The 57,671-nt window shown below is 41.5% G+C and carries 47 protein-coding genes and 1 pseudogene (2 of these 48 cut by a window edge); 26 read left to right on the forward strand and 22 right to left on the reverse strand.

What is annotated here, in order from left to right:
- On the reverse strand, window positions 1–1,322 hold the 5' portion of the coding sequence (locus FNW02_RS21450; RefSeq protein WP_191759571.1) for a phytoene desaturase family protein. It extends 193 nt beyond the left edge of the window; the window shows 1,322 of its 1,515 coding nt (coding positions 1–1,322); its start codon is at window positions 1,320–1,322; its stop codon lies beyond the left edge, outside the window.
- Window positions 1,323–1,434: 112 nt separating this feature from the next.
- On the opposite strand from FNW02_RS21450, the gene FNW02_RS21455 reads away from it, so the two are divergent.
- From FNW02_RS21455 to FNW02_RS21465, 3 genes are all read left to right on the forward strand, one after another.
- A complete protein-coding gene (locus tag FNW02_RS21455; RefSeq protein ID WP_191759524.1) occupies window positions 1,435–2,217 on the forward strand; it encodes an ABC transporter ATP-binding protein in 783 nt (260 codons plus the stop codon).
- A 114-nt stretch (window positions 2,218–2,331) separates the two neighbouring features.
- Complete coding sequence (locus tag FNW02_RS21460; protein ID WP_191759525.1) at window positions 2,332–3,891, forward strand: MlaD family protein; 1,560 nt, start codon at window positions 2,332–2,334, stop codon at window positions 3,889–3,891.
- Between the two features lie 669 nt (window positions 3,892–4,560).
- Entirely contained in the window at window positions 4,561–5,133 is a 573-nt protein-coding gene (locus tag FNW02_RS21465; RefSeq protein ID WP_191759526.1) for an ABC transporter permease, read from the forward strand.
- 244 nt (window positions 5,134–5,377) lie between these two features.
- Here the strand turns inward: FNW02_RS21465 and FNW02_RS21470 are convergent, their stop codons facing one another.
- The gene (locus tag FNW02_RS21470; protein ID WP_191759527.1) at window positions 5,378–5,938 is read right to left on the reverse strand and encodes a carboxymuconolactone decarboxylase family protein; all 561 of its coding nucleotides are present in this window, start codon (window positions 5,936–5,938) and stop codon (window positions 5,378–5,380) included.
- A gap of 101 nt (window positions 5,939–6,039) precedes the next feature.
- On the opposite strand from FNW02_RS21470, the gene FNW02_RS21475 reads away from it, so the two are divergent.
- The 6 genes from FNW02_RS21475 to FNW02_RS21500 all read left to right on the forward strand — a co-directional run bounded on the left by FNW02_RS21475 (window position 6,040) and on the right by FNW02_RS21500 (window position 12,980).
- Window positions 6,040–6,615: a TetR/AcrR family transcriptional regulator gene (locus FNW02_RS21475; protein WP_191759572.1), complete on the forward strand. Its 576-nt coding sequence runs from the start codon at window positions 6,040–6,042 to the stop codon at window positions 6,613–6,615.
- 111 nt (window positions 6,616–6,726) lie between these two features.
- Window positions 6,727–7,551, forward strand: coding sequence for an SGNH/GDSL hydrolase family protein (locus FNW02_RS21480; protein WP_348535428.1), 825 nt, complete (start codon window positions 6,727–6,729; stop codon window positions 7,549–7,551).
- 310 nt (window positions 7,552–7,861) lie between these two features.
- Entirely contained in the window at window positions 7,862–9,070 is a 1,209-nt protein-coding gene (locus FNW02_RS21485; RefSeq protein ID WP_191759528.1) for a 4-hydroxy-3-methylbut-2-enyl diphosphate reductase, read from the forward strand.
- A gap of 673 nt (window positions 9,071–9,743) precedes the next feature.
- Entirely contained in the window at window positions 9,744–10,859 is a 1,116-nt protein-coding gene (gene galT, locus FNW02_RS21490) for a galactose-1-phosphate uridylyltransferase (protein ID WP_191759529.1), read from the forward strand.
- 187 nt (window positions 10,860–11,046) lie between these two features.
- Window positions 11,047–12,129: a D-alanine--D-alanine ligase family protein gene (locus FNW02_RS21495; RefSeq protein WP_191759530.1), complete on the forward strand. Its 1,083-nt coding sequence runs from the start codon at window positions 11,047–11,049 to the stop codon at window positions 12,127–12,129.
- Between the two features lie 200 nt (window positions 12,130–12,329).
- The gene (locus tag FNW02_RS21500) at window positions 12,330–12,980 is read left to right on the forward strand and encodes a hypothetical protein (RefSeq protein WP_191759531.1); all 651 of its coding nucleotides are present in this window, start codon (window positions 12,330–12,332) and stop codon (window positions 12,978–12,980) included.
- A gap of 939 nt (window positions 12,981–13,919) precedes the next feature.
- On the opposite strand, the gene FNW02_RS21505 is transcribed toward FNW02_RS21500, so the two are convergent.
- Complete coding sequence (locus FNW02_RS21505; RefSeq protein WP_191759532.1) at window positions 13,920–14,939, reverse strand: AraC family transcriptional regulator; 1,020 nt, start codon at window positions 14,937–14,939, stop codon at window positions 13,920–13,922.
- A 142-nt stretch (window positions 14,940–15,081) separates the two neighbouring features.
- Between FNW02_RS21505 and FNW02_RS21510 the strand changes: the two genes are divergently transcribed.
- Window positions 15,082–15,702, forward strand: coding sequence for a cupin domain-containing protein (locus FNW02_RS21510; RefSeq protein WP_225225814.1), 621 nt, complete (start codon window positions 15,082–15,084; stop codon window positions 15,700–15,702).
- A gap of 12 nt (window positions 15,703–15,714) precedes the next feature.
- A complete protein-coding gene (locus FNW02_RS21515; protein ID WP_191759533.1) occupies window positions 15,715–16,920 on the forward strand; it encodes a DUF4336 domain-containing protein in 1,206 nt (401 codons plus the stop codon).
- 75 nt (window positions 16,921–16,995) lie between these two features.
- Here the strand turns inward: FNW02_RS21515 and FNW02_RS21520 are convergent, their stop codons facing one another.
- Together FNW02_RS21520 and FNW02_RS21525 are read right to left on the reverse strand one after the other, a co-directional pair.
- On the reverse strand, window positions 16,996–17,250 hold the full coding sequence (locus FNW02_RS21520; protein ID WP_191759534.1) for a hypothetical protein: 255 nt from the start codon (window positions 17,248–17,250) through the stop codon (window positions 16,996–16,998).
- 475 nt (window positions 17,251–17,725) lie between these two features.
- Window positions 17,726–18,559 carry a dienelactone hydrolase family protein gene (locus FNW02_RS21525; RefSeq protein ID WP_191759535.1) on the reverse strand — a complete coding sequence of 278 codons (834 nt, stop codon included), beginning with the start codon at window positions 18,557–18,559 and terminating at the stop codon, window positions 17,726–17,728.
- Between the two features lie 992 nt (window positions 18,560–19,551).
- Between FNW02_RS21525 and FNW02_RS21530 the strand changes: the two genes are divergently transcribed.
- Complete coding sequence (locus FNW02_RS21530) at window positions 19,552–20,502, forward strand: hypothetical protein (RefSeq protein WP_191759536.1); 951 nt, start codon at window positions 19,552–19,554, stop codon at window positions 20,500–20,502.
- 275 nt (window positions 20,503–20,777) lie between these two features.
- Here FNW02_RS21530 and FNW02_RS21535 read toward each other — a convergent pair whose 3' ends face one another.
- The 5 genes and pseudogenes from FNW02_RS21535 to patD form a co-directional block, all read right to left on the reverse strand.
- A complete protein-coding gene (locus tag FNW02_RS21535) occupies window positions 20,778–22,448 on the reverse strand; it encodes a dipeptide ABC transporter ATP-binding protein (protein WP_191759537.1) in 1,671 nt (556 codons plus the stop codon).
- A gap of 115 nt (window positions 22,449–22,563) precedes the next feature.
- Window positions 22,564–23,028, reverse strand: coding sequence for a type II toxin-antitoxin system VapC family toxin (locus FNW02_RS21540; protein ID WP_191759538.1), 465 nt, complete (start codon window positions 23,026–23,028; stop codon window positions 22,564–22,566).
- Window positions 23,029–23,292, reverse strand: a complete 264-nt coding sequence (locus tag FNW02_RS21545) for a hypothetical protein (RefSeq protein WP_191759539.1) — start codon at window positions 23,290–23,292, stop codon at window positions 23,029–23,031.
- Between the two features lie 231 nt (window positions 23,293–23,523).
- A pseudogene (locus FNW02_RS21550) lies at window positions 23,524–25,203 on the reverse strand (choice-of-anchor I family protein).
- A gap of 505 nt (window positions 25,204–25,708) precedes the next feature.
- A complete protein-coding gene (gene patD / locus FNW02_RS21555; protein WP_191759540.1) occupies window positions 25,709–26,062 on the reverse strand; it encodes a heterocyst frequency control protein PatD in 354 nt (117 codons plus the stop codon).
- Between the two features lie 294 nt (window positions 26,063–26,356).
- Here patD and FNW02_RS21560 point away from each other — a divergent pair, with 294 nt between their 5' ends.
- The 3 genes from FNW02_RS21560 to FNW02_RS21570 all read left to right on the forward strand — a co-directional run bounded on the left by FNW02_RS21560 (window position 26,357) and on the right by FNW02_RS21570 (window position 32,061).
- The gene (locus tag FNW02_RS21560) at window positions 26,357–28,627 is read left to right on the forward strand and encodes a RelA/SpoT family protein (protein ID WP_191759541.1); all 2,271 of its coding nucleotides are present in this window, start codon (window positions 26,357–26,359) and stop codon (window positions 28,625–28,627) included.
- A 194-nt stretch (window positions 28,628–28,821) separates the two neighbouring features.
- A complete protein-coding gene (locus FNW02_RS21565; protein ID WP_191759542.1) occupies window positions 28,822–29,190 on the forward strand; it encodes a pentapeptide repeat-containing protein in 369 nt (122 codons plus the stop codon).
- A gap of 534 nt (window positions 29,191–29,724) precedes the next feature.
- Window positions 29,725–32,061, forward strand: coding sequence for a cation:proton antiporter domain-containing protein (locus FNW02_RS21570; protein WP_191759543.1), 2,337 nt, complete (start codon window positions 29,725–29,727; stop codon window positions 32,059–32,061).
- A gap of 54 nt (window positions 32,062–32,115) precedes the next feature.
- Here the strand turns inward: FNW02_RS21570 and FNW02_RS21575 are convergent, their stop codons facing one another.
- The gene (locus tag FNW02_RS21575) at window positions 32,116–32,334 is read right to left on the reverse strand and encodes an Hfq-related RNA-binding protein (protein ID WP_191759544.1); all 219 of its coding nucleotides are present in this window, start codon (window positions 32,332–32,334) and stop codon (window positions 32,116–32,118) included.
- Between the two features lie 183 nt (window positions 32,335–32,517).
- On the opposite strand from FNW02_RS21575, the gene dapF reads away from it, so the two are divergent.
- The 3 genes from dapF to FNW02_RS21595 all read left to right on the forward strand — a co-directional run bounded on the left by dapF (window position 32,518) and on the right by FNW02_RS21595 (window position 35,184).
- Window positions 32,518–33,357, forward strand: coding sequence for a diaminopimelate epimerase (dapF, locus tag FNW02_RS21580; protein WP_191759545.1), 840 nt, complete (start codon window positions 32,518–32,520; stop codon window positions 33,355–33,357).
- Between the two features lie 292 nt (window positions 33,358–33,649).
- The gene (locus FNW02_RS21585) at window positions 33,650–33,844 is read left to right on the forward strand and encodes a hypothetical protein (protein ID WP_191759546.1); all 195 of its coding nucleotides are present in this window, start codon (window positions 33,650–33,652) and stop codon (window positions 33,842–33,844) included.
- Window positions 33,845–34,419: 575 nt separating this feature from the next.
- Complete coding sequence (locus tag FNW02_RS21595) at window positions 34,420–35,184, forward strand: thioesterase II family protein (RefSeq protein WP_191759548.1); 765 nt, start codon at window positions 34,420–34,422, stop codon at window positions 35,182–35,184.
- 63 nt (window positions 35,185–35,247) lie between these two features.
- On the opposite strand, the gene FNW02_RS21600 is transcribed toward FNW02_RS21595, so the two are convergent.
- Window positions 35,248–35,652 carry an ExbD/TolR family protein gene (locus FNW02_RS21600; protein WP_191759549.1) on the reverse strand — a complete coding sequence of 135 codons (405 nt, stop codon included), beginning with the start codon at window positions 35,650–35,652 and terminating at the stop codon, window positions 35,248–35,250.
- Window positions 35,636–36,289, reverse strand: a complete 654-nt coding sequence (locus tag FNW02_RS21605) for a MotA/TolQ/ExbB proton channel family protein (RefSeq protein WP_191759550.1) — start codon at window positions 36,287–36,289, stop codon at window positions 35,636–35,638. Before FNW02_RS21605 ends, FNW02_RS21600 begins: the two co-directional genes overlap by 17 nt.
- Before the next feature lie 320 nt (window positions 36,290–36,609).
- Here FNW02_RS21605 and FNW02_RS21610 point away from each other — a divergent pair, with 320 nt between their 5' ends.
- Window positions 36,610–37,995 (forward strand): energy transducer TonB, encoded by a 1,386-nt coding sequence (locus tag FNW02_RS21610; RefSeq protein ID WP_191759551.1) that lies wholly within the window; start codon window positions 36,610–36,612, stop codon window positions 37,993–37,995.
- Between the two features lie 89 nt (window positions 37,996–38,084).
- Here FNW02_RS21610 and FNW02_RS21615 read toward each other — a convergent pair whose 3' ends face one another.
- The 4 genes from FNW02_RS21615 to FNW02_RS21625 form a co-directional block, all read right to left on the reverse strand.
- Window positions 38,085–39,842: an ATP-binding protein gene (locus FNW02_RS21615; RefSeq protein ID WP_191759552.1), complete on the reverse strand. Its 1,758-nt coding sequence runs from the start codon at window positions 39,840–39,842 to the stop codon at window positions 38,085–38,087.
- 402 nt (window positions 39,843–40,244) lie between these two features.
- On the reverse strand, window positions 40,245–41,516 hold the full coding sequence (locus tag FNW02_RS21620) for a hypothetical protein (RefSeq protein ID WP_225225816.1): 1,272 nt from the start codon (window positions 41,514–41,516) through the stop codon (window positions 40,245–40,247).
- 117 nt (window positions 41,517–41,633) lie between these two features.
- Window positions 41,634–41,873, reverse strand: a complete 240-nt coding sequence (locus FNW02_RS38840) for a hypothetical protein (RefSeq protein ID WP_225225817.1) — start codon at window positions 41,871–41,873, stop codon at window positions 41,634–41,636.
- 258 nt (window positions 41,874–42,131) lie between these two features.
- Window positions 42,132–42,413 carry a hypothetical protein gene (locus tag FNW02_RS21625; protein ID WP_191759553.1) on the reverse strand — a complete coding sequence of 94 codons (282 nt, stop codon included), beginning with the start codon at window positions 42,411–42,413 and terminating at the stop codon, window positions 42,132–42,134.
- Window positions 42,414–42,456: 43 nt separating this feature from the next.
- Here FNW02_RS21625 and FNW02_RS21630 point away from each other — a divergent pair, with 43 nt between their 5' ends.
- Window positions 42,457–42,693, forward strand: a complete 237-nt coding sequence (locus FNW02_RS21630) for a hypothetical protein (RefSeq protein WP_191759554.1) — start codon at window positions 42,457–42,459, stop codon at window positions 42,691–42,693.
- Window positions 42,694–42,822: 129 nt separating this feature from the next.
- Here FNW02_RS21630 and FNW02_RS21635 read toward each other — a convergent pair whose 3' ends face one another.
- The 4 genes from FNW02_RS21635 to ruvC all read right to left on the reverse strand — a co-directional run bounded on the left by FNW02_RS21635 (window position 42,823) and on the right by ruvC (window position 47,457).
- Window positions 42,823–46,191, reverse strand: a complete 3,369-nt coding sequence (locus FNW02_RS21635; protein ID WP_191759555.1) for a helicase-related protein — start codon at window positions 46,189–46,191, stop codon at window positions 42,823–42,825.
- Between the two features lie 113 nt (window positions 46,192–46,304).
- On the reverse strand, window positions 46,305–46,577 hold the full coding sequence (locus FNW02_RS21640; RefSeq protein WP_191759556.1) for a DUF2442 domain-containing protein: 273 nt from the start codon (window positions 46,575–46,577) through the stop codon (window positions 46,305–46,307).
- A gap of 12 nt (window positions 46,578–46,589) precedes the next feature.
- The gene (locus FNW02_RS21645; protein ID WP_191759557.1) at window positions 46,590–46,838 is read right to left on the reverse strand and encodes a DUF4160 domain-containing protein; all 249 of its coding nucleotides are present in this window, start codon (window positions 46,836–46,838) and stop codon (window positions 46,590–46,592) included.
- Window positions 46,839–46,965: 127 nt separating this feature from the next.
- Complete coding sequence (gene ruvC, locus FNW02_RS21650) at window positions 46,966–47,457, reverse strand: crossover junction endodeoxyribonuclease RuvC (RefSeq protein ID WP_191759558.1); 492 nt, start codon at window positions 47,455–47,457, stop codon at window positions 46,966–46,968.
- A gap of 316 nt (window positions 47,458–47,773) precedes the next feature.
- On the opposite strand from ruvC, the gene FNW02_RS21655 reads away from it, so the two are divergent.
- Together FNW02_RS21655 and tsaE are read left to right on the forward strand one after the other, a co-directional pair.
- Window positions 47,774–49,144 carry a gluconeogenesis factor YvcK family protein gene (locus FNW02_RS21655; RefSeq protein WP_191759559.1) on the forward strand — a complete coding sequence of 457 codons (1,371 nt, stop codon included), beginning with the start codon at window positions 47,774–47,776 and terminating at the stop codon, window positions 49,142–49,144.
- Between the two features lie 207 nt (window positions 49,145–49,351).
- Window positions 49,352–49,807 carry a tRNA (adenosine(37)-N6)-threonylcarbamoyltransferase complex ATPase subunit type 1 TsaE gene (gene tsaE, locus FNW02_RS21660; protein WP_191759560.1) on the forward strand — a complete coding sequence of 152 codons (456 nt, stop codon included), beginning with the start codon at window positions 49,352–49,354 and terminating at the stop codon, window positions 49,805–49,807.
- Window positions 49,808–50,375: 568 nt separating this feature from the next.
- On the opposite strand, the gene FNW02_RS21665 is transcribed toward tsaE, so the two are convergent.
- Window positions 50,376–51,698 carry a dihydroorotase gene (locus FNW02_RS21665; RefSeq protein WP_191759561.1) on the reverse strand — a complete coding sequence of 441 codons (1,323 nt, stop codon included), beginning with the start codon at window positions 51,696–51,698 and terminating at the stop codon, window positions 50,376–50,378.
- 250 nt (window positions 51,699–51,948) lie between these two features.
- Between FNW02_RS21665 and lepB (FNW02_RS21670) the strand changes: the two genes are divergently transcribed.
- The 4 genes from lepB (FNW02_RS21670) to FNW02_RS21685 form a co-directional block, all read left to right on the forward strand.
- Window positions 51,949–52,590, forward strand: a complete 642-nt coding sequence (lepB, locus tag FNW02_RS21670) for a signal peptidase I (RefSeq protein WP_191759562.1) — start codon at window positions 51,949–51,951, stop codon at window positions 52,588–52,590.
- 32 nt (window positions 52,591–52,622) lie between these two features.
- Entirely contained in the window at window positions 52,623–53,228 is a 606-nt protein-coding gene (lepB, locus tag FNW02_RS21675; protein WP_191759563.1) for a signal peptidase I, read from the forward strand.
- A 101-nt stretch (window positions 53,229–53,329) separates the two neighbouring features.
- On the forward strand, window positions 53,330–54,124 hold the full coding sequence (locus FNW02_RS21680) for an MOSC domain-containing protein (protein WP_191759564.1): 795 nt from the start codon (window positions 53,330–53,332) through the stop codon (window positions 54,122–54,124).
- A gap of 583 nt (window positions 54,125–54,707) precedes the next feature.
- On the forward strand, window positions 54,708–57,671 hold the 5' portion of the coding sequence (locus FNW02_RS21685; protein ID WP_191759565.1) for a hybrid sensor histidine kinase/response regulator. It continues 75 nt past the right edge of the window; the window shows 2,964 of its 3,039 coding nt (coding positions 1–2,964); it begins with the start codon at window positions 54,708–54,710; its stop codon lies beyond the right edge, outside the window.

The following is a 57,671-nucleotide window of genomic DNA, read 5'->3' on the forward strand; positions in this document are numbered from 1 at the left end:
TAAGTTCCCTGATAGCGTCGGAGATAATGGGCATGAGTTAGGGGTGTACCAATGAGTTCCAAAACGATGCGATCGCGAATATCTGGGATAATCCGCTCTAAGGCGCGATATAGAGATTGTGCTTTTTCCTGCTTCTTGTGTTCGTAGCTATTATTCCGTTCCCATCCAGCATAAGGTTCAAGAGTATAAGCATGAACCACATGATGTCCTTCAGGTGCTAAGGTTGCATCCCACACGCTGGGAATCGAAATCATGCACGTATTACCCGGTGTAGTAATCTCCTGACTTGAATCGTGAACTACCACATGATGTCCGGTTAAATTCTTCAAGCCAGCCGCTCGGATGCCTAAGTGTAAATGCATAAAGCTTTCAACCTTTGGTGTATTTAAAGCTACTTTACGGTAAGATGCGGGTAAATCTTCAGGACGCAACAGTTGATTGTAGGTATCCCAAATCGTTGCATTGGAAATCACCACAGGCGCTTTGAGAACTTCACCCTTTTGCAACCTGACACCTACGGCTTTACCAGATTCCACCAAAATTTGCTCGACATGGCATCCCATCCGCAACTTACCACCCCAGCGTTCTAATCCCCGCACCAAAGCCTTGACAATTGCACCACTACCACCCACAGGATACTCAACTCCAGCGCGAGAGCGTTCACCTAACATAAAAGCTACCTCTGGGGCGATCGTCCCGTGTGCCTTTAAACCAGAGAGTAAAAAGCATTCCAGGTCAATAAGCCGCCGCACCCAAGGATCTTGGACTGTTGCATCCATCACATCGCCTACAGAAGCTTGGACAAGCGACAAGTTGGGTAGTATTTTGATCAAAGATGGCAGGTAACGGCTCAGCAATACTAGAATTACCTGCCAATCAGCTCTTAGAGCCAGCGTAGGAATGCCTTTCATCGCCTCGTATAAACCTAACAAGCGTTCTTCAAACTGCTGGAGTTCCCTAGCACCTTGGGGCGTAACTTTAGCAACTTGTTCTCGGTAACGCTGAGCATTACTATAGACTGCAAAAGCACTTTCAGGAAAGTGATAGTGTCCCAAGGGATCATAGGATATAACTTGAATGGATTCGCCGAGAACATCCAAAACTTGTTTTAGCGGATTCAAACTTTGGGTATCAGTCAGACCACAATAAAAGGAGGGGCCAGAATCAAATTCAAATCCGCGCCGTCTAAAGCTATGAGCAGCACCTCCACTAATTGTGTGGCTTTCACATACAACAACTCGTTTCCCATAACGAGCAAGTAACCCAGCAGCACATAACCCGCCGATACCACTACCAATAACAATGACATCACTATCTTGCATTTTTGTCATTTGTCCTTTGTCATTTGTTTTTACTACTGACTCCTGTCTCCTGTCTCCTGTCTCCTGACTCCTGTCTCCTAACTCCTGACCACTGACCACTGATTTATAACCAATGACTGAACCATTGATTGAACTAAAAGGTGTTTCTAAGTCCTTTGGTAGCCATAAAGTTTTAGATAACGTAGATTTGACAATTTACCGGGGAGAAGCACTAGGAATTATTGGCCCTTCTGGGACTGGTAAATCCACGATTTTACGGATAATGGCGGGGTTACTGGCTCCTGATGAAGGAGAAATTTACGTGCAAGGGGTACGGAGAGACGGTTTGATTGAGGATGGTGGCGACCCAGTTGGTATTGGTATGGTGTTTCAGCAGGCGGCATTATTTGATTCATTAACGGTGGAGGAAAATGTAGGATTTTTACTTTACCAAAACTCAAAATTACCGCGATCGCGCATCCGAGAACTGGTAAAAGAAAAATTGGAGATGGTCGGTTTGCCGGGAATCACAAATCTTTACCCAGCCGAACTATCTGGGGGAATGCGAAAACGGGTAAGTTTTGCCCGGGCAATTATGTCTAACCCCGATAACCCCTCAGAAACTCCAGAAGTTTTACTATACGATGAACCAACAGCCGGACTTGATCCAATTGCTTCAACAGTGATTGAAGATTTAATCCGTTATTTGCAAAGTGCACAAGGAGTCTGTGGTACTTATGCTGTTGTTACGCATCAAGACAGTACCATACGTCGTACATCTGACAGACTTGTGTTTCTCTATGAAGGTAAAGTGCAGTGGCAGGGTACAGTGAGTGAAATAGATAGCACAGAGCATCCTTTGATTAGACAATTTATCAGTGGAAATGTGCATGGCCCGATTCAGGTAGCCGGCTAATCAGTTTTGATTGATGTTAGCGGATAGCTATGGTTTAGCCCGTGCTGAGTCTTGAGTATAGTTATTTTCACTCACCACTAAAGACTCAGAAGTAATTTTTGGGTGGAGAAAAAAATGCGAGGTCTAATGACAAGCCGCTTCGCGTCTATGCGAACATTTAGAGAAGGTTCTGTAGGATTGTTACTCCTACTAGGACTGGGGGTATTTGGATTAATATTTTTGTGGTTGAATAGATTTACTAGTGCTCAGAGTTCGTACAAAGCTATTGTAGAATTTACCAATGCTGGTGGGATGCAAAGGGGAGCACCAGTTCGCTATCGTGGCGTCAAAGTAGGCAATATTTCTAGGGTTCAACCAAAACCAAATGCCGTCGAAGTAGAGATTGAAATTGCCCAACCTGACCTAATCATCCCGCGTAATGCATCAGTGGAAGCTAATCAAAGCGGACTGATTAGCGAAAGCATTATCGACATCACACCAAAAGCAACGTTACCGGCTGGGGTTATCATAGCTAAGCCACTAGAGAAAAATTGCGATTCCAGTCTCATCGTCTGTAATGGTTCTCGGTTAAAAGGTCAGATTGGCATCAGTGTTGATGATCTGATTCGCAGCTCAACTGACTTAGCCACTACATACACTAATCCCAAATTTTATAACAACGTCAACAGGGTTCTAGAAACCACTACAGGCGCAGCGTCCAATTTTGCTGAACTAAGTGAGGATCTCCAAGCCTTAACCAAAAGCTTAAGGCAGCAACTAGGCACGTTTTCCGCTACTGCTAATTCTGTGCAACAGGCGTCAAATAAACTCAGCACATCCACTGCTAAAACAGTAGATCAATTTGGCATAACCGCAAGTCAATTTAGTGCAACTGCAAATCAAGCGAATCGTTTGCTCAGTAACCTAGATAATCTAGTGACAACAAATCGTTCTTCGCTGGTTGGCGCTTTGAACAACATCACCGAAACCAGCAACCAACTGCGCGTTACAGTGAGTACCTTATCACCTACTGTAAGTCGGTTGACTCAAGGACAACTACTACAAAACTTAGAAACTCTTTCGACAAATGCAGCGCAAGCCTCAGCCAACTTACGCGATGCTACTAAAACCTTAAACGATCCAAATAACGTAGTACTACTGCAACAAACCTTAGATTCAGCACGGGTAACATTTGAAAACACTCAAAAAATTACATCTGATTTGGATGAGTTGACTGGCGATCCTGCTTTCCGGCAAAATCTCCGACAATTGGTGAATGGTCTAAGTGGTTTGGTGTCTTCGACTCAGCAAATGCAGCAACAAGCGCAGGTTGCTACTACCCTAGACTCAATAAAAGCTGCTGTGAATCAACCGAATGCTGTGATTAAGACTCCAGCACCAACCCAGAAAGCGATAACACAGCAACAACGGCAGATTGCTGATATTTTGGACTCAGTAACAGCTACTTTTGATACAAATGCTGTGATTAAAACAGCACCATCTCAACAGGTAATGCCTAATGACAAGCCCTTACGCGTCTACACAACTAATTCCTCATCTGCTACTTTTCAGAGTACTGGCATCGACTCTCAACTAATCCCCAGTCCATCTACCTCCAAATCATCCCAAGAAGACCTATTGAAGCAACTGCGGGAGTATGGTAAACAAAGGGAGCAACTGGAGACGGGAAAATAGAAAGACAAGAATTCTAGGGTAGGGCTAAATATCTACAATTGGTGACATGAAGTGTAGATTAACCTGTAAATCTTAGATAGCCCAGCCACAAACATGGTTAGCCATATAAAAGAAGTTTAAATTTAGAGCTTTGAGCTTGGATATTTGAGTATAAAACTAGATATTCCCAGTTCAAAGCTGAAATTTTGGAGTTCTTACCAGTCAACAGTCAACAGTCAACAGTCAACAGTCTTTCGTGTTATCCCATCCCCTTGGCGGGGTGGGATAAGCTTAACTAAAATTTTCAAGCTTTAGGGGCGATCGCGTCAACATTTCACAATTATTATCTGTATTGCCAAGAACAGATTTTGCTAGTTTTTATTAGTAAAACTTTTGCATATTCATATTTACTCAAACTATCAAGCAAGTGAATTATTGAAACTTTATTTAATTTCCTAATCAGGGTTTACTTATCTGATAAATTTTAGTTAACCGTATTGTTAAACCTTTTTCGGATTACTCCTTTCTCAACGTAAAAATACCTAAGCTTTTTGAGAAACCTCTTAAGAGGAGATGGTACAGGCAATTTTGTAGTAGAAACATAGAAAGTGTAATTCAAATCACTTTTTGATTTGCTATGGTGTGTCACTGCCGCAGTATTCCCCAGATAAGATAAATGAGAACTGAGGCATGGAGAATAATATATTTTTAGACTTTTTAGCTAGCCTACAAAGACTATTTATAGGCTACATTCCAGCCGCCGTTTTAGGTAGTTTCACTGGATATTTAATAGGTATAAACGACCCAGTTTATCAGATATTTAGGCGGTTATTTCAAATACCACATAGTATCCCTCCTATAGCCTTGTTACCCATTGCGCTCATAGCATTTAAAGAGCTAGAACCGGCAGCCGTGAGCGTAATTTTTATTGGGACACTCTGGACAGTAATTATTAATACGGCAATAGGTATACAGCATTTTCGCAGACAGGGCAATAACTTTCGAGTAGCTATCTTTCATATATTTCATGCTTTGAAAGTTGGCATTTGGGTAGCATGGTTTACAGTTATTGCTACAGAAATGCTCACAGGAACAAGAGGACTTGGCTTTCTTGCCTGGGATGCTTATAAAGCTGGTAACACTGATTACATCATCGAGATGATACTCTACATCGGTATCATTGGCTTATTGCTGGATCAGTTGCTAGATTTCACAGGAAACCTTCTCTCGCGGATTGTTACAGATGGTAAAAAATCTTCTTAATCGAAGTTTGAGGTTGCATCGCCCACAGGCATAGCGAAGACAGGAGCAATTACAAGCTAGAAAGCATTGCTCTATGGGGCAATTTATCTTCCTCAAAAAATGCCTATGAGATGCAAAGTTTAAATATGCTTTGCATTTCATAGGACTAATGATAAATTTCACAAAATTAGATGAAATAAAAACTGCACAGAGCTAGGCAGAAAAAATACTTTGAATGCTAAACCATAATTCGGTCAAATACTCTCTACGCTGTAACTACAGTCTTTGACCAAGTGTATGGCTGAAATGGTTTGTCAAGAGGTGTTTGAGCAATGTGATTTGTGTAGTTGTGCATTACTTTAATTGCGATGCCAAGAATCACTTCTAGTACTTGGTGTTTACCATAACCAATTGCTAAAAATTCCTCAATTTCGCTATCTTCAATCCAACCTCGTGCTTGAATTATTCGTTGCGTGAAATGGCGCAATGTTTGTAATTTTGTATCTTTGAGTGGTGTTCCATCGCGTAGTGCTTGAATATCTTCAGCAGACATACCAATCATCTTTGCCAAGCCAGAGTGAGCTGCCATGCAATAGTTACACTCATGTTCATAATTTGCCGTCAAATAAATAATTTGCCGTTCAATTGGACTGAAACTTGTTGTCTCAAACAAATCCCATAACGCTATCGAACCTTTGAGAAATGCAGGTGCTTGAGCGAAAATTCCTTCTAAATTTGGAATAAACCCAAACGTTTGTTTCACGTGAACTAACGTTGCTTTGGAGTCTTCAGGGGCGCTATCAATCGTGTGAATGATAAATTCCATCGGTTGTTGCCTCGAAATGTGTGATTAGGTAGACAAGTTTGTCTACCTAAAGTTGGTGCTATTGTATTTCAAAGGAGACAACTTTGTCTACTCATATAACTATGACTTCTGAATCGAGTCACGCTCGGCAACAAATTTTAGAAACGGCTTCTGAACTGTTTTACCAGAAGGGAATTCAGCATGTAGGTATTAATGAAGTCATTGCAGCATCGGGCGTTGCCAAACGAACACTTTATCGTTGGTTTACATCCAAAGACTTGTTAATTGAGGAAGTGATGAAATATCGCGCCCTTCAGTGGTTGCGCTGGTTTGAAACTGCGGTTTCAGAGCGAGGTAATACACCCAAAGAACGCTTATTAGCCACGTTTGATGTGTTGCGTGAGTGGTACTCAAGTCCCAATTTTCGGGGTTGTCCGTTCATTAATGCTGTTTTGGAAATTGCCGATGCCTCTCATAAAGCGCATCAGGTTTCAGTTGATTTACGTGAGTCGATTCGACAAATTATTATGGGTTTGGCAGATGAGGCTGGCATTAAAAATCCTGAATCCTTTTCGCAGCAATATCTTCTTCTAATTGGAGGAGCCAGTTTAATGGCAACCATCGAACAATCACCCAATGGTGCAACGTTTGCTCAAAGTGCGCTCTCAGTACTGATTGATGCGAACATAGAAAATTGATAATGGCCCTTGACTGTTGTCTGCTTTTTTGCTGACTACTTATCAATAAGCGGAGTACTGACGGCGAATCAGTTAAAATTTGATTCAAACAATTGGTAAATTTCGCTAGTCGTGCCTACTTCTGCAAAAACCTTTCCTGTCTGGGCATTTTTCTCGCTGTTAACCAACGGCATATTGATGCTGGCGGTCATCCTGCTAATTTGGCAACAGCAGAGATTGACTGCTTTTTTTGGAACTACAACTTCCCTCGCTCAAGTCAATCTGAACAGTGACCAAGCTGTTACACCTGTTTTGGGTTCCCGTCTAAAACTCAATTACCAGCAGTGGGTGGACATCCTCAAAAAAGAAGCTGAGGTAGTCGCTAAGAAACGTCCTCCGTATTTAACTATATTGGCGGGAGATTCTCTAAGTCTGTGGTTTCCTGCTGAGCTATTACCCGAAAACAAAAATTGGCTAAATCAGGGAATTTCTGGCGAAACCAGTAATGGATTGTTAAAAAGATTGGATTTATTTGATCGCACTCAGCCAGAGGTGATTTTTGTGATGATTGGCATTAATGACCTAATTCGGGGGATGAGCGATGAGGTAATTTTAGATAATCAGCGGCAAATTATGAGTTATCTGCGAAGGGTACATCCAACAGCACAAGTTGTTGTCCAGTCGATTTTGCCGCATGGGGGAGAAGAAACAACTTGGGAAGGACGAGAAAAACTGCTGGCTGTTGACAATAGTCGCATTCGCCAGTTGAATCAGCAATTACGAAGTGTAGCTGCTAATGAAGGTGTCAAATATCTTGACTTGTATCCCCTGTTTAGCAGCAAGCAAGGTAATCTCCGTCGCGAATTTACTACTGATGGCTTACACCTCAGTTCTGAAGGCTATATAGTTTGGCGTTCCGCATTGCAGATTTATAGCAACATGGAGTTAAAACCTTAAATCAGAAGAAGGGTCAAGAGTCAAGGGTTATTAATTATTCCCCAATTCCCTACTTTTTCATTCTTGTAAGAACAATTAAGCTCATCCCACCCCGCCAAGGTGATGGGATAACACGAAAGACTGTTGACTTTTGACTGTTGACTGTTGACTGTTAACCGTCAACGGCCTAAAAAGGCGTCTTTCATCACCTACCGAGAAGGAATGGGTTTTTCCGACGCGTTTTTATAATATGTTTGAACACAACTCTGTATAAATCGCCTCTTGGCACGAGAAAATAAAAGCTAGTGATTTAATTAAGTTGGCAAATCTAATGGATACAAAAGCTTTTAAGCGATCGCTGCAACATTCAGCAAACTACAATCGCAAGGGGTTTGGTAATCAAGCAGAAGTTGCTACCCAGTTGCAATCTGAGTATCAAAGTAACTTGATTCAGGAAATCCGCGATCGCAACTACATCTTACAACGCGGTAGTGTCACGATCCGGCTAGCGCAAGCCTTTGGCTTCTGTTGGGGTGTCGAACGTGCTGTAGCGATTGCCTATGAAACTCGTCAGCACTTCCCCACAGAACGCATTTGGATTACTAATGAGATTATTCACAACCCTTCTGTGAATCAGCGGATACAAGAGATGGAAGTAGAATTCATCCCCGTTGAAGCAAATCAGAAAGATTTTTCTGTTGTCGCCACTGGTGACGTAGTTATATTGCCTGCTTTTGGCGCTAGCGTCCAAGAGATGCAAATACTTCACAATAAAGGCTGCAAAATTGTCGATACAACTTGCCCTTGGGTATCTAAAGTTTGGAATACTGTAGAGAAACACAAAAAAGTTGATTACACCTCAATTATTCACGGCAAATATAAGCATGAAGAAACTGTTGCTACTAGTTCCTTTGCTGGCAAATATTTAATTGTGCTGAATTTGCAGGAAGCAGAATATGTTGCTAAATATATTCTCAATGGTGGAAATCGTGATGAATTTTTGACTAAATTCGCTAAAGCTTGTTCAGCAGGATTTGACCCAGATCAAGATTTAGAACGGGTTGGTATTGCTAATCAAACCACAATGCTCAAAGGCGAAACTGAGCAAATTGGGAAGTTGTTTGAGCATACTATGTTGCAGAAGTATGGGCCTACTGAATTAAATCAACATTTCCAAAGCTTTAACACTATCTGTGACGCCACCCAAGAACGTCAAGATGCCATGTTGGAGTTGGTGCAACAAAATCTCGATTTGATGGTAGTAATTGGTGGTTTTAATTCGTCGAATACTACTCAATTGCAACAGATTGCTTTTGACCGAGGAATTCCTTCTTATCATATTGATAGTGTTGAGCGCATTAAATCAGGAAATTCCATTGAACATCGACAGTTAAATGGACAGTTGGTAATCACAGAAAATTGGTTGCCTATTGGAGAAATTATTCTGGGAATTACTTCTGGTGCTTCTACACCAGATAAAGTGGTGGAAGATATCATTAAGAAGATTTTTGACTTAAAGGCTACAGGATCAATAGTTTAAGCAGAAACTCAGCCCTAACCCCTCTTTGCCAACTTAGGGGGGTGACGAACATTTGTAATTGTTGGCTCATAGATATAGCGGTTCTTACCTCAGTGAAGTATGGGTTTATTTTCTGGCTCAATTAATTTATTAAATATTTTTATAATTGTCTATCTAAACCCAATGTGCAATATTATGTTAATATCATGTTAACCACATGTTTTATAGAACAAGCAATTAAATATTTTCATAATATTTTTGACAACTAGAATTACAAAGATTATGATACTGTAGGCAAATGAGGGGTAACACCCCCCGCGCCATTAAATTACCCAATTAACAGGGAATTTGCCTATTGTAGCCTGTGCAAGTTCTTTAAACTCAGCCTCAAAATATTAGGATTGAGCGTTCAAACTCATGTCAAATTAAAGCTAAGTGTGCCATAATGTCGCGAGCCAGAATAAGTACCATTCTTGCAACGTGTGGGTAGCCATGACTACTGGAGGATCTGAAAGCTAAGAATTCAATAGCTCATCCTACAGCATAGTGCTAAGAAGATTAAGATACCCAGCAAATTTTGCTACGCGTAGTTCACGGTTATCTTTCAACAAGCTAACTGGTTGTTGTACGCAGTTCGCAGGCCTCAAGGAAAATTTGAGGCGATCCGACCTGTAACTCTTTAAGAAGAAGGATTATGTACTCCCACCAGCTTTTAAAGCCGGACGGTCGTCAACTAACGTTATACAGCCGATTCCCGATCGCTGAAGCTATCATAGCCACTGGTTCGAGCAACCAACTAGTCCAGACAAACTCTCATCTGCGCTGGCATCCGTTGCGTGGTGAATGGGTAGTTTATGCAAGTTATCATCAAGAACAGACTTTTTTACCGCCCCCAGAATATAACCTGCTGGCATCGTCCAACGGCTACCAATTACCTACCGAACTCCCTCCAGGTAGATATGACGTAGCTGTGTTCGATAACCGCTTTCCCGTGATGACGCCATCTGCATCTGATTCACCTGAGTGCATAGTAGAAACGCTACCTGCGAATGGAGTGTGTGAGACTGTGGTTTTTACACAGAATCCGCAAGCATCCCTAAGTTCCCTGGAACTGGATCACCTGGCTTTGCTGTTAGAAGTCTGGGGCGATCGCACCTTGATACTGGGAGCAAATCAGCAAATTCAGTACGTGCTACCGTTTGACAATAGGGACGCAAAAGTAGGTATTACTTTGCCCCAACAGCATGGTGAAATATATGCATATCCCTTTATACCGCCCATTCCAGCACGGATGTTGGAAATGCAGAGACGATTTTACCATGAGCACCACAGAGGTTTGCTGACAGATTTAATTCAAAAAGAGATTGCACAAAAAAAGCGGATTATTTATCAAGATGAGTATGCGATCGCCTTTGTGCCAGTGTGTGCTCGTTACCCATATGAAGTCTGGATTGCGCCAATTGAGCCAGTGAGTAGCTTGTTTGAACTGACTGCACAACAACGCTGGGGACTTGCTAAAGCGTTGAAAACTGTTACCCTCAAGTATGATGGTTTGCTAGAATGCCCATTTTCCTGCTCGATGACTTGGTTTCAAGCACCAACTGACGGGAAAATACATCCCGAAGCGCATTTATACGCAGAGCTTTATCCAGCTGATCGAACTCTAACCGGATCTGAACTCGCAGGGGGAGTTTTTACCAATAATGCTTTGCCAGAGGAGAAGGCAAAAGATTTACAGGCTGTAATTGTGAATATCAAACAAACTGCAAAACAGCGTAGATTTAGTCTTCAGCTTAATGGTTCCCGGTAATAGTAGTTCACCTTTGTGTCTTAGTAGTTCAAATGTCAATTTTTTAACCACTAAGGCACAAAGACACTAAGAAAATATATTACATCTTCTTTTCCTAAACTTTCTTTTGCAGACAACTAATAACTCCCGCACACCTCCAGAACAATTGTGATACGCTATCTGCTTGAGGAATGTAGAGGTACTAAAGATGACTAAGCTGCGCGTGGGGTTACTATTTGGTGGTCGTTCGGGAGAGCATGAAGTTTCGATAAGCTCAGCACGGGCGATCGCTAAAGCCTTGAGTGCAGAGCAAAATGCTAGCAAGTATGAAATCCTACCTTTTTATATTCAAAAAGATGGACATTGGCTTGCAGGGGAAGCACCTCAAAAGGTTCTGGGAACTGGTATGCCGCTACTGGAATCTCAAGAATCAATATCTGAGGGACATCTGATAGCCCAAAGCCCGTGGCAATCTCCCTCACAAGTCTCTGAAGTAGATGTTTGGTTTCCTATTCTCCACGGGCCTAACGGTGAAGACGGTACAATTCAAGGGTTACTCACCTTGATGCAAGTCCCTTTTGTTGGTTCTGGGGTGTTAGGTTCGGCAATGGGGATGGATAAGATTGCCATGAAAATGGCGTTTGAGCAAGCGGGACTACCGCAAGTTAAATACAAGGCATTAACTAGAGCACAAGTTTGGTCTAATCCTTGCGTATTTCCCAAACTGTGTGATGAAATTGAAGCGGCATTAGGCTATCCCTGTTTTGTCAAACCTGCTAATTTGGGTTCTTCTGTAGGTATTGCCAAAGTGCGATCGCGCCAAGAATTAGAAGCAGCGTTAGATCAGGCTGCTGGTTATGACCGACGGTTAATTGTGGAAGCTGGTGTTGTCGCAAGAGAAGTCGAGTGTGCAGTTTTAGGCAATGATCAACCAAAAGCTTCTATTATAGGTGAAATCACTTACGACAGTGATTTCTATGACTACGAGACTAAATATACTGAAGGTAGAGCAGATTTACTGATACCTGCACCGCTGCCGGATGCGATCGTTCGTCAAATGCAAGACATGGCTTTGCAAGCCTTTGCGGCTGTTGACGCTGCTGGGTTAGCAAGAATAGACTTTTTCTACGTGGAAGCCACAGGAGAAGTTTTGATTAATGAAATCAATACTTTACCGGGTTTTACCGCCACGAGTATGTATCCCCAACTCTGGGCGCATAGTGGCATTTCCTTTCCAGAATTAGTTGATCAGTTGATTCAACTTGCTCTGGAAAGACATTCTATTGGCTAACCAAGAGGATGAGCAAATTGATTTTTAGAGAATTACAGCGAAAAGTAACAAAAAATACAGATTTTTAGAAAAAATCAGTCAAATTTAGTATGTTTATGTTACAAAAAAGCTACTTGAATCCGTGACTTTGTTACGGATACCTGATGCTTGGCTCCTCTATTACAATCAGGGACTAGAGGGGTACAAATCTGAAAGTAATCATGGAAAATAGTCAGAGTGTACAGTACGAGCTAACCCAACTAATAGGGGACACTCAAGAGCTGACAAACAGTAAATCTAGACCATTAGAAAGCTCCAATGTTTTAATATATCTGGTTGCACATCATCCTTGGCTATTGTTAACTGGGTTGTTAGCCATGTTTCTAGGAGGCGGTGCCTTTGCCTTATACAGCCTAGGTCATGTTGGCCGTGTGGCACAGGAAGAACCAGAACAAATCCCAGCTGTAGTTGAAAAACCACTCAACACGCCCTCTGAGAATAGCAATCTTACACCTTTATGGATGGTGGTTGCGATCGCCCTCAGCTGTGGTACTGGTTGCTTGATAATTTTTCGGATGCTCAATCGTCCAAAGCAGCCGAAAAAAGTAGTCCAAAGGCATATTAACCGCTATGAGGCACACTCAGCACAAGCTCGCTACCCAAGATTGGAACCACGTCTTCTCAAAAATCCACCAGTGTTTGTGCCACAGCAACAACTGACGCCGGTTATGCCGATATCACCTAAAACACACCTGGTAACGGTTCTTCCGCCAGAGCATAAGCACCGCCTGGATACACGCACAGAATCTTTGGCAGACTTAATGGATCTTCGCAAAGAGAGTTCATTGTCTGCAATTTTACACAAGTATTAATAGTACTGTAAGATAAAAAGCTGTCAAATTAATACTTTTTACCAACAAGGGCACGGAATAACTGTGCCCTTACTTGTATCATAATTCAATATTTTTATATACCGTGCAGCTACTCTGGCAAAATCTTTAAATATAAAAAGGCGTCGGGAAAACCCATTCCTTCTCGGTAGGTGATGAAAGAGTTGACGGTTGACGGTTAACAGTCAACTGTCTTTCGTGTTATCCCATCCCCTTTTAGAGGTGGGATAAGCTTAACAGTTGTGTTGCATTAGAAGCGCAAACCACCATATATAAATGGAGTTTTGGTCTAAGCAGCTTAATAGTTTCCAAAAAGTTATACCTGAGCAATTAGGAAATTTAAAAATCTGCCAAAATGGCAACCAGCTTTTGATTAACCTGGTTAAATTGTAGAAGATAAACGACTTCAAGGTGTTGTTATCAGGGTCTACCAGGTAAACAAATTTTTCTCGTTAAACACTATCTACCAAATTATTTACAAGAAGAGGAAAGGTATCGATAACAAGAATTTTCAGACTATTTGTCCAAGCAAATAAATATTAATAATTAAGTTTAACATTTGCTGCAACAGGAAGATTAACTGGGTATGGGTGTTGTTTTTGAAGTACGCGTTAGCCCCCTAAATAACGGGCAACATCTGTACACAATCCTGTTCACTCCAGCGGCAAATGGTAGAGTGGGAGTTTGAAAGCTAACGGATATGCTTCCTCCCACTCTTTTTTTTTAAGTTTATCCCACCTCTAAAAGGGGATGGGATTTCACGTTAACTGTTGACTGTTGACTGTTGACTGTCAACGGACTAAAAAGGCGTCTTTCATTTCATTTTTAAAAGGAATGGGTTTTCCTGATGCCTTTTTATAATGAATGATCGCGTTTTGCTGGGAAAGCAAGGACAATTTAAAAAGCTTGAAATAGCGATTTTTAAATAACAGTTAGTCGGTAAGTTCGTGGTGTTTGTCCTGTCCATCGTTTAAAGGCACGGTGAAAAGCACTCGGTTCAGAGAATCCTAGTAGAAATGCAACATCGTGAATTGGAGTATTGGGATTTTTTAAATGTCGCAGGGATAGCTGTTTGCGAGTTTCATCTAGTAATTGCTGATAGGAAGTGCCCTCAGCTTGTAACTCTCGCTGCAACTGGCGGACGCTGATTGCTAAACTGTGGGCGATCGCTTCTATAGAGGGAAGTTCGCCTTTGAGTTTTTGGGCGATCGCCTCTACAACTTTCCTGGTGTAATCATCCTCTCGATTCATGGCATCAAGCATTGCTTCTGCATGTTGCTCAAAAACCGAGAGTAAATTAGAATTTGCCGAGAGCACCGACCAATTCAAGCAATTGGCATCGAAGATAATTCGATTTTTCGGCATTGAAAAGTAAAGTTTTGTCTGAAAAATGCGTTCATGTTCAGAGATATCAACAGGACGGGAGTGTTGAAACCAGATAGCTAGCGGACAAAGCAGTTTTCCTGTCAACATCTGAGTTGCCGTTAGCAATGATGCAAAGGTGCTTTCAATCGCCTGCCGAGGTTCTTTGAGTAGGTAGTTTTTTAAATGGTCTACAATGTCACAGTCGCAAAATACTAGCCCCTCGGACACAGAGAAGTGAATGTAAGCTCCTTGACTAAACAGATGGGTGTACCGAGAGAGTTTTTCCAGGACTTGCTCGAATGTTTGGCAGTTGACCAACACATAACCAACAATACCGAAAGTTGCCAAGTTGAAAGCTTCACCCAGATGTAACCCTAGATTTTCATCACCTGTTCGCTTGAGAGCCTCCCACCATACCGCGCTATGAAGCGTTCCTGTAATCCGCTGATCGGGCATTTTCAGCAAAGCAGGCTCAATCCCAACAGCAGCACATAGACTATCAGAATCAACTCCATACCTTGCTGCATATTGAACAATGCCTCGCGTGATGTAGACAGAGAAGGTGGCTTCTTTCATGATTTGGTCAGGATTCTAGAAAGGCGCTTTGGGTCAATTTTTTGGCAGGACAGGTTAATTCAGGATTTTGCACAGAGTTTACCGTTGAAGTGTAGTCAAACAACACTGCATCAGACGTTGTAACCAAAAGGAGTTTTTTGCAATGGAACTTACAAATTTACAGACTCACTCTACCACTCCAATCGTGATTGCTGCCCAGCAACCAGAACTAATTGTAAATCCGGTTACAGGCGATCGCATGACCATCCTGCAATCAAGTCATGATGATGAAAGGTATGCGAAGATTCGTTTTGACTTACCACCCAAAGCAAAAGGTAGCCCGTTGCACTACCACACCAACATGAGTGAAACATTTACTGTGCTAAAGGGTTGCTTAGAAATGGAAGTTGGTTGCAAGGGAAATAAACGCACACTACAGGCGGGAGAAAGTCTACATGTTCCAGCGCTCATGCACCACAGTTTTCGCAATGCCTCTAATGATTGGGTAGCGTTTACGAGCGAAAACCAACCTGCGGGACAATTTGAGCAGTTTATTAGAGGAATGTTCGGTCTAGCAATTGATGGTAAAGTCAATCATGAGGGTATGCCAACTAATCTGCTTTACTTTGCGCTATTGCTAAAGAAAGCAGACACAATCCTCGTTGGGACGCCGCTCATAGTGCAAAAGCTATTGGTTAACACCTTGGTTTGGATTGCTCATCAGTTAAAAGCAGAGCAAGCACTCGCAAAGTACTGGGACAACAGCAATGAGAAATTAATTTGATAAACTATATGGATGCATCCGAGCACTAATCCAAAAGACTGGTCATGGAAATTCTGGCCTGCTGTACCACTTTACCCCTACGGCAGGCGTCGGACACTATGTAAGGAAATAGTTAAAGACACTATCTGGACATTCGATCAGCTTCATGGCATTATCTACACAATCGTGCCGATTCGGATGACCATAGTCAAGCTACAAACAGGTGGTCTTCTTATCTATGCACCAGTTGCTCCAACGACCGAGTGTGTACGTTTAGTTAATGAGTTGGTGGCAAAACACGGTGAAGTTAAGTACATTATCCTGCCTACCAGTTCTGGTTTGGAACACAAAGTTTTCGTTGGCCCCTTTGCTAGACGCTTTCCCCAAGCGCAAGTTTTTGTTGCTCCCCATCAGTGGAGTTTCCCGCTAAACCTACCACTGCATTGGCTCGGCTTTCCCCAAAAACGCACCCAGGTGCTTCCAGAGAATAAAAGCCTTGCTCCCTTTATTGATGAGTTCGACTATGAAGTGCTGGACATCAACTTGGGACGGGGGGCTTTTACAGAAGTTGCTCTTTTGCATAAGCGATCGCACACTCTACTAGTAACTGATTCTGTATTGTCTATACCAGAAGATCCACCTGAGATCATCCAATTAGACCCTTACCCTTTATTGTTTCACGCTAGAGACAATGCCTTGGAGATAATTGAGGACAGCGAAGCAAACCGTCGCAAAGGATGGCAACGTATTTCACTGTTTGCAATTTACTTTCGTCCCAGTGCCTTGGAGATATCTAAACTGGGGCAAATGTTCAGCGATGCATTCAAAGCACCACAGCAATCGCCAAAAGCATACTTTGGGTTATTTCCATTTCGATGGCAAGACAACTGGAAGCAGTCATTCGATGCTCTCCGAGGAGACGGGCGTCCATTTGTAGCACCGATTCTGCAAATCCTCATTCTTCCGCAAGCACCGAGACAAGTACTCAATTGGGCTGATAAGGTTGCTAACTGGGATTTTCACCAAATTATTCCTTGTCATTTTGACTCGTTAATTAAGGCGAGTCCGCGTCAATTCCGACAGGCATTCACTTTCCTCGAAAAGCAACCCTCTATGAGTGAAGACTTATCTATAAGAGAAAATCAGTCCTTGTTAGAGAAAGACTTTAAATTCATCAGGGAGCTCGAAGCAGGTCTAGTTAAGCGCGGCATCGCAACCCCAGTTAAAGAGAAGGTTTAACCCTCCTTAGAGCATGAAAGGCTCTGAAAAATTTGTCAATAAAAATATACATTACTCAGAAAAATATGTACATTACTAGAAATTATCCAATCTGACATCCTTCCAAATGTCAGAAACCTGCCATCCTGAATTTCCAACAGATTGAACGACAGGATTATCAATCAATGGAATATAGTTAGTTGTTCTACTCTCTAAATACAGTTCTGATTTTTCTTCAAGCGTTGGCTCTTGAGTATTGACGATATCGGCTTGAAGATTTTGTTCTTCAGTTTCCTCCATGATCTTTATCTTATCGAGGAGGAGCTTTTCAGATTTTTTGATCAGTTTCATATTATTTGTTTAAAGTTCTAAAAATTGGACATTAAAAAAATAGCATCCAAAATATTGATTCTCAAAGAAATCAATATCATTTTTTAATGCATCTTTGGTGAGTTCCGTAAAAAGCTTTTCTGAAGTCTCCTTTTGGGTAAAATTACGCAGGATATACTAGGATACAGCAAATTCACTAAAATCCCAAATCTGTCTTGGAAAGTTTCCTACAGTGGGTTTCCCTTATTCTACTAAAAGGGCTTTAAAACCCATCCCCAACGCCGAAGCTTGTTTTGTGTAGGGCTTTAACAGTAAACAGTAAACGGTAAACAGTAAACATAATTGGGTTTAGGGGAAACCACTAAGGGGACGCTCACTTCCAACCCAAAACTAATAACCCAAAGCCGATTAGCCGCAGGCGCTATCTGGCGGGTTTAAATTCCCCAACTGTTTACTGTTTACTGTTCACTGTTCACTGATTTAAGGGTGTGGTTTTTTATGAAACGCCATACTGCTTAAACCATGCCTGAAGTCGTTGCCAACCATCCTTGGCTTCTGTTTCGCGGTAGGAGGGGCGATAATCGGCAAAAAAGGCATGGGGTGCATCGGGATAGACAATGATTTCGGACTTGCTGCTACTAGACTTAAGGCGATCGCGCATCTGTTGCACCGTATCCAAAGGAATGCCTGTATCCTTACCGCCGTACAGTCCTAAAATGGGAACTTTCAGCGTAGATGCAATATCGACGGGATGCTTGGGCGTCAGTTCAGTTTTATCGCCCACCAATCGCCCGTACCACGCTACGCCTGCCTTGACCTTGGGATTATGCGCTGCGTACAGCCAAGTAATGCGCCCTCCCCAGCAGAAGCCCGTAATTCCCAATTTATCAGCGTTACCTTTGGCTGACTTCACGCCCCAGTTTACTGTAGAATCGAGATCGGATAATACTTGAGCATCCGGCACTTTGGCTACCACCGGACGAATTTCATCAATGCTGCTTAACTTTAAAACATCGCCTTGACGTACAAACAATTCTGGAGCGATCGCCACGTAACCCAACTTGGCAAAGCGACGGCAGACATCCTGAATGTGCTCGTGTACGCCAAAGATTTCTTGGATCACCAAGACAATCGGGAAATTGCTACCCTTTGCAGGCATCGCTCTGTAAGCAGGAATTTCGCCATCTTTAACGGGAATTTTGACTGCACCAGCGACCAATCCATTATCATCGGTGGTGATGACTTGGGCAGAAATAGGTTGTACTGCAAGGGCAAAACCCGTCGCTAGGGTGGCAGTTGCGATAAATTTACGGCGTGTTATTTCTTTCATTATTTTTACTGAAAGCTATCCGGTATCGATCTTAGTCTTTCAGGAAAACATACTTTAATTTCTCGCAAGGAAAAGATTGCTTTGACTGGCTTGCTTGGAGATCAACAAAGCGATCGCTGATATCAACCCTTTAACCTTTCCCCAACCTATATCCGGAATTTGGGATTGGCAGACTATTAGTGGTCTGTTACAAAAGTTTTGAGAGGTTCGTAGTAAGCACTTTAGTGCTTAAAAAATCAAGGACTAAAGTCCTTACTACAAACAGGTATGACCATCAAAATTAATGCGATAGACCATTACGTAAACGATACTTGCCTAATTTTTACTCAAAGATATAGATTGTAGCTTACTAGACTGAACGAGCAAAGTTTCAAGGATATGATGAAAAAAAGCTCAATAATATCATCAGCCAGTAAACAATTTACTAGCAACGCTACTGACGAGTTGCAGTAGAGCAAAAGAAAATTTTTTATCTGAATATATACGTCTTTTGCTATACGGCTATAAGTTCAATTATTGAAATCCTCTTGTAGTAGTATTTTTGCGAAGTTGTTATTTTTAAAGTGTGCATCAAAGATTAAAACTTCAAACTCTCTAATAGTAAGACTTCCAAAAAGTGTCACTAAGATAGTGATGTGTATAAACCCAAGGTAGGTTAGTTCAGGCTTGCTCTGCACAAAGAGAAACTATACTCTTTTTAAAAATGATAGTTAGACGAAGCTTCGTTCGCATAGCGTCCCCTATCTTTACCGCAAAGCCAGCTACGCGCAGTATCTAACACAGAAAAAGGTAAGTAAAGGGTCAATATTACTAACTGAACTATATTGTTTTTTAACCCAAATTATCAGACAGTTCGTTTGCAGTTAAACAACGATAAAAGCAACTTATATCTACAGCTAAAGGTAGAGGTTGGCTTTATTATCTATATTTAAAATTAAGTTAGCTACAAATACATGTTGTGCTATAAGTTAATTTCTAAAAAATGAGTTAATATGTCTAATCTAGTTAAAAATAATTCTGAACATAGCACAAATAAAGATAAAACTCTATCAATAGAAGTTGAAATTGCTCTAATTATAGATAAGCTGAAAAACGGCGTTTGGCTATTTGGTATACCATCTTGGCTCTTTGGAATAACTGATAGAAGTATAGCTGCATTTGCCGATGGTTATTTATCTCCTATAGAAGTTTTTCAACTATTTACAGCCTCTTTCTTTTTTCTGAGTTGGTTATATCTGAAACCTGGGGAAAGCTTCAATAGCAATGATTTAGAACCCAATCAATATCAAGAATATTTATATCGGACTCAAATTGACAAGCTTAAGTTAAAAAACCGACACATGATTAGTCAGGAGTATATTTTACCTTTTCCTTATATCTGCCAAATATACCATCTACTAAATTTAAAACATTTGGAAAAAGTTCACGGATTTAGCTTGAATAACTTAAAAATTCTAAGTATTAGCTATTTCCAACCAACAAATATTGGTGGAATAATCAAATTCAAAACACTTTTGGATTCTCCTATCAATCCTCTACGAATTTGGCGACAACCAATTGTTGAAGTAGATTTAATTTTACATACTCCCTATACTGTTGAATTGAATATTCCTGTCTACGATAACAAAAGAATAGTTGTCATATTCCATGCTTTCCCTTTAAATGATACTGAACATCAATTCTTTATAGATATTTACAGCGATCTAGAGTGGCCGAAACCTTTGCTACAAATAGTTTTGCATTTTGCCTCTTGTTTGACGCTCTTTGAAGATTTGCCATATTTACGTGCTTTAGCCGAGAGAAATATAGAGCGTTCATTCAACTTAAATAGGGCTTCAAATCACGAAACTATGTTGCTGTTTAAAAGATTTGTTGAGCTATATGGTTCAAGTGAGGAAACAACAAAATTAATTGAGGGAGGGGATGATACTAATACCAATTAAAAAAATAATTTGACAGACAGAACATGTAGAGACAATGCAACGTCTCTACATTAATTGAATTGGTATAAGTTGTGAGTCCTGAGTGAAAAAACCATTGTTTCGTAGAAACGTTGCAATGCAACATCTGTACAGTCAAAAAAGAAATCGGGTTTTTGCGATTACTGAATCGATGCTCTGCACATCTTGTAAAAATCCTAGTTTTTTATTTAGAACCACACTTCATCTGTAGTTTAACTTTCATAAAATCGACTTTTGCAAGAAGTCTACTGACTTTGTTAGGCGCGTGCAAGTAAGGGAGCCGCTGCTAGTAAAGTTTTGGTATAGGGGTGTTGAGGATTAGCAAAAATTTGTTTTGTAGGGCCTAGTTCTACAATTTTGCCACCATTCATGACAGCAATACGATCGCACAAAAATCTTGCTAACCAAAGATCATGGGTAATAAATAAATAAGTAAGCTCAAACTCTTCCTTTAATTCCAACATCAAATCCAGCACTTGCGACTGCACACTAGCATCTAACATGCTTACAGGTTCATCGCAAATGAGCAGTTTAGGATGAGTAATCAAAGCGCGAGCGATCGCAACTCGTTGCTGCTGTCCACCAGATAAATCAGCTGGATAACGTTGATAATACACCTCTGGTGGTGTTAATCCCACTTTCTGAAGCATTGATAAAACTTGGGTTTTTGCTTGAGCAGCATCAGCCAGATTGTGGATAAATAAAGGATCGGCGATACTTTCTCCCACTGTCATGGCTGGATTGAGACAAGCGTGAGGGTCTTGAAAAACCATTTGGATTTGTCGCCGTGAGGTGCGAATTGCTTGGCGCGACAAAGTAGTTAAATCCTGTCCCAAAAACTCAACTTTACCACTAGTGGGACGAATTAACTGCAAGATTGTTCGTGATAGCGTACTCTTACCACAACCTGACTCCCCGACTAAACCAAGAATTTCCCCTGAATACAGATCCAGGTTAATACCATCGACTGCTTTAATTGTCTGTGCTTGTGCCTTAAATAGACGCTCAATGAAGTTAGGTTCTATGGTGTAATATTGCTTGAGTTCGGTAATGTGTAAAATTGGAGATTGCTCATTAATAATTGGTAATAGCTTTTCTCCCTCATTAGCAATTACTAACTCTCCATGATTATCAACTGCTTGAATATGCAAAGCTGCTTTTAAGAGCGATCGCGTGTATTCATGTTGAGGTTGCCTAAATACGGATTCCGTCGCACCCATTTCAACCATTTTACCGTTATACATCACGCCAATGCGATCGCAATACTCCGCCACCATTGCCAAATCGTGGGAAATCAGCAGCAATCCCATGTTTTCTTGAGCGCACAGTCGAGTTAATTCTTGCAATATCTGCGCGGAGACTGTGACATCTAAACTAGTTGTGGGTTCATCGGCAACAATTAACTTGGGGTTGAGCAGTAAAGCTAAGGCGATCGCTACTCTTTGTCGCATTCCGCCGCTAAACTCATGAGGATACTGACTCCAACGACTAGCAGGAATCTTCACCTTTTCCAATGTCGCCAGTGCTTTTTCTTTGGCTTCCCGTGTCGATAACTCTGGTGAATGCGCCTGGAGTGTTTCGATGCAATGCTTACCAATAGTCATCAAAGGATCAAGGCGCGTCATCGGATCTTGAAAAATCAGCGCCACCGCTTCCCCCCGAAATTTTCGTAACTGAGGTGGCGTTAAATCAAACACCGATTGTCCCTGAAATGTCACCCGTCCCTCAACCCGACTAGAGTTTGGTAGCAGGCGCATTACTGCCCGTCCTATGGTAGACTTACCACAACCAGACTCTCCTACCAGCCCCATTCTTTCGCCTGGTTGCAGAGTGAAAGATACATCATCAACGGCCCAGCTTGGTTCTTCTCCACTCCGCTGAGGATAGGCAACTCGCAGATTTTCGATACAAAATAAGGCTTTACTCATACTTAGTTATTAGCCCTGAGCTACCAGCTTTAATAATTTCAAATTTTAGCTAGTCTATCAGATTAGCAATCATTTGCTATTTCAGATGACCAAGTATAGCCACGTGTGAGCTTACTTACAGGTAACTGTTGGGATCTTCAATGAACAATCCCTCACTTGAGGCTGCTACACTCAACTCTTTATCTGCGGACACTAGGGTTACAGGAGGCAAACTATTAGTTGTGCAGAGTGTGTTTACAGCACGACCAGGTGCTAATTGAACAGCATCATAACCTCGTAACCCATAGGTTTGGGCCAGTGTCATTGCATAACTGATTATGTTCTCGGTAATTTCGATAATTTGATATTTTGTCTGCAAGTCATTTATCAACTGATTGCACACCATTGTTGCATCTGTGGAACTTATACTTCCACCACGCGCCCGTCTCGTAACTGCGGCGACAATCTCGACACTTGTAATTGCTGCAATGAAAATTTCATTACTCAAAGCAGGGTCAAATAATCCTAGTACCCATAATGAGCCAGTTTCACTGACATAACACTTCACTAATGCACTGCTATCTATAAAGTAGACTGCCATCTAGCGGCGTTCCTCAACAATTGTTTCAGAGATGGGCTTTCCCCGTACCTGAACAAGTTTATGCTGAGTTGTCTGCACATAAGAAGGATGCTTGATTTGTCTTATCAAGCCAGAATTTAACAAGGCTTGATAAAATGTTGTCTGATTAGCAGTTTCTTGCTTGACAGCAAGATGCTTGTCAATAGCCTGATTGAGTTGCTGTAGCTCCTCTAATTCAAGCTCCTGAAGTTGATTAAGTATTTTCTGAAGAATTGCCTGTGCCATGAGTTGCCATTTCCTTAAATACTCAGCCTATTCATCATTCTATTGATTGCTGTTACCTGTGCTCCTCCAAGTTACACCCTTTAACTCAACAGAAAATAATTTACGACTAAACCTGTCAAACTTAAAAGATTTAATTCCCAGTGCTAATGCCAATTTAAAAAAAGAATGTGACAGATAGACCATGTAAAACAGAGACGTTGCAATGCAACGTCTCTGTTTTACTAAGTTTTTCTATCGTGTTCGCTTAAATTTCAGTATTCCCATTGAAGCAACTGCTACTAAGCCCAGAATAGCTCCAGGTTCGGGAACCGATTTGACATCATCAGGAACATTAATTGAAAAGAGCGTTGTTGTTCCACTCACTTCATTGGCTGTTACTAGCAAAGGCTGACCATTGGGGCTATCTGCGGCAGAGATCAAAAGCAGACCTTCCGGGCCTAAATCTTTGATCGCCGGGTTAGTTGTCCCATCTGGCAAAGTTGGTTCAGCCGTGAAGTCACGATTGTTTACGTAGTCGATGAAAACAGGGTTTTGTGGATCGGTAATATCGTATGCCATCACGCCACCGATGCGCTCCAGTCCGATGAAAGCATAAAAGCGATCATTAATTTTGGCAATCTTTACATCCTCTGGTTCCGGCCCCTTGTCATCGCTGCGGGTATCGAAGCTGTTTTCATTATTGTTAGAGTTGAAGAAATCGGGTAAGCGTTGAGCAGTAATTTGCTCAAAGTCGTCGCCACTGTCGTAGACTGGCTTGAGTGAGCTGGTAGCCTCATCCCACTCCCAAATCGTGAAGGAGCGAGCTCCAAATGCATAGATTTGCTCAAATAGACCATCGCCATTCAAGTCGCCTAGAGTATTGGTTACTGTCAAGCGACCCAAATTCTCTGGCTGTTTTAGCTCATCGGCATTGGCGAACACATCGGGGTTGAGTTGATACCGGGCATTACCTAATCGTAATTCTTCGCTAAAACCGTCATAATCGCGGGCATCCCCTTCGTTGGCTGTGACAATGTAAGTCTTACCATTAACGGTGTAAGAGGTAATCCCATCTGGTTGGTACATACCTAGAACAGGTCTATTGGTAATGTTAATAGCGTCATCGCGATCGCTAGTATCAATTTCATTCCCTGGCAGGTTATGATCTTTAAATCCCAAAGGAATAATGTTGGTAAATGTATTATTAATTAAGTCAAGCGTTGCGATCGCATTGTTTTCCTGCAACGCCACCCAAGCCTTAGTAGAATCTTGAGAAACGGTGATGTATTCTGGTTCTACATCTTGTGCAACTGTGGCATTAGGGCCAAAAATCCGTACCCCCTTACCCCGTAACTGATCAATCTGGCTGTTGAACTAGTTAAAGCCGGCGTTGATTACGCTAAAGTCCGCTAAGTTGATGATGCTAACTGAGCCTTCGGGATCAATAGTATAATCATCACTTGGTTGAGCCTCATTCGCTACCAGTACGCGAGTGCCATCTGGTGTAAAGGTCAGCATATCAGGCAGGACTCCAACATTAACGGAGTTAACTAAATCACCATTAGCGTTAAAAAATACAGCCTTGCCCAAATCTAACGGGTCAACTGCTTCAACCGCTGCTGCAAGCAGGCCATTTTTAAAGGCGACGCTGTTAGCTGCATTGCCGAAGGGTGTGATATCAATGTTAAATAGCAACGATGGCTGAGTCGGATCGCTAATGCCTATTACATCAATAGTCCTGGTTTCCCCATTGACGACAAACAGCCGTTGAGTAACCGGGTCATAAGTCGGGATTTCAGCACCCCCAACATCGAAAAGACCCGTGTTATAAGTGCCGATAGGTTTGAGCAGCATTGCCTCTGCTGGAGCCGCCATTACTCCCAACACAAGGGCGGATGGAGCTATGAAGGCGATAAGCTTGTGGATGGTCATGATCTCAATAAATGATTAGACGCAAGAATTTCCTGTGATGCAACCCTTTTGAGTTTTTACGTCACTTTGCCGAATAGATTAAATCTGTCGGAAGTTATCACGCAGGGTAGGATGAACCAACATCTACAGGTACATCCGCAAACTATCGGTTATAGGTTAAGTAAATTGATACTTTAGGTTAACTATAGGTAAAAAGACAGTATTTTCACGTATTCTTCACTTAGGGAAGATTACACTTTATCTCAAATTTTTACTCTCAATACACTAGTTAGTCAGTGGAAGCGCATGTATAGCAATCGAAGTATAGATTAGGACAATATTGATTACTCAAAGCCTTGAATTACCTGGATTTCTACTCAGCACGGGCTAAACCATAGCTATCCGCTAACAGCACTCACAACTCAGCACTTTGTTATATCGACGTTGCAACTTGTTGCCAAAATAACTTTCCACTATAGGTCGTCAATGGGATGATAGAGTAACCAGAGAAAAAGGTGAACAATTGTTATTTTTCTCCCTCCGCTTGTTGTTGCATAATGGCATTACAGTATTGAATCAGAGTTGTCAAGCGATCGCTAATAGTCTGAAGTCTCGCTTGTGCAGTAGATGCCTGTCGCGCTCCTTGGAAAAACATCACATCTATTTCCAACAGGCGCAATTGCTTGCTGATTTCCGTTCGATAAGACTGTACCCGCGAATCTTCATTAGTCAAAGGTACAATTTCCTGCCTAAACAACTGCTGTACCGAGGTCAAACGCTGCCTCAGCGCAGATGCATCCAGTCCAGTTGTGGTAGCATCAGCACGTAACAGCTCTAGCAATGTTGCTAGTGCCTGATATTTCTCAAGATTTAAAGACATCCAGTGCTAGTTAAGATAGTATTAATGTCAAGTAATTTTTCTTCTACAATAAACTTTTCTAAGCTACTATCAGCATCAAAAGCCTCAAATCGTTATTTGAGGCTTGTTTGCCATCAATGGATTTTCAAGTTTATGATCCTTTAAACTCGCGCTTGATGATTGCTATCAGCAATTGAATAATCGTCCTTACACTACTTTTTCTACCCATCTCTGGGCAACAGCATCTTCTAAGTGCGATGCTGCCAGTTTTGTCTATCACTCGCTTATCTACCGATCACCTTTAGTCCCAATTGTATGAGCAGCATAGCGATAAATTCCTCAATTGATCTTACCCTTCCAGACTGGTTACAGAAATGCTTGAAGGGTGCATCAGCAACTAGCAGCGAAGCAGAAGATGACCGAAGGCATAGTGATACGGTTTTGATTGCTAGTGCATTTGAATTTGCTTATCAACTTCATCAAGGTCAATACCGCAAATCTGGAGAACCATACATTGCTCATCCGGTTGCTGTAGCTGGATCGCTGCGTGACTTGGGAGGCAGTCCTGCTATGATAGCAGCTGGTTTTCTCCATGATGTAGTTGAAGATACAGATGTCACAATTGAAGAAATAGAAGAACGCTTTGGGCCAGAAGTACGGCAATTGGTCGAAGGTGTCACCAAGCTTTCTAAAATCAATTTTAAAAGCAAAACTGAAAGCCAAGCCGAAAACTTCCGACGGATGTTTTTGGCAATGGCGCAAGATATCCGAGTAATTGTGGTGAAATTGGCAGATCGTTTGCATAATATGCGAACTTTACAATATATGCCAGAAGCTAGCCGCCGCCGTAGCGCTCAAGAAACACGAGATATCTTTGCACCCTTAGCCAATCGCTTGGGGATCTGGCGGATTAAATGGGAACTGGAAGATTTGGCTTTTAAATACCTGGAACCGGACGCTTTTCGCGAAATTCAGCAGCATGTTTCCGAAAAAAGGACAGCGCGGGAAGAGAAATTAGCTAAAGCAACGGATATTTTGCGGGAGCGTTTGCAGCAAGCCGGAATTCGCTGTCAGGATATCAGTGGGCGTCCTAAGCACCTGTATGGTATTTACCAAAAAATGCAGCGGCAGCAAAAAGAATTTCACGAAATTTACGATTTGGCAGCGCTGCGAATTATTGTCCAAACCAATGAGGAATGCTATCGTGCTTTGGCAGTAGTTCACGATGCCTTTCGCCCAATTCCCGGTAGATTTAAGGACTACATTGGACTGCCTAAACCCAATCGCTACCAGTCGTTGCATACTGGAGTAATTGGTTTGACTGGTCGTCCTTTGGAGGTACAAATTCGCACCATAGAAATGCATCATATCGCCGAGTACGGGATTGCTGCTCATTGGAAGTACAAAGAAACAGGCGGTTCTAACAATAGCCATTTGACGGCGACAGATGAGAAGTTTACTTGGTTGAGACAGCTATTGGAATGGCAAAGTGATCTCAAGGACGCACAAGAATATCTCGATAGTGTCAAAGACAATCTATTTGAAGATGATGTTTATGTCTTCACCCCTAAGGGGGATGTTGTTCCTTTAAGTCCTGGATCTACCAGTGTAGATTTTGCTTATCGCATTCATACAGAAGTAGGAAACCACTGTGCAGGGGTGCGAGTAAATGGGCGCATGGTACCTTTGTCAACACGGCTGCATAATGGCGATATCGTGGAGATTATGACTCAGAAGAACAGTCATCCGAGTTTGGATTGGTTGAACTTTGTCAGAACCTCAGCGGCGAAGTATCGGATTAAACAATGGTACAAGCGATCGCGTCGAGAAGAGAATGTAGCTCGTGGGCGGGAATTGTTAGAAAAAGAACTTGGTAAAACTGGTTTTGATAGCCTGCTCAAGTCAGCAGCAATGGAAAGTGTCGCAGAAAAGTGTAACTATCACAGTGTGGAAGATTTACTTGCAGGCTTAGGTTACGGTGAAGTCACACTAAACCTAGTGCTAAATCGTTGGCGCGAAGTAGTCAAAACGCAACAACCAGTTACCATTGCACCCCCATTTATCCCTAAAGAGCCAACTACAGCAAAAGCTTTGCGGGATGCGCCTACAACTACCTCCCGCTCCACTGATTCACCAATTGTTGGAGTAGAAGGGTTAGTTTATCATCTAGCTGGGTGTTGTACCCCAATTCCTGGCGAACCAATTATCGGTGTAGTCACACGAGGTAGAGGAATTTCGATTCATCGCCAAGGATGTCATAATCTGGAAAATGTTGAGTATGAGCGCCTAGTACCAGTCAGGTGGAACTCAACGGCTGAAAATAGCGGTCGTCCGCACACTTACCCAGTAGATATTCAAATTGAAGCACTCGATCGCGTAGGGGTGTTAAAGGATATTTTGTCCCGGTTGAGTGACCAAGGGATCAATGTACGTCATGCTCAGGTAAAAACCGCTATTGGTCAACCAGCATTAATGGACTTGGGTATAGATATCCGCGATCGCTCTCAATTAGAGCAAGTATTTACCCAAATCAAAAAAATGAGCGACATTCTGAATATACGTCGAATTGGTCAAATTGACGAGTAGAAAACAGTAAACAGTTAACGGTAAACAGTAAACATAATTGGGTTTAGGGGAAACCATTAAGGGGGCGAGTACTGACAACTGAAAATTAATAACCCAAAGTCGATTAGTCGCAGGCGCTATCTTGCGGGTTTAAATCCCCCAACTGTTTACTGTTTACTGTTCACTGTTTACTGAATGAAAAAGGTCAACTTAACATGGACACGGCAGAATTGAAGCGGCGTTATGCCGCAGGGGAAAGATATTTCCCAGCAGCTATTTTAATTGGAGTCAGGTTAATTGGAGCTTATCTGCCGGGAATCAACTTATGGGGAGCAGATTTGAGTGGAGCTAACCTAGCTAAAGCCAAACTTTGGGGAGCAGATTTGAGTAGAGCTAACTTAGCTAAAGCAAATTTGACCAGAGCTAATTTAAGCGGTGTCAAATTGAACGAAGCAAATCTTCGGGGAGCCAAACTAAATTATGCCAAGTTGTATGGAGCAGATCTTAGTGGAGCTTGCTATGACGAAAGTACCAGGTTTTCTAGAGGTTTTGACCCCGTCAGTAGAAATATGAAGAAGTTTTGATGTTCTCACAGTTTGAAGGCGTGAGATTTGGAATTTCTTATCCTTAATAAGCAACTCTCAGTAACGCTACTAGCCTTTTAGCGTCAAGACCTATTGACATATCGTAACAATATTGTTATGTTTGATTACATTAAAACAAAGTGTGTAACTAAATTGTCCGTACATAGCATCACCGAAATGTTTTAGTTTTCCGTGGGCGGTTAACTAACATTTATTAAATTCAGTATTTGTATCTTTAATTGTCATTCTGACTTCTCTCTCCTACCTCGGTTAGTTTCGCCGAGGTTTTTTATTTTAGATTCCTAGGAAGGAAATTTTGCAGTCTCCATCTCAACATCCAATACTTTCCCTTATAAGTACTCTGAATCTCCTTTGTGGACTGGGAAAAGGGTAAAGGGTAAGGGGTAAATTTCAGCCTTTCCTTTTTCCCCTTTCCCCCTTAACCAAAAGGTATTACATCAACATCCTATTCCTCAGATATATAAAACTTTGTATGCTGAGTTTAATGGGTCTCAATAGTTCTGTTAAAAACTGGTGCAAGAAGATTTTAGGCTAATTGTTGATTTAGTTTTGGTTCTCGCCGTTGCAGCTTGTGGCGGACTGTTAGCGGCGCTGTTACGACAACCCGTGTTACTGGGATATCTCATTGGCGGGATGATTGTAGGGCCAGCCGGACTGGGGCTGATTAAAGAAGTTATTCAAGTTGAAACTCTGGCACAGTTCGGCGTTGCCTTTTTGTTATTTGCTTTGGGAGTGGAATTTTCTTTTGCAGAACTCAAGAAGGTAAAAGCGATCGCTCTTGGAGGCGGAGGACTTCAGATTGCGCTGACGATTTTGATCACGGTTTTGGTATGTGGGGTAACAGGAGCCTGGGGAACCTTACCTGCTAAGGGTATGTTCTTGGGATCAATTCTGTCTTTATCTTCCACAGCGGTTGTTCTCAAGTGCTTGATGGAGCGCAATGAAACAGAAACGCCCCACGGGCAAGTAATGTTAGGGATTTTGGTCGTGCAGGACTTGGCCTTGGGACTGATGCTAGCCGTGTTACCAGCCCTCAACCAACCAGCAGAAACTATTGGCATCGCCGTGTTAACAGCGCTGCTGCGGATTGGTTTATTTGCAGCTGGCGCAGTGGCGGCGGGAATTTGGCTAATCCCCCCTTTGTTGCGAATGCTAGCCCGCACCGAAAGCCGAGAGCTTTTTTTGTTAGGCGTAGTTGCCTTATGTTTGGGCATTGCGCTGTTAACAGAGTATTTGGGACTATCTATTGAGATGGGGGCATTTGTCGCCGGTTTAATGATTTCCGAGGTGGAGTATGCTGACCAAACCCTAACTTATGTAGAGCCGCTGCGAGATATTTTTGCCAGTTTATTTTTTGCCGCCATTGGGATGTTAATTGACCCAGTGTTTTTGTGGAACAACCTAGAATTGATTTTGGGGCTGGTAGCACTAGTTTTTGTGGGTAAGTTTTTGATTATCACACCCCTAGTGAAGTTGTTCCGCTACCCATTGAAAACAGCTTTAATTGCTGGGTTAGGATTGGCTCAAATTGGAGAATTTTCCTTTGTTCTTGCTAGTGAAGGGCAAGCATTGGGGTTGGTATCTCGACAGATATATTTACTGATTTTGGGAACCACAGCAGTCACACTTGTACTTACACCTTTTGTGCTGCGGTTAGTACCATTTTTATTTAACTTTGCCGAATCAATGCCTTGGCTGAAACCGTATTTAGAAGAAGATCAGCCACGCGATGTATCAGAAGAACTACCCTTAAAAGACCATGTAGTAGTTTGCGGCTATGGGCGAGTCGGTAGGAATTTAGTCAAGTTGTTGCAGCAACACAACTTACCTATAGTTGTCATCGACCAATCAGAAAGTAGAATTCAGCAGTTACGTGATGCCGGAGTGTCTTATGTATATGGTAATTGCGTCAGTTTACACGTTCTGGAAACCGCTGGAGTCAACCATGCTAAAGGAATGGCGATCGCACTCCCTGACCCCATGAGTAGCCGTCTTTGCCTAAAACGCGCTTTAGAATTGTGCCCAGAACTAGATTTGGTTGTCCGCGCCACCCAAGATAAAAATATTGAAGTGCTTTACCAATTGGGAGCCAGGGAAGTTGTGCAACCAGAGTTTGAGGCCAGCTTAGAAATGGCAACCCATTTATTAACTGGCTTAGGCTTGTCACCCGATGTCTTGCAGCGGGAAATGCAGCAAATCCGCAACGATCATTATTTACAATTGCGCCCAGAGCGTTCTGCATCAGAAGTTTCCTACGATTTGCAGCAAGCAACTCGCGATTTAAATCGGCGCTGGTATCCCCTACCATCTGATTCGCCCTTAATTGGTATGAGCTTGGAAGAAGCAGATATGCGTTACCTAACAGGAGCGAGTTTAATGGCAATTCGCCGCGCTGACGGGAATGAAATAGATTATCCCAATGAGCAAACTAGATTAGAAGAAGGCGATCGCCTCCTGGTAGTGGGTGCAAATGAAGAACTGGCAGCTTTGGCAGAATTAGCTAAAGGACAGGTGGCTGTTCCCGGTGAAAATAGTGCTTGTCAGTGGATAACAATCAACGCTGATTCTCCAGTTTTGGGTAAAACCCTTGTAGATTTAGATATCCAACAGTCATCTGGGGGACAAGTGCAAGCCATCCGGCGAGATGGTAAGTTTATCCGCTCTCCTGATGGCAGTATAGATTTACGCTTGGGTGATCAAGTACTATTGTGCGGTAGTTTGCCCAGTCTCAATCAACTACAACCGTTGTTTGTCCCAAGTAGTCCAATGTCGCTATCTATCCCAGTAGTGAAAGCTAGTGAGGCAGAAACGCTTAAAGAGTTTCTACCTTTGGATAATTTACGGGAGTAGAGACGCGATTAATCACGTCTGTACAAGGGTTATGATTTGACTTTGGACTTTTGACTAATTCTTGGGCTTAATATAGGCGATCGCTTGCTTCCAAATAGTGGTTTGCTGACTGTTCTCATCTACAATACATACACAGTATGAGTCTTGCCATAAAACTCTACCTGTGAGCAAATCGCCTGTCACTAGTTTGAATTCCACCTGTGTTGTTTCTTTAATCAGATGTTGCACTTGCCGAATGCTTGGCAGTGAGGTATCAAATTCAGTTGTCAGCATTTTTGGTAATGATGTATGCAAAATTAAGGGAATGGGGACTGGGGACTGGGGACTGGGGACTGGGGACTGGGGACTGGGGACTGGGGACTGGGGACTGAATTCTTCTCAATAACCAATCTTTAATACCCGATACCTAATACCCGATTAACAGTAACTAATCCTTGATAATTCATCCTTCGAGAAATGGCAATCGAATTTACTAAGTATCACGGTCTAGGTAACGACTTTATTCTGATTGATAATCGCTCGTCATCTGTGCCTACACTGACACCAGAGCAAGCTATCAAGTTGTGCGATCGCCACTTTGGCATTGGTGCTGATGGTGTAATTTTTGCCTTACCTGGAGAAAACGGTGCTGACTACACCATGCGGATTTTCAATTCTGATGGTTCAGAGCCGGAAATGTGCGGTAATGGTATTCGCTGCTTAGCTGGGTTTTTGGCAGATTTAGAGGGCGAATCCCGAAATCAAGACCGATATCGCGTTCATACATTGGCTGGTGTGATGACACCCCAACTAATGCCAGATGGTCAAGTAAAGGTGGATATGGGTTTACCTCGTTTACTCGCTCTGGAAATTCCTACCACTCTTACACCTGCTGAAGAAAAAGTTATTAATCAGCCACTAGAAGTGGCAGAGCAAATTTGGAATGTCACTTGTGTGAGTATGGGAAATCCCCACTGCATTACTTTTGTAAAAGATGTAGCAGCGATACCCTTAGAAATCATCGGCCCTCTGTTTGAGCATCATCCAGTTTTTCCTCAACGAACAAACACGGAATTTATTCAAGTAGTGAGCCGTGACTACCTAAAAATGCGAGTGTGGGAACGAGGTGCTGGGATCACGCTGGCTTGTGGTACTGGTGCTTGTGCTGCCTTGGTAGCTGGTGTATTGACAAACAAATGCGATCGCACCGCTACCGTAGAATTACCTGGTGGAGCTTTACAAATCGAATGGTCAGAAATAGATCAGCGTATTTATATGACTGGATCTGCTGAGCGAGTGTTCACAGGTAATATATAAATCACAAAGGTAAGTAAAAGTTCATAGTAGGGTGGGCATTATAATGCCCACCTTACAGACTGGTTATTTTTGCATAATTCCTATAGACAGTGAGATTGTTTGTAGTGTTCAGCAAAATTTTTATTGAAACTAGAACTAGATTTGTCATGAGCCAAAAGTAATAATCTTAGCCTACTTATTTCTAACTTTAGGGGAATTTAATATATAGAAAATGTATTTAGAAATAATAAAAGAGGTGTTACACACTTTACTCATTTGTGTAAAACCTCTGTAAGTAAGTGAGGCAAAAATTATGTCATATCAAGTTATGGAATCTAATTCATTTGTGGAGTTATCCACAGAAGAACAGCAGTCTCTATCTGGAGGATGCAAACATTGTGGAGTAAAGAAACATTACCACCACCACCACCATCACCACCACCATGTTCACGAGTTTAGATACCCTAAGAAAGCCACGAAAGACTGTTGTGATAACGACAGCGACTAATGATTTCATACATAGATAGGTAACGCTTTTGTCACAAACAGGTAGGATTCCCTTGAAGATTCAGTTTTTTTAAACGAAGTTCTAGAATAGGGAATACCTACCGAATAAACAATATTTTCTAAAAAGGCATCGGGAAAACCCATTCCTTCTCGGTAGGTGATGAAAGATGCCCCAACGCAGTCAACAGTCAACAGTCAACAGTCAACAGTCAACAGTTAACGTGAAATCCTATCCCCTTTTATGTGTGGGATGAGCTTAAAACTCTTAATTAACTAAATTAATACATAATTAAAATATTGATCTAAGTTTGACAATTTTAAAAAATTATAAAAAAGAATAAGACTGGAATTAGAGTAAGAATCAAAAGGTATCTCCGCGATAGAATATATTTTTCATCCAAGGTTTTACCAATATATTTCTATAACTTTACTATCGCTTCCCTAAAGGATTTGAAAAATCGAAACTGCTAAACGTTAATGGCTTGTATTGCCCAAGGTTCAATTTCTGTCATAAGATTAACGTGTATACACTTAATAGTTCCAGCAGGATCGTGTTATTCAAATCTAAGTTTCATTATGACAACTAGACCACTCTTCAATTGGCTTACTTGTCCCCGGCCTAATCCTCAAGCAAATTTGCGTTTATTCTGCTTTCCTTATGCTGGTGGTGGGGCTTCAACTTTTCGTACCTGGTCTAAAAGTCTACCTGGAACTGTCGAAGTCTGTCCTGTGGAACTTCCGGGACGGGGATCTCTAATGAGGTTGCTTCCCTTGACGCGGTTAGAACCGCTTGTAAAGGCGATCGCATCAGAGCTTATACCATACTTAGATAAACCATTTGCCTTTTTCGGTCATAGTATGGGTGGACTAATTAGCTTCGAGTTAACCCGTTTACTGCGCTCTCAGTATAATCTAAATCCATTTCACCTCTTTATATCTGCTCGCCTTGCTCCGCAAATCCCGTTAACAAAACCACCTCTGCACACATTACCAGAGCCGGAGTTGTTAGAAGAACTTCGCAATTTCAACGGTACACCCGAAGCAGTGTTAGAAAATCAGGCATTGATGGAACTGTTCTTGCCAATTCTGCGGGCAGATTTTGCAGTTGTGGAAACTTATGTTTATACTCAGGAGCCACCCCTGGAATGTCCGATTACTGTTTTTGGTGGTTTACAAGACCAAGAAGTCAGTTATGAAGCTTTGCAAGCATGGCGACAACAAACGATCGCGGCTTTTTCATTACAGATGTTCGACGGCGCACACTTTTTTATACACTCAGAGCAGGCGGCATTATTGAAAAGCATAGCTAAAGAATTACAGATGCGAGCGCCAGCAGCATAAACAAACGTGGGCGATCGCTAACACAATCGCCCGACAATTATTTGTTATGAGCTAATATCTACATTATGGTTTTTGTGTGGCGATCGCTAACTTTGCTCCTTCAACTTGACGTACCCGATCCATTACTGTCACCACATTGCCATAACCGACTTTTTCATCAGCATTAATAATCACCAAAACTTCTGAGTTAGAACCAACTAAAGCTTTTACTTGCTGTGTCAAATTATCAATTGCAACTGGTTTACGATTAAGGCTGATCTGTCCTTTGTCATCAACCGTAACGGTAATTTTAGTAGGAACTTGCTGTTGTTTTGCCGTGGCTGCTTTCGGTAAATTTACGGGTAATCCTTCTGATCGCGTTAAAAATAGAGTTGACATGATGAAAAATGTCAAAATCGCAAATATCACGTCAATCATCGGCACAATATTAATCTGTGCTGGCAAATCCGGTTCATCTTGTAGGCGCATAAGTTTTTTCTCCTCGTTCATAACGACGACGGTAGAGCAATTCTAGTTGTCCTCCATACTCCTGAATCAATGCGATTTGGCGCTGATACAGTCCCCGGAAAGTATTAGCAAATAAGAGTGTAAATATTGCAACGATCAATCCTGATGCTGTTGATACCAAAGCTTCACTAATCCCGGCTGTGACACCAACTGTTTTAGTACCTCCTACATCACCCAGGTTTAAAGAAGCAAAAGAGGCGATCAATCCTAATACAGTCCCAAGAAGACCCAACAGTGGCGCTAGACCAATGATTGTCTCTAGAAGATTTTGGAAGCGTTTGAGTACAGGTATTTCAGCCTGCGCTTCACTTTCTAATGCTAAACGAAATTCTTCTGGATTTGGCCCTTCCAATTCTAAAGCCGCAAGAAAAATACGGGCAAGTGGTAAATCTGCATTTTTTTGAAGTTTATCCATTGCACCGACAACGTTATCGAGTCGATAGAGATTCAAAACATCTCGCACTACGCGGCTTTGACGTTTATTAATCCGTACCCAAAAAACTACACGCTCAATTATCAGCCCCACTGCCAACACTGAAAAACCCAGCAGGGGCCACATGACCACACCACCGGCTGTAAAAAGATTTTGAATTCCCATGTAATGCCTCTAAATGCCAACAATAACACAGTCAGACTAGCAGAATCTTGAGAAAACCTGATAGTTTTTCTCAATTAAATTTAAAATATAATGATAATTTTTTTAAATCAATCAGTCATGATTTTTATTTACCTATTTGTGAGTTTGATATAAAAAAAAATAATTTCATTAAATAAAAATTAATATTATCCAAAAACCCTGATGTTAAAAGATGTTTTTGATAAATATGCAGTTCGCAAAAAAATTTAATTTTTTACTTGCGTATTTACACCAATACATCCTACTATGACTAAATTAGTGAGAATGGGTAGCAATAGACTATGAGCTTTTCTGGCATCACTGGTGAGCAACGTTCCAAAGAAGTTGAGGCTCTCAAGTCTTTTCTGACTTACAGTTTGATTGGCTCGCTAGCGCTGCATATCGGCGCACTGTCATCAGGCATAGGTAATTTTTTGGCGCGAGTGCCTGAACTAGAAGAAGAACCAATAGAGTTGGCGATCGTTGAACCGACTACAGAACCAGAAAAACCAGTCAAAGAAGTTCCAGAAGAAATAAAAAAACAGCCTACAGTAACTCAACCAGTACAAAAGGTTGTTGAAAGTCCAAAAACTCCACCAGTTCAACAGCAACCAGAAAAGATTACACCAGTACCACAAAAAGTACAGCCGATAAATACTCCGCAAAAGGAAGTTGTCACTAGGTCAGAAGCTCCTGTGACATCTGCACCTGTTACTCAACCTAACGATAATTTAAGACAACAGTTGAGCGGACTGAGAGATTCTAGACCAACTCCAGGGGGTAGTGATAATCCAGTTCCAGCAAATACCCTTAGCAACTCTGGCTCTGGCGTTGCTTTAAATACAGGTACAGGTAGAGGTATAGGTACTGGTACAGGTATAGGTAGAGGTATTGGTACGGGCAATCAATCAGGAAACCGTTCGCCAGTAGTAACAGCACCGACAGCGCCTACACCTCCAAAAATCAACAATTCCGGTACTGGTAATGGTCGTGCAGCTTGCCGCGAATGCGCTGCTAAGTATCCAGAGGCAGCAAGACGACGGGGAATCGAAGGTAGAGTAGAGGTAGCTGTCGATACTGATGAAAAAGGTAATGTTACTAATGTGCGGGTTGCTAAATCTAGTGGAAACCGCGATTTAGATGAAGAAACCCTCAGACAAGCACGTAACTGGAAATTAAAACCCGCATCTGGTGGTAGACAAGGAGTATCGATCGCAACTGAATACGCTATCCAAGGCTCACGGCGACACCGCCAAGCTCAAGAACAGAAAAAACGCAGAGAAGCGCAACAGAGAAACCAGCAAACAGCGACTTCAAACACCGATACAAACACAACTCGTAGACGCAGGCGATCGCTAACACCTACTATTGTGGATGTTCCCCCCGAAAGACCAGTACAATCTAGAGTTACCCCTCAGATTCGCCGTCCCAGAGTAGAAAATAATGCCGCAGGTTCAACATCCGAACCTAGAACAACTCGCACTCAGGGAACTGCAAGAGAATCTTTACGCAGCATCCGGCGTGAGCGAGTGAGTAATCCATCACCAAAGCCACAAGCAACCCCAAATCGCCGGCGACGCAGAGAAAACACCAATACTAGTCAAAGTCAAAACAAGTTACGGCAGTCTCTACGTCAGTTGCGCCAACAACCACAATCACAACCACCTGCTGGTACAAATCAGGAGTAGAGATATATAGCAGGGGGAGTGGGGGAAGTAACTGAACAATTACTCTTGTTCACCTATCTAATATCTTTCCAGTCCCCAATCCCCAGTCCCTAATCCCCAATCCCCAGTCCCCTTGACCAAGGAAGTTTGACTGTAAATCGGCTGCCTCTCCCCAATGCACTTTCGGCATGGACACTACCACCATGCAACTGTACAATTCGTTGTACCATTGCTAATCCTAAACCTGTGCCTGCTTGACGACGGGTGTATGCATTATCAATATGCACAAAGGGTTGAAATAATTTAGATAGGTCGTCTGAAGAAATACCAATACCCGTATCTACGACGCTGATAAAGATATATTCGTTTGTGGAATTTGGCTGAACTTCAATCCAGATTTCGCCATTGTCTAGAGTAAACTTGACAGCGTTGTTTAACAGGTTAACGAGCATTTGTCTGATGCGGTATTCATCGACTTGAATAGGTTCCAGTCCTTCAGGTACTTGTGAACTCAGTCGGATATTTTTCTTGAATGCTTGCTGTTTCACAAAACTGAGGCTGGAGTCACATAATTCTTGGATAGAAGTAGGAGCAAGTTGCAATTCTATCTTGCCGGATTCGATTTTGGCAAAGTCGAGGATGTTATTGATCAGTTGCAGTAGTTGCTTAGCGTTAAGTTCCAGAGTATTTAAGGACTGGTGCTGTTCTTCTTTTAGAGGGCCAGACACCTCATTTTGCAGTGCTGCGGCGATCGCTAAAATTGAGTTGAGGGGAGTCTGGAGTTCATGACTTATATTTGCGAGGAATGTATTTTTGGCACGATTTGCCACTTCAGCAACTTCTTTAGCCTCACGTAGAGCGGATTCGGCGCGGATGCGATCGCATATTTCTAAAGTTAGCACCACAAAGTCAGCAATGGAACCTACAAAGTTTTGCTCAATCAGTTCCCACTGGCGGGGGGTTCCAACTTGTTCATGAAATACCATCCCCACCACTTCACCCCCAACCCAAATGGGGGTAGCAATTAAAGATACGATGTTTTGCGGTTCTAGCAGATTAGCGCGTAATTCCTTTACCCGTAGATCATTGCGCGTGTCAGTAACGATGATCGTACAAGCAGTTGCCAGCGCTTTAAAGTAGATAGGATAGTCTACCCGCTTGAGTTCCATACCTGCGGTAAATCTCTGTTTGCTACGTTCGTAGAGATTTACACATTGTAGTTTGGTGCGATCGCCATTATAGACCCACACGCTAACTCGCTCTACTTCTAAAGCATTCGCTGCCGTCTCCGTAATCACTTTAAATGCTGTTTCCCAATTTCCATCTGAAACCGCTCTGTGATTTGCCAATTCTGCTAGTGCCCGACTATGCTGGCCTAGTCTGCGTTCATTCTGGATGCGCTGTTGAATTTCTTGCTGTAACTCTTGAGTTCGTAATTCTAAATCTTCCCTCGCAGTTGCCACTGTTGCAAAGGACTCGCGTAACTGCTGCACCATCTGGTTAAAAGATCCAGCCAACCCCTCCAGTTCATCGATGCCTTGTACTATCACTGAATCTTCTGCATTGATGAAATCGGCTGAAGTTGTGCCATTGGCTAAAGTTTTTGCTGCCGTATTTAAGCCGATAATTAGTTGAGCTATCCAACGAGCGGTAATAATCCCCAGCAACGCAGACAGTCCAAAGGCTGCCAAACAGAACCAAATTATGGTTTGAGTATTGCGATCAATTTGCCCATTGTAGAGCGATAAATATATAGTCAATCCTACCGTTAGCGAGATTTGTAGCAAAAACGGCACGACGAGAACGCGACTTAACGGCACGCCTTTAACTAGTGAAGAAAGCCAACTTTGCCCAGGTTTTTGGATCATCTGCCTGCTTCACTCCCCTTTTTCAACCGCTCCCAATGCTTTTAATCTTGCTCGTTGATCTGACCTGATGCCATTTACACCTATGATATCTATCCTTTTGTAGCCTGATTGAGACTGTGAATTTGTGTCACGCAGAGGCGCAGAGGCACAGAGAAGAGGAGTTTGAGAAACTGAATTTCATACTTTTATTCTGCAACGCCTGCTGGTTAAGCCAAGTGCCAATATACCATTTCATTAATACCTTTGTTGAATAGACCTGTCTTAAAAGTCTACTTTCTAGCCAAGTCTATTACGTTCATACCGCATTAAGTGCAAAAATCAAACATTCTAAACTCTTACTCTCCGCGCCTCTGCGCCTCTGCGTGACACAAATTCATATTCTTAATCAGTAACGCCCGTAATTTATACATTTGTAAGTTGTAATGCAAAGATGCGATAAGCTTCTAATGCTGCCTGTTTGACAGATTCCGGGACAATAGGGAAAGTTGTCAGAATATAACTAAATTCTTCTTCAGTTAAACCGTAAAGGTGCGCTATCATGCCGTCGAGTTCTGCTCGCAGTTGAGCGCGTTCTGTTTCATTCGTAACGCCTTGTTCATGAGAAACTAGCCCAACTTCTTGTGCGAGTTCGTCAAATTCTGGTGTGGTACAGATTAGTTTAGCAGCGCGTTGTACTATGTCATTGAAGTAGCGATCGCTTTTCGTTAATCGCGGTACAGGTAGCTGGTAAATGTAGAACATATTTATATTGGCAGATACCATTTGCCGAGCATAGAAATCAAGTACAAAAGAATTGAAAATGGCTTGAGTAAAAACCATTTCGACGCTTGATATATGAGTCACTTCGGAAAAAACTAAAATAGAATTTCCACAAAATACATTTTTGGGTACTGCACCTACAATAAGTGTTCTAGCGTCAGTATTCCTAGCTATAGCTCTAAACCCTAAACGGTAGTTTTGATAATCTAACTTTTGAGCATTGTCGCTTTGATTACGTCCTAATAAAGCTTTCCTACCTTCCTGCTCATCAACCCAATACTTTGGTTCAGCATATAGATGAGTAAACCGATGAATCATTTTACCTTCATATAACGGTAATCTTCCTTTTCCCGGCTGTTGCTTAAATAAATTTAAAACTTGCTCAAACGCCTCATCAGCTATAGAAATCTTATAATCCTTTTCAATACGATGTTGGAGAAATAACCCACCGTTGAGATATTTAACTTTTCCTACCAAATTCTGAACTGATAAATCTCGGTCTGTCTCTGGTTTAGCAAAGCTTTCAAAAAACAACGCCTGAAGAAATTCATCATAGAATAAATCTTCACCTTTTTGCTGGCTTTGTTCTAACTTATTTTGTAAATAGTCTAAATTCTGGTTATCAATAAACCCCTTACGCTGGAGAAAATAAACAAACATCAGCCGATTGAGAATTACCGATGTATACCAACGTCTATCAGTCTCATTACTAATTCCTTTAACAAACTGCAAAAACTGCTGATGTTGCTCTTGAAATTCCTTGTAAAACTTCTTAGTTACTGGCTCGACATCCAGAGCTTTTTGCAACTTATGGGCAATTTCTATAACAGTCGGCTCACCAGATTCTAGTTCAGCAATTTCAATAACTAAAGAACCAAGCTTACTTAAAAATAAGCCACCCGGTTGACCTTTCACATATAAATGGTCGCGAACATAACTTTTATTGTCTTCTCTCTTTACCCAATACCAAAGACTGCGTGTACGTTCTTCATCAATAAAAATCAGCAGATTTTCATTTATTAATTTAGTAACTTATTTATGAATATTCTCTCTAACTTTAGCTTCTGGAATTGCGCTATCTGTTGCTAAAACTTCAAATACAGCAACTCCCGAAATTTCAGCAATACTTTTATAGTGATACGTCTTTTCGTCAACTTTCAACGAAACAGCTTTTTTCTTTGAAGGTTGTGACCAACCTAACTGTTTTATAAACAAATCATTAAATTGAAAGTTATAGAGATAATCACGTGTTCGTTGAAAATTAAGTGACATAATTTACCATAAATAGCTTGGGAAATAAAAACCAAGCATGGTAAAGATTGCCACTCAGAAAATAAATCTGTAGCTCTAAAATTAAGTCTGCGTAAGCGAACTTTAATAAATTCTTTTTAGACGAGTTAAATTTTTATTTAAACCATGCTTTCTATACTTTATAAATCCTTTATCCTTGTTTACAGTTGAGAAAATATACCGAAGTTATTAAGTTATTTAAGCGCCGACTTTATTTGTGCAGCCGCGATTTTTTAATCATCAAGTATATTTGCTGAATTGCTTTATCAAAATGCCTAATTGCTTCATCAAAATGCTTAAATGCTTTCGCAAAATACTTAAATGCTTACTCAAAAGCCTTGAATGCTTACTCAAAAGCTTTAAACGCTTACTCATTTTGGTGTATTCCGCAAGCAAAACCTTTGAATGCTTACTCAAAAGCTTTAAATGCTTACTCATTTTGGTGTATTCCGCAAGCAAAACCTTTAAACGCTTACTCATTTTGGTATATTCCGCAAGCAAAACCTTTAAATGCTTACTCATTTTGGTATATTCCGCAAGCAAAAAGGCATTTGACTTTCTCAAAATGCTTGAATGCTTTCTCATTTTTATTAAACAAGTCGGCGAGAATAAATCAACTAGTAGTTCACCAACCCAATTTTGCCGTGTAGGCAAAGCAGGGGGAGAGGTGCAGCAGGGGGAGCAGGGGGAGAAAGAATTCTTTTTCAATAATGCTTTTTCTCCCCCAGCCTCTCCAGCTTCCTCAGCCTATCACCATGCAAAGTTTCCTTGGCAGACTACTAGTCTGTTGCAAAAGTTTTGAGAGGTTCGTAGTAAGCACTTCAGTGCTTAAAAAATCAAGGACTAAAGTCATTACTACAAACACGTATGACCAGCAAAATTAATGCGATAGACCACTACGTTTTTACCTTCCCTTTCCCCCATTTCCTCCCTATTCCTCAAATAATCCCAGCGAACAAATAATCTGAGGCTCTCGGTGCTCTACTTCTTCACTCACAATACACAAACGGTCATCCATCCGCAGCGCTACTACTAATTCAGCCAATTGTTGATTACTAATACCACTTCTTAGCTGACGGTTGAGGGTATCAATAGCCGACTGTCGCAATGGATAACGATAAATATCATCAATCGCTTTCAAAAGCTCGTCAGTGATAAATAACGTTCCCTTCATTTCTTGAGCATAACTTTTAAGTCGTTCATAAGTTTTGAATCTAGCCCCTGATGGTCGTCCCAATTGACCACCTGCGTTTTTTTCTTCCTCAGCAATCAACTCAACACCTTTTTTAACTAACTCATGATGCTGTTTATTTCTAGGAATTGCTGGAGTAAATTCATCACACGCCGCCATCCGAAGTACTCCCAATTGCGACTGCGTGACGCTGTTACCTTCGCGGTCAACGTAAACCAAAGAATCATTACCTTCAGTGGTTTTTATATACAGCAATACACCGTTTGGTTGCACAGGTTGACCTATATGAGCACGAGTAGAATAAACCACATTAGACATTTCTTCGATAGTCTTCTTTAAACCGGGATTATCATCTGTGGCTTTTTTCCAAATTTGAAAAGCTTCTGATATCAGGTCTACTTCCGTATCCTCATCAGCATCCAACAGCCCAGATTTCTCGTTGTAGAGGTCGAGAATTACTTGTGTAGAATCATCTTCAAAAAATGCTTCATCTGTTCCTACAACTTCGGCATTTTCTTGCAATCGCTGGCGCAGTCTTTCCCGCAAATTAATAATACGTTCTACTCCCTCGGCTGGCAAAAAAGAATAACAGAGAATTTGTTCAGCATTTTGTCCAATTCGGTCTACCCGTCCCGCCCGTTGAATTAAGCGAATAATCGCCCAAGGTAAATCCCAATTAACTATAATTGCACAGTCTTGTAGGTTGTGACCTTCACTCAAAATATCGGTGGCAATTAAAATACGTAATTCATTTGATGGCGAGATAGGAATTTTTCCATTACTCACCGGGCTAAACCTTCCTGTCATTTCCGTTGGGTCTTTAGATTGACCTGTTACCCCCGCGATATTCGTGATATTTCGTGCCTGCAAATTATCAGCAAGGTAACGGACTGTATCAGCAAATTGTGTGAAAATTAGTATTTTATCATTAGGGTGAGTTTGCATTAGCAATTTAACCAAAGCAGCAAGTTTTTCATCTTGCTGAGGATTCCATTCACCACAGTGTTGCAGCACATTAATCAATGCTTGAGCATCAGATAATAAATCCTGTTTCAGCTTTTTAATATCAAATAGTGTAGACCGCAGCCATTTAAATCGTCGTTTATATCGAGTTGTGTATTCTTGGTAAACTGACTCAGCACGTTGACAGAAATTCTTCTCTTGCAATAACTGATTTTCTAAATCTACTACATCTGTCTCATCTTCTATTTCTGTATCAAACAATGTTGCTGTTAAGGAATCTGCATCCTCATCATAGTTGCGGGTATCTAATAAATCAGCTTCTTGAGTTCCTATAGGTATATCAAGCCCTTTTTCAATCGCAATTAAATAAATAAAGTTCCGTAAAATGTGACGTTCAATTGATTGAATAAAGGCAATACCACTACTTTCTAAGCGTTTAAATAAGTTAGTCCGGGAAAATCCCATTAACCTTTTTCCGCCCCGAAATAACCCACTCAGTACGCGTTGTTCTACTTCTGTGGGTGGTTGCTTGTGTTTAGCAGCAATGTAATTTCCTAGTCCATAACGAGGTAAATTGAGTTGATTAATTACTTCTATAATTGCCTCAGAATAAAGATGGGAATAAGGGTCAGCGTGAGAACTTTCTAGATTAAACTTAACAGTACGAGGTTTGCGCTCTGGAAAATAAGAACGTCTGCCATCAAGAAATTCAAGATATTTGCGCCCTGTTTCATCTGTGTTGGCGTAGTTATCTTTAATAAACGATCGCGTCCGTCGCACCATGTAACGTTTCATCAATTCTCGCCAGTCATCAGCATATTCGCTCTTTTCAAAAGCAGCTAAAGAACGCACAGAACATTGATGCCTTCTGATAAACTCTAATTCTCCGCCTAATTCATTTAGTAAAGCTTCTGGTCGAAATCCCAAATCTTCATCTTCAAGCACAAATAACCGTAATTGGGCAGATAAATCAAGATAAGTTTTGTTATAAGGTGTTGCCGATAGAAGAATACATTTACTTTCATTAGCGGTAATATATTCTGCGATCGCTCGATATCTTTTTCCTTCACGATTCCGTAAATTGTGACTTTCATCAATCAATACAACTCGGTAGCGGCGAAGTTCTGGTAACTGATTTTGCACTTGACTACTAGGCATAACTTTGGCATATAGCCGATATTTATCAGCATATTCTTGCCACATTTTTACTAAGTTTTTCGGGCAAATAATCAGCGTTTCTAAGTAACAATCTTCTTGTAAAATTTTCGCTAAAGCAGTTCCCACTAAAGTTTTGCCTAAACCAACTACATCCCCAACTAATACACCGCCGCGTCTGGTGACATGACGCGCTGCTAATTGCACGGCGGCTTTTTGAAAATCAAACAAATTATTAAATTCGCGGGGGATGCGAAATTCAGAAAGTCCTGCGATCGCTTCGTGAGATAAATGATAAGCAAACTTTAAATATATGTGGTATGGCGGGATTAATTCGGCTCTTGCCCAACTCCCATCAATGATTTCTGCTAGTTCTTTAGAGATATCTATACAACCGTAATCTTGCCAGCGATCGCCAAACCATTTTTGCAATTTATTGCAAGCATCGTGATCTAAAATATCAACATTCAATTCTCCTTGTTTTGCCAATCCTGAAAGAGTCAGGTTACTGCTACCCAAAAATCCCACTATTGGCGTGTTAGCATCATTACGATGCACAAGGTATAATTTAGCGTGGAGTGAATGACGCAAAAACAATTTAAGAATTACTTTTTGAGTTTTTAGGTGATGACTTAACCGCCGCAACCCCGCTTCATCTTGATTAGTAGGCGCACCAATAGTAAGCTGCTGACGAAATTCCGCAGCCATCCGTTTTTTCAAACGAACAATTGCACTATTATCAATACCCCCATCACCACTACCAAGAGTAAATGCCGCATGAACTTCATCACTAGGCAAACTCTGCATCCCAATCAGCAAACGGCAACAACAATCTTCGCCGCCGACATAAGGCTCAATCAAATCATCAATTCCCCGCCAACCCCTGAGATTAAAGTAGCCAACGCAAAAATCTGCTCGATAAGATACTTTGAGAGTCTCTCTCAAAATCGGTAGCAATTGTAAGTCAATGTTGTCAAAGATGCGTGGCATTACTTAAAACTATTAAAACGACAACATTATATTCCTTATTGATCACAAACAATAAAGTTCTATAGTAGCCAGGCGATCGCAGCTACGAATAATATAAAAACCGAGTTGCCAACTTACAGCGTAACTGAGCGATCGCCTTCTGCCACCGTCATGCCATTTTTCCAAAGCTCATACTCACTCAGATCGATATCTTCATTCCACACAATCCCGTAGCCCCCTTGCTCAACCTTAAAGTTCTTGAAAAATGCAGGTTGACGAAGTGGAGCAAACATGGGATTTTCTAAAAGATGTAAAATATCATATTTCTTGACTTCTTGATTGGTGAATTCAATCACCAAGGTGCGATCGTTAATTGCTTTTGCCTTACAAATTCGAGGGCATTTCATACTATTTTTAGTCTACTTTAGAGGAGGTAGTTTACGAAACTCTTGAGTATTCCATATCTGTAAAAGATCTTGCTGGTATAAAGTTGCCCACTCTAGAACTAATTTCTGAGCGCGACTTGGCAGATCTCCTTCAATGATTTCCAGTGATTCAATGCTCACTAATGAATTGTACTCACCATAGATTGCATGAAAATGAGGCGGAGGGTGATCCCCAAAAAACACCTTAATCACAATTCCATAAAACCTTGCAATCTCTGGCATAATTCATTCAAGCACGACTATTGACTTACCCTAATTCTATTAAAGCCTGTGTGGTATGAGATAGGGTTTGTAAAGTGCGATCGCTAATTTCAGCCAGTAAAGAACTTTATTGTTTGTGATCAAAAAGCTACATCTGATACGAAGCAGTCAAAGCTACCGCTAAAGCATCTGCGGCATCATCTGGCTTAGGAATCTCATCTAAATCCAACTCCCGTGCTACCGCCTCTTGCACTTCAGACTTATCCGCATTACCGTACCCTGTTAAAGCTTGTTTAATTTGGGCAGGAGTAAATTCAACATACGGAAGACGACGCTGCCCCAATACTAAAATAAGTACACCCCTCGCCTGTGCAACAAGGATAGTGCTTGACATACGATAGAAGAATAGTTTTTCGATCGCAACCAAATCTGGTTGCAACTCCTCAATCAGGGCGTGCAAATCATCAAACAAGGTACACAAACGCTGTCCCATTTCTGCATCTGCCGATGTGCGGATTATTCCAAAATCCAGCATATTTACTGTAGTATGTTGTACTTTGGTAGAACTTTGTGTGCAAGTAATTGCTCCAAATCCTAAAATCGCTAGTCCCGGATCTAATCCTAAAATTCGTTTTTCCATTAGATTCACTTTACCAAACCAGGCTGTTGTTTAACTAGGAAGGCTGGCATGACAACTTGCTTTAAAGTCAACCTAAATAGGACTTACGCAAAATACCTCTCTAAATCTCATTCCTCCGTGTCCTCTGTCTTGAAAAGTTCAGATCGCCGGAAGCCGGCGCTCCGACTTTTCGCTGTGCCTCTGTGGTTCGATTCTTCCATAACTTGTGCGTAAGTCCTACTAAATTGAAAAATATAATAGTTCCACACTTGGTGTTTAAATCAGGTGGTGTACATTTTCTGTTAATCATTGTTTGTAGCACTGCTCCAAATCAGGTATGTCAATCGGTTTTTTCAGACAAGCCCTCAACGCCCTGCAAAAGCAGTCGCGCTCTCGAACTTCCCATCGAGTTAACCAGTGGTTTAAGTGGTTATCTCCTGGACTATCGATAAAACGTTGGTTGCTAATCAGTGTTGGAGGTGTACTGCTGGCAAGTCTGGGGTTGGCTATTTGGGTTAAGCTGACCCCAATTTTTTGGATGATTGAGTTACTTAGGGGTTTATTGGGAATAATCACCAACATCTTACCCAACTATATCAGCGGGCCTTTAGTGCTGCTTTGCGGGTTTCTGCTGCTGCTTTGGGGGCAAACTCGCACCGTAGGCTCAATAACCAGGGTATTAAGACCAGAAGGTGAAGAGGAACTTATTGATGTTCTGTTGGCGCATCGGCGATTGTACCGAGGCCCCAAAATAGTGGTGATTGGTGGCGGTACAGGACTTTCTACATTGTTGAGGGGACTCAAAACCTACAGCGCCAATATTACTGCTATTGTCACAGTAGCCGATGATGGCGGATCTTCTGGACGGTTGCGCCAAGAGTTTGGAGTCCTACCACCAGGGGATATTCGCAATTGTTTAGCAGCACTAGCAGATGAAGAAAAGTTATTAACAGAATTATTTCAATACCGCTTTCGTGCTGGTGATGGATTAACCGGTCACAGTTTTGGCAATTTGTTTTTAACGGCAATGAGTGACATTACTGGAGATTTGGAACGCGCAGTTGCAGCTAGTTCTAAAGTGCTAGCGGTACGGGGACAAGTATTACCAGCGACTCTCAGCGATGTTCGCCTCTGGGCAGAATTAGCCGATGGCCGCCGCATCGAAGGCGAGTCTAGCATTCCCAAAGCTGGAGGAAAAATTGTCAAACTTGGCTGTATTCCTGCTAATCCGCCAGCAGTACCAGCAGCGATTAAGGCACTTAAAGAAGCTGACTACATTATCATTGGCCCAGGTAGCCTTTATACTAGTTTAATTCCTAATTTGTTAGTACCAGAAATTGCCGATGCGATCGCCAAAACAGACGCCCCACGCATCTATGTCTGCAATATCATGACTCAACCTGGAGAAACTGAAGGATACACTGTTGCAGACCACATCAGAGCAATTGATGCGGCTTGTGGGCAGAGACGACTATTTGATGCTGTGCTAGTACACAAAAAATCTCCCTCTGAGCAATCACTCATCCGCTATGCTCAACAAAATTCTCATCCCGTTTTCATAGATAGAGAAGCTATATCTGAGCTAGGACGGCGGATTGTCCCAGCTAACGTTTTGTATGAAGATGAAATGGGTATCGTACGTCACAATCCACAAAAACTAGCACGAGTGTTGTTACGCTGGTACGGTGGAGCTCATCATGGGAGATGAATGTCATTTGTCATTGGTCATTTGTCAATGTTAACGCGGGAGTCCCCACCCTCCGCGTTCGCTGTTTTGCTCTTTGCAAGATACCGTTCTCAGGGTTGCTGAAAACCTTAGCCTCAGCCGTCAGGCAGGCTAGGCTAGTTTATCAGCTATTACGTATTGTTTAAAACTCTTAACTCCTGTCTCCCATCTTCTGTCTCCTGACTCACCATGAAAATTTTTCTTGCAGATGCAGAGGCGACGCTACGCCTAGGTATTACTCTCGGTGAATCCCTGAGCGCGGACAGTGTAATTTTACTAGAAGGTGATTTAGGCGCTGGGAAAACTACCCTAGTTCAAGGTATTGGCAAAGGTTTAGGAATCACTGAACTCGTTGTTAGTCCCACATTCACCCTGATTAATGAGTACACTGAAGGACGCCTTCCTCTTTACCACCTGGATTTATATCGCCTAGAACCACAAGAAGTTGCAGCTCTAAATTTAGAAACCTACTGGGAAGGGGTTGAGGTCATACCAGGAATTGTGGCGATTGAATGGGCAGAACGAATGCCTTACAAACCAGATAGTTATCTCAGCATCAATTTGACTTATCAGCATGAGGGTACTCGTCAAGCCGAAATTACGCCATTCAATTGTGCCATTAGCGAAGCGATCGCCTCCATATAATGTCATTTTCAGTAGAGACATTGCAATGCAACGTCTCTACTAGTCCTATCTACCACTACCACGCTCACCATCAAAAATTGCTAACATTGTTATCTCAATTATCTAAAAATTGTTGAACAGCAGATATAGCTACTAGCTTTTAGCCAGGAATAATCAGCTTAAAACCTGACTTTAATCATGTGTAAATTAAAGACTTGTAAACTGTTGTTGGGTTAAATGATAGTTGTTACAGAACTTAGCCAGTTTGGTTTAATCAGAATGATTTTCTCCAATTATCTAGAGAATCAATCTGGATTATTGAGCAGTAAAAGCTAGTAGAGAAAAGTTAAACAACAATCAAGTTCTGCATAAGTGGTCTAACTTATCCTTGTATTCAGTATTCCCAAGGCTAAGTTAATATCTATACATAAAAACACTGATTATTATCGATCAAATAAACTAATTTCAATAAAACTTTATTGAATATTTTTTTATGTTTGTATCTGTAGCTAACACGGTTGCCAAGATAATTTTGTGCAATTATTCCTGTATTTATACAGGAATAATTATCAAAATACGATAGTAATATTTACGCGGAAAAAGTTAAAGCTTGACCCCGCACTTGCGTATTTAACTGACCTTTGTCATAAACAATTTCACCGCCGACAATGGTTGCTACAGCCCATCCTGTGAGGTTCCAACCTTCAAAAGGACTCCAACCACACTTGGTTAACAGTTCCTCGCGCCGGACTGGACGGTATGTATTTAAATCTATAAGCACTAAATCGGCATCATAACCAGGTGCGATCGCCCCTTTATTTGGAATACGATAAGCCTCAGCCACGTTCTTAGACATCCAGTTCACAACTTGGGCTACAGTACACCGCCCCTCCATCGCCGCAGTTAACATCAAAGCTAGAGAAGTTTCTACCCCAGGCATACCCGAAGGACTGTTGGGATATTCTTGTGCTTTTTCTGCCAAGGTGTGCGGTGCGTGATCTGTGGCGATAAAATCAATCACGCCATCGCGCAAAGCTTGCCAGAGGACTTCGTTATCGTGGGGCGATCGCAACGGTGGATTCATCTGTGCTAAAGTGCCAATCTGTTCATAAGCGTTGGTATTCAACAACAAATGCTGTGGTGTTACCTCTGCTGTTACCCAACTCGGTTTTTCCTGACGCAACAAATCTGCTTCTTCGGCTGTTGACATGTGCAGAATATGCAGACGACGCTGATATTTTTGAGAAAGTTTTAATGCTAGTTGAGTTGCTAGCAATGCCGCTTGATTATCTTGAATCTGTGAGTGAACTGCTGGATCGTGAATCCCAGCAAATTCTTGGCGGCGCTGGTTGATTCTGGCTTGGTCTTCGGCATGAACGGCAATTAAGCGATCGCCTTTAGCAAATATAGCTTCCAGTGCGGTCTCTCCATCGACCAACAACTGACCATGCATCGACCCCATGAAAATCTTAATTCCTGGTGTCGGTTTTGCTAAAAGCAAATCTGGTAGATTCTCTGCTGTTGCCCCAATAAAAAAGCCATAATTAACTAAGCATTTGTTAGAGGCACGTTGTAGCTTGTCGTCTAAAGCTAGCTGTGTAGTTGTCAAAGGGCGCGTATTGGGCATTTCCAGAAAGGAAGTGACTCCGCCTTTAGCACAGGCACAACTGGCAGTGAATAAATCTTCCTTGTATTCTAGTCCTGGTTCCCGGAAATGCACTTGCGGATCAATGACTCCTGGCAACAAAGTTAAACCTTGTGCGTCAATCTCTGTGGTTACTATTGCTTGGGAGATTGTTGGTGCAACTTCGACTATTTGGCGATCGCGCGTCAGCACATCCCCAATCATAAATTCACCATTGGGTAAAATTATGCGAGCGTGGCGAATCAGTAAACTTTTTGGAGATGACATGGCGTTAAAAGAGTCACAACACAGAGCTATACCTGACAGATAACTCTACTTTTAGGTTAAACTTGGTTGCGCTCTAAGTAGCTAATTTTTTGCTGCAAGCTAAAAAAAAGTTTATTTTTAATTTATGAATATCTCTGTAAACATGCCCACATGACCAGGAAATCAAAGTTATCCCTGCCGTTAAGATTAACAAATAAAGTCTTCCCAGGCGAGTTAATTACCTGCATCCTTCCTTTAGTTAAGTACTTTCATGCAAAATCAAGTGTCTGATAACAACTCTAGCCAACAACCTGACAATTCCTGGATCGCAGAGCTAGGTAGAACAATTATTTTGAGCATCGTTCTAGCCCTGGGAATTCGTACCTTTGTTGCCGAAGCGCGCTGGATTCCTTCTGGCTCAATGGAACCAACGCTACATGGTACACCCAACCAGTGGGAGGCAGACAAAATCATTGTCGATAAGTTGAAATATAAATTTTCTGACCCGCAGCGAGGAGATATTGTAGTATTTTCCCCGACTCTAGAACTACAAAAAGAACAATACCAGGATGCTTTTATTAAACGGATAATTGCCCTACCTGGAGACAGAGTAGAACTCAGGAATGGCAGAGTTTATATCAATAACAAACCTCTACAGGAAGGAAATTACCTACCCTCTGCACAGCGTACAGTAATTGATGTTTGCACATCAGGACAGCAACCGCCTTTTTTAGCAAAACCTCAGACCATACCACCCGACTCATACTTAGTGTTAGGTGATAACCGTAATAGTAGCTATGATAGCCGCTGCTGGGGTGTTGTTCCTCGCAATAATATTATTGGACGTGCTGTAGTTCGTTTCTGGCCTCTAAATAATATTGGAGGAATTGATAAGTCACCACTGTATCCATAATTAACGATTATCTACGTGGGAAATATACTTTAATGAGTCGCAGGCAAAATAAAGCATCGCTGTCTTCAAGCCAGCAAAATTTCTGGATAGAGGTAGCTAAGACAATTGGGCTGAGTCTGATTTTTGCTTTTAGTATACGTACATTTGCGGCACAAGCTTTCAATATTGTTTCTGGGTCGATGGAGCCGACTTTACAAATTAATGATAAGTTTCTTGTAGACAAGGTGAGATACCACTTTGGTGAGCCGCAGCGAGGGGAAGTTGTGGTATTTTCGCCTACGAAGGAGCTAGAAAGAGAACAATACCATGATGCTTTCATTAAGCGTGTAATCGCCTTACCCGGAGAAAGAGTAGAAATTAAGGATGGCAAAGTTTACGTCAACAACAAACCTCTACGGGAAGATAAATACCTGACCTCAGAAGAGTGGACATCGATTGATGTTTGCAAAACAGGAAAACAGCCACCCTACCTATCCCAACCAGTTACTATACCGTCTAACTCATATTTAGTACTAAGTGATAACCGCATCAATAGCTATGACGGACGCTGTTGGGGTATTGTCCCCCGCGAGAATATCATCGGTCGTGCCGGAGTTCGCTTCTGGCCTTTGAATAATATTGGTAAAGTAAACAAGTAACTGAGCAATTTGAGATTTTAGATTTAAAATTGGGGACTAGTGACTATCAACCGTCAACCAAACCACCAATTTTTAATCCGAGAAAATCCAAAATTGGTATAATGCCATACTTAGCTAGAATTTTACTTTATCCAATTAAGTCACTTGATGGCATTGAAGTTGAGAATGCCAGAGTGCTTGCCAGTGGATCACTACAGCATGATCGAGAGTTTGCCATTTTTGACAAAGATCAGAAGTTGCTAAATGGCAAACGTAATGCCAAAATCCATTTACTGCGGGCGTCTTACGCAAGCCCTGGGTCATCGCAATTTACACCTTTGAATAGAACTATCTCACTACAATTCCCAGGTAGCGACTCACAAAAATTTCATCTAGATGAGCAAAGGCAAGCCCTAGAAGCGTCTTTGAGTGATTTTTTCGGCTTTGCTGTCACATTAGCACAAAACTCTGTAATGGGCTTTCCTGATGATACAGACTCACCTGGGCCAACAGTAATTAGTACAGCAACACTAGCGGAAGTTGCTTCCTGGTTTCCCGGTTTGAGTGTTGATGAAATGCGCCGCCGGATACGTGCCAACATCGAAATTGACGGTGTACCACCATTTTGGGAAGATCGGTTATTTAGCGAACAAGGCGATGTAGTCTCCTTTCGAGTGGGAGATGTTTGCTTTTATGGGATTAATCCCTGTCAGCGTTGTGTAGTTCCAACACGTGATTCTTATTTAGGGGAAGCTTACCCAAACTTTCAAAAGATTTTTGTCAAACAACGGCAAGCGACCTTGCCAAAGTGGGTAGCCTCATCCCGTTTTAATCACTTTTTTAGATTGAGTGTCAATACACGATTACCTGCCTCAGAAGCCGGGAAAATTTTACAAATAGGCAGCGAAGTTGCGTAAAGTCCAAGCACCAACTTCTGGCGCTCAGAACTTTTCAATAGAGAGGTATTTGTTCAAAATAATTAACCTTTTGCCAAAGGAAAACGTGAAAAATCTTTTGATTTTTTTTACTTTTTGCTATTTATTGATTATGGCAATTTTAAGATTATTGTAGTCAAATGTAAATTTATGCAGATGAGACTAAAATATCCAAACAGCAATTAAGAATTTAATTTAGAGTCTGATGCCAATGGCAACCAGTACCCTATAATCCCGTACTGTAGCTTGGTAGTTAATTTTCAACAAATAGAGTTGATATTGTGAATTAGTGTAAATACATTTTGCGATTTATCCAATAAATGTTGATACATTGTCAGATGAAACTGGGCAAAATAAATTGCTATAACAAAGTCTGAAGATTAAGATTTGGAGGAATTCAGTAGCTAAAACAAGTATCTTGAAATCATAATTAGTGCTTTATTATACTAAATTATTATAAGTAACTCATATTTTTAGCTATAGTAGGTAGTACTTACCCTTATATTGAATGTAGCTGATATGACAAAAGTACTCCAAGTTTAATCTTGGAGAAAATCAAACAACAATGTTATCGAAAATTCAGCTTGTCAAATCTCTCAAACACTTATTTGGCATGGTTTATGCCAAGATGTCCCTAAGATATGTTCTAGTTTTGCCCTTCATATTGCAAATTTTCGGGGCAGTGGGTCTTGTGGGCTATCTTTCTTTTAAAAACGGGCAAAAAGCTGTAAAAGAGCTTGCCGCTCAGTTAGAAAATGAAATCTGCGATCGCATTGAACAGCATCTCGATAGCTACTTAACAACCCCTAAGCAAATTAATCAAATCAATTCAGATGCGATCAAGCTAGATTTACTCAACCTTTCTGATTTTAAAACTACTGGACATTTCTTTTGGAAACAAATGCGGGTTTTTAATGTTAGCTACAACAACTTTGCTAACCCCAAAGGTGAATTTATCGGTATTGAACGCCTAAATAATGGCAATCTGTTGATTAATGAAGTTACCAAAAAGCATGGCATCGGTAAACTTTATGTTTACACTACAGACAACCAAGGGAATCGCCGCCAGATCAAAGAAATCAAAAATTATGATCCTCGCTTAGAAGCGTGGTATGCAGATGCACTCAAGGTAGGAAAACCCGTGTGGAGTCAAATCTATCAATGGGAATATAAACCAGAGGTTTTATCTATATCTTCCAGCTATCCTATTTACGATCGCACTCATAAACTAGTTGGGGTAATTGGTGTAAAAGTTGTATTGGCGCAAATTAGCAATTTTTTAGCCAATTTAAAAGTTGGTAAGTCGGGCAAAACTTTTATTATAGAACGTTCCGGGTTAATGGTGGCTTCTACTACCGAGTTACCATACACACTCATTAATGGTCAAGCAAAACGCCTATCGGGATTAGATAGTCAAGATTCTTTAATTCGACTTGCAACGCAGTATTTAATCAAACACTTTGGTCATCTCAAGTCTTTTGTGGGGAAGCAACAGCTAAGTTTTACCACCGATGGAGTACGTTATTTCGTGCAAATCAAAAGTTGGAGAGACGAACTAGGTCTTGATTGGCTAATCGTGGTAGTAATTCCCGAAGGTGATTTTATAGAGCAGATTCACGTTAACACCCACGCCACAATCTTGCTGTGCATAGTTACCTTCTTATTGGTTACACAAATTAGCATTTTGACTGCACGCTGGGTAATCAAGCCGATTTTGAGAGCATTGCAAAAATATGTTTTTGCGTTAACGCATAGACACCCGAAAGGTGTCTTCTCGCAGAGTAGCGACTTGTCTTTAGACATCACCTCTTTTGTTGGTATCACCCAAAACCAACAAGCAGAAAAATTACTAGCAGAATACAATCACGTCTTAGAAGCTCAAGTAAAAAAGCGCACTAAAGAACTTCTGCAAGTTATTGAGGAACTGCAAATCACCCAACAAAAACTGATTAAATCACAAAAAAACGCTACCCAAAAACAACAAGCAGCTGTTCGTGAAGCGGCGCGAAGCGCAGCTGCAAACCGTGCTAAAAGCGAATTTCTCGCCAATATGAGCCACGAAGTACGTACTCCACTCAACGCCATTCTCGGTTTCACCCAAATCATGAGCCGAGATTATTCCCTACCTAGTCAACAGCAAGAAAACTTGGCAATTATCAATCGGGCTGGTGAGCATTTGCTCAATTTAATCAACGACATTCTAGAAATGTCTAAAATCGAAGCTGACCGAGTCACACTGAATCTTACAAGTTTTGACTTAACTAATCTATTGGAAAATTTAGAAGAGATGTTGCGTTTACGTGCTACATCCAAAAGCTTAAAGCTGGTGTTTGAATATTCACAAGATATTCCGCAATACATACAAACTGACGAAAGTAAACTACGTCAAGTCTTACTTAATCTATTGGGAAATGCCATTAAATTTACTGATACTGGAAGTATAAGGCTGCATGTGAGGTGGGAAAAACAAAAGGAGAGAGAAAGAGCGAGAAAGGAAAAGAGGAAGGAAGTAATTCAAAATTCCTCCATTCCCCTACTCCCTCGTCTTTTCTTTGAGATACAAGATACTGGTTCTGGGATTGCTACTTCGGAAATAGGCTTGTTATTTAAAGCTTTTGAGCAAACCGAAACCGGGAGAAAATCACAACAGGGAACAGGACTAGGTTTAGCAATTAGCCGCAGATATGTGCAACTGATGGGAGGAGATATTACCGTCAATAGTACTCCTGGTATTGGTAGTACATTTGCCTTTGATATTCAGGTTGGTCTAGCTTGCCCTAATAAAATTCAGATAAATCAAAGTAAATGTCAGATTTCTACTTTAGCATCTGATCAAAGTAAATATCGCATTTTAGTAGTTGACGACGCCAGAGATAGCCGTTTATTACTAGTTAAAATTCTGACATCTATGAACTTTGAAGTCAGGGAAGCTACAGACGGGAAGGAAGCAGTTGCTAGTTGGGAATTTTGGCAACCACATTTAATATTCATGGATATGCGAATGCCAGTTATGAATGGCTATGAAGCTACAAAAGTAATTAAAATTCGACAAAGTACGCATGGTAAAGAAATTTTGCTTAATAGTACCAGGTCAATACCAGTTGCTTCAACTGGTAGAATCTTGGCAACGCATTGCTTACCCATAGAACTAGCTCCCCAATGCTTAATTCCGAATACCCGTACTATTATTATTATTGCTCTAACTGCTAGTGCTTTTGAGGAAGAACGAAAGAAAATTTTGTCAATCGGCTGCGACGATTTTATTCGCAAGCCATACACTCAGGAAATATTACTCGAAAAATTGAGCGAACATCTGGGTGTAAAATATATCAACCAAGCAGAAATTACAAATCAATTAGTTATGGAGCAAACAGCAAAGGTGTTTGCTAGCGAAGCCGAACTTTTGCGAGTTTTGTCACGAATGTCACCTGAGTGGTTGGGAAAGATACACCATGCCGCAGCCAGCTGTAGCGACGACCTAATTTTAGAATTACTTCAACAAATTCCACCAAATAAGAGTCAAATTGTC

The sequence above is a fragment of the Komarekiella delphini-convector SJRDD-AB1 genome (genome assembly GCF_014831675.1).
Lineage (GTDB): Bacteria > Cyanobacteriota > Cyanobacteriia > Cyanobacteriales > Nostocaceae > Komarekiella.

Excerpts from the sequence above, each read along its gene's own strand:
- FNW02_RS21455 (WP_191759524.1), top strand. The coding sequence starts at position 1,435 with ATGACTGAACCATTGATTGAACTAAAAGGTGTTTCTAAGTCCTTTGGT.
- FNW02_RS21460 (WP_191759525.1), top strand. The coding sequence starts at position 2,332 with ATGCGAGGTCTAATGACAAGCCGCTTCGCGTCTATGCGAACATTTAGA.
- FNW02_RS21465 (WP_191759526.1), top strand. The coding sequence starts at position 4,561 with ATGGAGAATAATATATTTTTAGACTTTTTAGCTAGCCTACAAAGACTA.
- FNW02_RS21470 (WP_191759527.1), bottom strand. The coding sequence starts at position 5,938 with ATGGAATTTATCATTCACACGATTGATAGCGCCCCTGAAGACTCCAAA.
- FNW02_RS21475 (WP_191759572.1), top strand. The coding sequence starts at position 6,040 with ATGACTTCTGAATCGAGTCACGCTCGGCAACAAATTTTAGAAACGGCT.
- FNW02_RS21485 (WP_191759528.1), top strand. The coding sequence starts at position 7,862 with ATGGATACAAAAGCTTTTAAGCGATCGCTGCAACATTCAGCAAACTAC.
- galT (WP_191759529.1), top strand. The coding sequence starts at position 9,744 with ATGTACTCCCACCAGCTTTTAAAGCCGGACGGTCGTCAACTAACGTTA.
- FNW02_RS21495 (WP_191759530.1), top strand. The coding sequence starts at position 11,047 with ATGACTAAGCTGCGCGTGGGGTTACTATTTGGTGGTCGTTCGGGAGAG.
- FNW02_RS21500 (WP_191759531.1), top strand. The coding sequence starts at position 12,330 with ATGGAAAATAGTCAGAGTGTACAGTACGAGCTAACCCAACTAATAGGG.
- FNW02_RS21505 (WP_191759532.1), bottom strand. The coding sequence starts at position 14,939 with ATGAAAGAAGCCACCTTCTCTGTCTACATCACGCGAGGCATTGTTCAA.
- FNW02_RS21510 (WP_225225814.1), top strand. The coding sequence starts at position 15,082 with ATGGAACTTACAAATTTACAGACTCACTCTACCACTCCAATCGTGATT.
- FNW02_RS21515 (WP_191759533.1), top strand. The coding sequence starts at position 15,715 with ATGCATCCGAGCACTAATCCAAAAGACTGGTCATGGAAATTCTGGCCT.
- FNW02_RS21520 (WP_191759534.1), bottom strand. The coding sequence starts at position 17,250 with ATGAAACTGATCAAAAAATCTGAAAAGCTCCTCCTCGATAAGATAAAG.
- FNW02_RS21525 (WP_191759535.1), bottom strand. The coding sequence starts at position 18,559 with ATGAAAGAAATAACACGCCGTAAATTTATCGCAACTGCCACCCTAGCG.
- FNW02_RS21530 (WP_191759536.1), top strand. The coding sequence starts at position 19,552 with ATGTCTAATCTAGTTAAAAATAATTCTGAACATAGCACAAATAAAGAT.
- FNW02_RS21535 (WP_191759537.1), bottom strand. The coding sequence starts at position 22,448 with ATGAGTAAAGCCTTATTTTGTATCGAAAATCTGCGAGTTGCCTATCCT.
- FNW02_RS21540 (WP_191759538.1), bottom strand. The coding sequence starts at position 23,028 with ATGGCAGTCTACTTTATAGATAGCAGTGCATTAGTGAAGTGTTATGTC.
- FNW02_RS21545 (WP_191759539.1), bottom strand. The coding sequence starts at position 23,292 with ATGGCACAGGCAATTCTTCAGAAAATACTTAATCAACTTCAGGAGCTT.
- patD (WP_191759540.1), bottom strand. The coding sequence starts at position 26,062 with ATGTCTTTAAATCTTGAGAAATATCAGGCACTAGCAACATTGCTAGAG.
- FNW02_RS21560 (WP_191759541.1), top strand. The coding sequence starts at position 26,357 with ATGAGCAGCATAGCGATAAATTCCTCAATTGATCTTACCCTTCCAGAC.
- FNW02_RS21565 (WP_191759542.1), top strand. The coding sequence starts at position 28,822 with ATGGACACGGCAGAATTGAAGCGGCGTTATGCCGCAGGGGAAAGATAT.
- FNW02_RS21575 (WP_191759544.1), bottom strand. The coding sequence starts at position 32,334 with ATGCTGACAACTGAATTTGATACCTCACTGCCAAGCATTCGGCAAGTG.
- dapF (WP_191759545.1), top strand. The coding sequence starts at position 32,518 with ATGGCAATCGAATTTACTAAGTATCACGGTCTAGGTAACGACTTTATT.
- FNW02_RS21585 (WP_191759546.1), top strand. The coding sequence starts at position 33,650 with ATGTCATATCAAGTTATGGAATCTAATTCATTTGTGGAGTTATCCACA.
- FNW02_RS21595 (WP_191759548.1), top strand. The coding sequence starts at position 34,420 with ATGACAACTAGACCACTCTTCAATTGGCTTACTTGTCCCCGGCCTAAT.
- FNW02_RS21600 (WP_191759549.1), bottom strand. The coding sequence starts at position 35,652 with ATGCGCCTACAAGATGAACCGGATTTGCCAGCACAGATTAATATTGTG.
- FNW02_RS21605 (WP_191759550.1), bottom strand. The coding sequence starts at position 36,289 with ATGGGAATTCAAAATCTTTTTACAGCCGGTGGTGTGGTCATGTGGCCC.
- FNW02_RS21610 (WP_191759551.1), top strand. The coding sequence starts at position 36,610 with ATGAGCTTTTCTGGCATCACTGGTGAGCAACGTTCCAAAGAAGTTGAG.
- FNW02_RS21615 (WP_191759552.1), bottom strand. The coding sequence starts at position 39,842 with ATGATCCAAAAACCTGGGCAAAGTTGGCTTTCTTCACTAGTTAAAGGC.
- FNW02_RS38840 (WP_225225817.1), bottom strand. The coding sequence starts at position 41,873 with ATGTCACTTAATTTTCAACGAACACGTGATTATCTCTATAACTTTCAA.
- FNW02_RS21625 (WP_191759553.1), bottom strand. The coding sequence starts at position 42,413 with ATGAGTAAGCATTTAAAGGTTTTGCTTGCGGAATATACCAAAATGAGT.
- FNW02_RS21630 (WP_191759554.1), top strand. The coding sequence starts at position 42,457 with ATGCTTGAATGCTTTCTCATTTTTATTAAACAAGTCGGCGAGAATAAA.
- FNW02_RS21635 (WP_191759555.1), bottom strand. The coding sequence starts at position 46,191 with ATGCCACGCATCTTTGACAACATTGACTTACAATTGCTACCGATTTTG.
- FNW02_RS21640 (WP_191759556.1), bottom strand. The coding sequence starts at position 46,577 with ATGAAATGCCCTCGAATTTGTAAGGCAAAAGCAATTAACGATCGCACC.
- FNW02_RS21645 (WP_191759557.1), bottom strand. The coding sequence starts at position 46,838 with ATGCCAGAGATTGCAAGGTTTTATGGAATTGTGATTAAGGTGTTTTTT.
- ruvC (WP_191759558.1), bottom strand. The coding sequence starts at position 47,457 with ATGGAAAAACGAATTTTAGGATTAGATCCGGGACTAGCGATTTTAGGA.
- FNW02_RS21655 (WP_191759559.1), top strand. The coding sequence starts at position 47,774 with ATGTCAATCGGTTTTTTCAGACAAGCCCTCAACGCCCTGCAAAAGCAG.
- tsaE (WP_191759560.1), top strand. The coding sequence starts at position 49,352 with ATGAAAATTTTTCTTGCAGATGCAGAGGCGACGCTACGCCTAGGTATT.
- FNW02_RS21665 (WP_191759561.1), bottom strand. The coding sequence starts at position 51,698 with ATGTCATCTCCAAAAAGTTTACTGATTCGCCACGCTCGCATAATTTTA.
- lepB (WP_191759562.1), top strand. The coding sequence starts at position 51,949 with ATGCAAAATCAAGTGTCTGATAACAACTCTAGCCAACAACCTGACAAT.
- lepB (WP_191759563.1), top strand. The coding sequence starts at position 52,623 with ATGAGTCGCAGGCAAAATAAAGCATCGCTGTCTTCAAGCCAGCAAAAT.
- FNW02_RS21680 (WP_191759564.1), top strand. The coding sequence starts at position 53,330 with ATGCCATACTTAGCTAGAATTTTACTTTATCCAATTAAGTCACTTGAT.